General features: G+C 44.2%; 48 protein-coding genes, 1 pseudogene and 1 riboswitch (2 of these 50 only partly in view). Of the genes and pseudogenes, 17 read left to right on the forward strand and 32 right to left on the reverse strand.

Features of this window, described 5'->3' with window-relative positions:
• The 3 genes in view from CEF21_RS00845 to CEF21_RS00855 are tightly spaced (at most 60 nt apart) and all read right to left on the reverse strand, a layout consistent with a single transcriptional unit that may run on beyond the window.
• Window positions 1-118, reverse strand: the beginning of a protein-coding gene (locus CEF21_RS00845) for a PH domain-containing protein (protein ID WP_123912987.1). 497 nt of this gene lie to the left of the window's left edge; the window shows 118 of its 615 coding nt (coding positions 1-118); the start codon lies at window positions 116-118; its stop codon lies off the left edge, out of view.
• Between the two features lie 51 nt (window positions 119-169).
• Complete coding sequence (locus CEF21_RS00850; protein WP_123912988.1) at window positions 170-733, reverse strand: DUF4825 domain-containing protein; 564 nt, start codon at window positions 731-733, stop codon at window positions 170-172.
• A gap of 60 nt (window positions 734-793) precedes the next feature.
• Complete coding sequence (locus CEF21_RS00855; protein WP_241156742.1) at window positions 794-1840, reverse strand: class I SAM-dependent methyltransferase; 1047 nt, start codon at window positions 1838-1840, stop codon at window positions 794-796.
• 187 nt (window positions 1841-2027) lie between these two features.
• On the opposite strand from CEF21_RS00855, the gene CEF21_RS00860 reads away from it, so the two are divergent.
• Window positions 2028-3920: an OPT family oligopeptide transporter gene (locus CEF21_RS00860; protein ID WP_123912989.1), complete on the forward strand. Its 1893-nt coding sequence runs from the start codon at window positions 2028-2030 to the stop codon at window positions 3918-3920.
• On the forward strand, window positions 3913-4263 hold the full coding sequence (locus CEF21_RS00865) for a PqqD family peptide modification chaperone (RefSeq protein ID WP_123912990.1): 351 nt from the start codon (window positions 3913-3915) through the stop codon (window positions 4261-4263). The genes CEF21_RS00860 and CEF21_RS00865 overlap by 8 nt, the downstream gene beginning before the upstream one ends.
• A gap of 15 nt (window positions 4264-4278) precedes the next feature.
• Here the strand turns inward: CEF21_RS00865 and CEF21_RS00870 are convergent, their stop codons facing one another.
• From CEF21_RS00870 to CEF21_RS00910, 9 genes are all read right to left on the reverse strand, one after another.
• On the reverse strand, window positions 4279-4995 hold the full coding sequence (locus tag CEF21_RS00870; RefSeq protein WP_123912991.1) for a pseudouridine synthase: 717 nt from the start codon (window positions 4993-4995) through the stop codon (window positions 4279-4281).
• Window positions 4996-5070: 75 nt separating this feature from the next.
• Window positions 5071-5784, reverse strand: coding sequence for an ABC transporter ATP-binding protein (locus CEF21_RS00875; protein WP_123912992.1), 714 nt, complete (start codon window positions 5782-5784; stop codon window positions 5071-5073).
• Window positions 5781-6944 (reverse strand): ABC transporter permease, encoded by a 1164-nt coding sequence (locus CEF21_RS00880; RefSeq protein ID WP_123912993.1) that lies wholly within the window; start codon window positions 6942-6944, stop codon window positions 5781-5783. Before CEF21_RS00880 ends, CEF21_RS00875 begins: the two co-directional genes overlap by 4 nt.
• A complete protein-coding gene (locus CEF21_RS00885) occupies window positions 6941-8155 on the reverse strand; it encodes an ABC transporter permease (RefSeq protein ID WP_123912994.1) in 1215 nt (404 codons plus the stop codon). The genes CEF21_RS00880 and CEF21_RS00885 overlap by 4 nt, the downstream gene beginning before the upstream one ends.
• Before the next feature lie 8 nt (window positions 8156-8163).
• Window positions 8164-9840 (reverse strand): DUF6583 family protein, encoded by a 1677-nt coding sequence (locus CEF21_RS00890; protein WP_123912995.1) that lies wholly within the window; start codon window positions 9838-9840, stop codon window positions 8164-8166.
• Window positions 9841-10092: 252 nt separating this feature from the next.
• Complete coding sequence (locus CEF21_RS00895; RefSeq protein WP_481747612.1) at window positions 10093-11301, reverse strand: class I SAM-dependent rRNA methyltransferase; 1209 nt, start codon at window positions 11299-11301, stop codon at window positions 10093-10095.
• Window positions 11302-11977: 676 nt separating this feature from the next.
• Window positions 11978-12565 (reverse strand): hypothetical protein, encoded by a 588-nt coding sequence (locus CEF21_RS00900; RefSeq protein WP_123912996.1) that lies wholly within the window; start codon window positions 12563-12565, stop codon window positions 11978-11980.
• Window positions 12566-12577: 12 nt separating this feature from the next.
• Window positions 12578-13762, reverse strand: a complete 1185-nt coding sequence (locus CEF21_RS00905) for a ParM/StbA family protein (RefSeq protein WP_123912997.1) — start codon at window positions 13760-13762, stop codon at window positions 12578-12580.
• A gap of 574 nt (window positions 13763-14336) precedes the next feature.
• A complete protein-coding gene (locus CEF21_RS00910; protein ID WP_123912998.1) occupies window positions 14337-15671 on the reverse strand; it encodes a DUF2252 domain-containing protein in 1335 nt (444 codons plus the stop codon).
• Window positions 15672-16011: 340 nt separating this feature from the next.
• Here CEF21_RS00910 and CEF21_RS21165 point away from each other — a divergent pair, with 340 nt between their 5' ends.
• Together CEF21_RS21165 and CEF21_RS00915 are read left to right on the forward strand one after the other, a co-directional pair.
• Complete coding sequence (locus CEF21_RS21165) at window positions 16012-16155, forward strand: hypothetical protein (protein WP_164462059.1); 144 nt, start codon at window positions 16012-16014, stop codon at window positions 16153-16155.
• Between the two features lie 22 nt (window positions 16156-16177).
• Window positions 16178-16633 (forward strand): DinB family protein, encoded by a 456-nt coding sequence (locus tag CEF21_RS00915; RefSeq protein WP_164462060.1) that lies wholly within the window; start codon window positions 16178-16180, stop codon window positions 16631-16633.
• A gap of 30 nt (window positions 16634-16663) precedes the next feature.
• Here the strand turns inward: CEF21_RS00915 and CEF21_RS00920 are convergent, their stop codons facing one another.
• A complete protein-coding gene (locus CEF21_RS00920; protein ID WP_123913000.1) occupies window positions 16664-18061 on the reverse strand; it encodes an amino acid permease in 1398 nt (465 codons plus the stop codon).
• Window positions 18062-18431: 370 nt separating this feature from the next.
• Here CEF21_RS00920 and CEF21_RS00925 point away from each other — a divergent pair, with 370 nt between their 5' ends.
• Window positions 18432-19895: an alpha-amylase gene (locus tag CEF21_RS00925; protein ID WP_123913001.1), complete on the forward strand. Its 1464-nt coding sequence runs from the start codon at window positions 18432-18434 to the stop codon at window positions 19893-19895.
• Window positions 19896-20215: 320 nt separating this feature from the next.
• Here CEF21_RS00925 and CEF21_RS00930 read toward each other — a convergent pair whose 3' ends face one another.
• On the reverse strand, window positions 20216-21937 hold the full coding sequence (locus tag CEF21_RS00930; protein WP_123913002.1) for a glycoside hydrolase family 13 protein: 1722 nt from the start codon (window positions 21935-21937) through the stop codon (window positions 20216-20218).
• A 71-nt stretch (window positions 21938-22008) separates the two neighbouring features.
• Here CEF21_RS00930 and CEF21_RS00935 point away from each other — a divergent pair, with 71 nt between their 5' ends.
• Window positions 22009-22710, forward strand: coding sequence for a helix-turn-helix transcriptional regulator (locus CEF21_RS00935; protein WP_206427792.1), 702 nt, complete (start codon window positions 22009-22011; stop codon window positions 22708-22710).
• A gap of 293 nt (window positions 22711-23003) precedes the next feature.
• Window positions 23004-24410 carry an alkaline phosphatase gene (locus tag CEF21_RS00940; RefSeq protein ID WP_123913003.1) on the forward strand — a complete coding sequence of 469 codons (1407 nt, stop codon included), beginning with the start codon at window positions 23004-23006 and terminating at the stop codon, window positions 24408-24410.
• Window positions 24411-24576: 166 nt separating this feature from the next.
• Here the strand turns inward: CEF21_RS00940 and CEF21_RS00945 are convergent, their stop codons facing one another.
• A complete protein-coding gene (locus CEF21_RS00945) occupies window positions 24577-25554 on the reverse strand; it encodes a bile acid:sodium symporter family protein (protein ID WP_123913004.1) in 978 nt (325 codons plus the stop codon).
• A 158-nt stretch (window positions 25555-25712) separates the two neighbouring features.
• Between CEF21_RS00945 and pepT the strand changes: the two genes are divergently transcribed.
• Window positions 25713-26945: a peptidase T gene (pepT, locus tag CEF21_RS00950; RefSeq protein WP_123913005.1), complete on the forward strand. Its 1233-nt coding sequence runs from the start codon at window positions 25713-25715 to the stop codon at window positions 26943-26945.
• A 180-nt stretch (window positions 26946-27125) separates the two neighbouring features.
• Window positions 27126-27436 (forward strand): annotated as a pseudogene (locus tag CEF21_RS21825) (DUF2628 domain-containing protein).
• A 47-nt stretch (window positions 27437-27483) separates the two neighbouring features.
• Here the strand turns inward: CEF21_RS21825 and CEF21_RS00960 are convergent.
• From CEF21_RS00960 to CEF21_RS00975, 4 genes are all read right to left on the reverse strand, one after another.
• Complete coding sequence (locus CEF21_RS00960) at window positions 27484-28197, reverse strand: DNA alkylation repair protein (RefSeq protein ID WP_123913006.1); 714 nt, start codon at window positions 28195-28197, stop codon at window positions 27484-27486.
• Window positions 28198-28246: 49 nt separating this feature from the next.
• On the reverse strand, window positions 28247-28981 hold the full coding sequence (locus tag CEF21_RS00965) for an alpha/beta fold hydrolase (protein ID WP_123913007.1): 735 nt from the start codon (window positions 28979-28981) through the stop codon (window positions 28247-28249).
• 69 nt (window positions 28982-29050) lie between these two features.
• Window positions 29051-29533: a hypothetical protein gene (locus CEF21_RS00970; RefSeq protein ID WP_123913008.1), complete on the reverse strand. Its 483-nt coding sequence runs from the start codon at window positions 29531-29533 to the stop codon at window positions 29051-29053.
• A gap of 181 nt (window positions 29534-29714) precedes the next feature.
• Complete coding sequence (locus CEF21_RS00975) at window positions 29715-31160, reverse strand: DEAD/DEAH box helicase (RefSeq protein WP_123913009.1); 1446 nt, start codon at window positions 31158-31160, stop codon at window positions 29715-29717.
• A 135-nt stretch (window positions 31161-31295) separates the two neighbouring features.
• On the opposite strand from CEF21_RS00975, the gene CEF21_RS00980 reads away from it, so the two are divergent.
• Complete coding sequence (locus tag CEF21_RS00980) at window positions 31296-32351, forward strand: DUF3900 domain-containing protein (protein WP_123913010.1); 1056 nt, start codon at window positions 31296-31298, stop codon at window positions 32349-32351.
• A gap of 79 nt (window positions 32352-32430) precedes the next feature.
• Here CEF21_RS00980 and CEF21_RS00985 read toward each other — a convergent pair whose 3' ends face one another.
• Window positions 32431-33897 (reverse strand): RQC-minor-2 family DNA-binding protein, encoded by a 1467-nt coding sequence (locus tag CEF21_RS00985; protein ID WP_164462061.1) that lies wholly within the window; start codon window positions 33895-33897, stop codon window positions 32431-32433.
• A 422-nt stretch (window positions 33898-34319) separates the two neighbouring features.
• On the opposite strand from CEF21_RS00985, the gene CEF21_RS00990 reads away from it, so the two are divergent.
• Window positions 34320-35294: a DUF1672 family protein gene (locus CEF21_RS00990; protein WP_123913012.1), complete on the forward strand. Its 975-nt coding sequence runs from the start codon at window positions 34320-34322 to the stop codon at window positions 35292-35294.
• An 11-nt stretch (window positions 35295-35305) separates the two neighbouring features.
• The gene (locus CEF21_RS00995; protein ID WP_123913013.1) at window positions 35306-37354 is read left to right on the forward strand and encodes an SA1320 family protein; all 2049 of its coding nucleotides are present in this window, start codon (window positions 35306-35308) and stop codon (window positions 37352-37354) included.
• A 163-nt stretch (window positions 37355-37517) separates the two neighbouring features.
• Here CEF21_RS00995 and CEF21_RS01000 read toward each other — a convergent pair whose 3' ends face one another.
• The 5 genes from CEF21_RS01000 to CEF21_RS01020 all read right to left on the reverse strand — a co-directional run bounded on the left by CEF21_RS01000 (window position 37518) and on the right by CEF21_RS01020 (window position 43593).
• On the reverse strand, window positions 37518-38777 hold the full coding sequence (locus tag CEF21_RS01000; protein WP_123913014.1) for a DUF3999 family protein: 1260 nt from the start codon (window positions 38775-38777) through the stop codon (window positions 37518-37520).
• Window positions 38761-41292, reverse strand: a complete 2532-nt coding sequence (locus tag CEF21_RS01005) for a DUF2339 domain-containing protein (protein WP_123913015.1) — start codon at window positions 41290-41292, stop codon at window positions 38761-38763. The genes CEF21_RS01000 and CEF21_RS01005 overlap by 17 nt, the downstream gene beginning before the upstream one ends.
• A gap of 181 nt (window positions 41293-41473) precedes the next feature.
• The gene (locus tag CEF21_RS01010; RefSeq protein WP_123913016.1) at window positions 41474-42631 is read right to left on the reverse strand and encodes an iron-containing alcohol dehydrogenase; all 1158 of its coding nucleotides are present in this window, start codon (window positions 42629-42631) and stop codon (window positions 41474-41476) included.
• A 41-nt stretch (window positions 42632-42672) separates the two neighbouring features.
• The gene (locus CEF21_RS01015) at window positions 42673-43149 is read right to left on the reverse strand and encodes a DMT family transporter (RefSeq protein WP_123913017.1); all 477 of its coding nucleotides are present in this window, start codon (window positions 43147-43149) and stop codon (window positions 42673-42675) included.
• 12 nt (window positions 43150-43161) lie between these two features.
• Window positions 43162-43593, reverse strand: a complete 432-nt coding sequence (locus tag CEF21_RS01020; RefSeq protein ID WP_123913018.1) for a DMT family transporter — start codon at window positions 43591-43593, stop codon at window positions 43162-43164.
• 281 nt (window positions 43594-43874) lie between these two features.
• On the opposite strand from CEF21_RS01020, the gene CEF21_RS01025 reads away from it, so the two are divergent.
• Window positions 43875-44999 (forward strand): diguanylate cyclase, encoded by a 1125-nt coding sequence (locus CEF21_RS01025; RefSeq protein ID WP_123913019.1) that lies wholly within the window; start codon window positions 43875-43877, stop codon window positions 44997-44999.
• A gap of 46 nt (window positions 45000-45045) precedes the next feature.
• On the opposite strand, the gene htpG is transcribed toward CEF21_RS01025, so the two are convergent.
• Complete coding sequence (gene htpG, locus CEF21_RS01030) at window positions 45046-46926, reverse strand: molecular chaperone HtpG (RefSeq protein ID WP_123913020.1); 1881 nt, start codon at window positions 46924-46926, stop codon at window positions 45046-45048.
• Window positions 46927-47080: 154 nt separating this feature from the next.
• On the reverse strand, window positions 47081-48091 hold the full coding sequence (locus tag CEF21_RS01035; RefSeq protein WP_481747613.1) for a YeiH family protein: 1011 nt from the start codon (window positions 48089-48091) through the stop codon (window positions 47081-47083).
• Between the two features lie 209 nt (window positions 48092-48300).
• Here CEF21_RS01035 and CEF21_RS01040 point away from each other — a divergent pair, with 209 nt between their 5' ends.
• Window positions 48301-50061 carry a metallophosphoesterase family protein gene (locus CEF21_RS01040; RefSeq protein WP_164462062.1) on the forward strand — a complete coding sequence of 587 codons (1761 nt, stop codon included), beginning with the start codon at window positions 48301-48303 and terminating at the stop codon, window positions 50059-50061.
• Window positions 50062-50189: 128 nt separating this feature from the next.
• Window positions 50190-51092, forward strand: a complete 903-nt coding sequence (locus tag CEF21_RS01045) for a LysR family transcriptional regulator (RefSeq protein WP_123913023.1) — start codon at window positions 50190-50192, stop codon at window positions 51090-51092.
• 179 nt (window positions 51093-51271) lie between these two features.
• Here the strand turns inward: CEF21_RS01045 and CEF21_RS01050 are convergent, their stop codons facing one another.
• The 5 genes from CEF21_RS01050 to CEF21_RS01070 form a co-directional block, all read right to left on the reverse strand.
• Complete coding sequence (locus CEF21_RS01050) at window positions 51272-51463, reverse strand: hypothetical protein (protein ID WP_123913024.1); 192 nt, start codon at window positions 51461-51463, stop codon at window positions 51272-51274.
• 39 nt (window positions 51464-51502) lie between these two features.
• On the reverse strand, window positions 51503-52471 hold the full coding sequence (gene mmuM / locus CEF21_RS01055; protein WP_123913025.1) for a homocysteine S-methyltransferase: 969 nt from the start codon (window positions 52469-52471) through the stop codon (window positions 51503-51505).
• The gene (mmuP, locus tag CEF21_RS01060; RefSeq protein WP_123913026.1) at window positions 52446-53849 is read right to left on the reverse strand and encodes an S-methylmethionine permease; all 1404 of its coding nucleotides are present in this window, start codon (window positions 53847-53849) and stop codon (window positions 52446-52448) included. Before mmuP ends, mmuM begins: the two co-directional genes overlap by 26 nt.
• 84 nt (window positions 53850-53933) lie before the next feature.
• A riboswitch (SAM riboswitch) is annotated at window positions 53934-54037 on the reverse strand.
• A gap of 339 nt (window positions 54038-54376) precedes the next feature.
• Window positions 54377-54955, reverse strand: a complete 579-nt coding sequence (locus tag CEF21_RS01065; RefSeq protein WP_123913027.1) for a TetR/AcrR family transcriptional regulator — start codon at window positions 54953-54955, stop codon at window positions 54377-54379.
• Between the two features lie 3 nt (window positions 54956-54958).
• Window positions 54959-55945 (reverse strand): aldo/keto reductase, encoded by a 987-nt coding sequence (locus tag CEF21_RS01070; RefSeq protein WP_346773362.1) that lies wholly within the window; start codon window positions 55943-55945, stop codon window positions 54959-54961.
• A gap of 159 nt (window positions 55946-56104) precedes the next feature.
• Between CEF21_RS01070 and CEF21_RS01075 the strand changes: the two genes are divergently transcribed.
• The gene (locus CEF21_RS01075; protein ID WP_123913028.1) at window positions 56105-56794 is read left to right on the forward strand and encodes a response regulator transcription factor; all 690 of its coding nucleotides are present in this window, start codon (window positions 56105-56107) and stop codon (window positions 56792-56794) included.
• Window positions 56791-57671: the 5' portion of a sensor histidine kinase gene (locus CEF21_RS01080; RefSeq protein WP_123913029.1), read on the forward strand. The gene runs 124 nt beyond the window's last position; the window shows 881 of its 1005 coding nt (coding positions 1-881); its start codon is at window positions 56791-56793; its stop codon lies off the right edge, out of view. Before CEF21_RS01075 ends, CEF21_RS01080 begins: the two co-directional genes overlap by 4 nt.

Raw genomic sequence — 57671 nt, forward strand, 5'->3', positions numbered from 1 at the left:
GTTCATTCTCCTCATGCAGAATGTAATCATCTGCATCTACTTTGTCGTAATCCGCAGGTTTGATGACACTTCCAATATCGCTGAGCCCCAGCATATCTGATGCTACTTTTCCAAACATACGATTCTCCCTTTCCTTATTCTGTATTATGTTTTTAGTGTATCACACAGGCTATTGCCTTGTATGGCCTTCTAAAAATTTCTGAATGCCTGAATCCCCTTCCTTCACACGCTCCACAACATCCTTCTCCCATTTCTCAGCATTGGCTGCGTAGCTGGCTAAATTCGATCCGAACAGGTTTTCAAGCTCCGCCCTCGTTACCCTGATAGTCTGCGGCTGTTCGGTTTCAATCTTCAGCTCCGCCCAATCCGCATTTTTAATGAGAATCAAGAGGGCTGCAGCATTGTTAAGCAATAGATAATCACTTGTTTTCGGATTCCAGCTGTTTTCAAATGGTGCTGCATCCTGTCCATCCTTCACCCCATATACAACTGTCAGCCCGTATGGTTTTTCCTTCGTTTCTAGCTCCAGTTTTTTGACATGCTCTGCCCCGGGAAGCTTGTTCACAATCCCGCTAACTGCACTGTTATCTCCCACATAAGGGGTTTTTTCTGCAGAAAGCACTTTCGGATTTATGCTTGAATGATTAGCACTCTTAGCCTCAGATGACTGACAGCCTGACAGCAGTGCCGCTGCAGCCGCTAAGGCAACCAAAGTGGTTCCCATCTTCTTCATGGCTCTCCTCCTTTTCACTCACTCATTTATACGAAAGAAAAGAAAATTAGTTCCCGCTTTTTATCGTGGTTTGGCTACAATTCCGTTGTGCACTTTTATATAACCGTGCCTGAGGATATCAAAACCTCCTTCATATACATAGAGCCCCATCTGCCGGATATCCATCAGCTCCCGGTATGTATGATTCATTACATCCGCCATAATGGTGTAAAAGAGCTTCGATTTCATTTGCAGCCTCGGAGTTGTCATAATGACATATCCGCCCGGCTTTAGAAATTTTCTGTGCCATTCAAGCGCTTCATGCTTCTGTTCATCGGGAAAATGCTCAAGCAGTCCGACACTTAATACGATGTCAAACTCTTTTCCGAAATTCAGGTTCCTGATATCTTCCACTAAATACGTAATATTCATTTGATCCTTATACCAAACCTTGAGGTTTCCAGTAGCAGGATTCGCCCCAAGAAAAGGGTATGTATCCGGAAAGTGGCCGAAGCGGTCGGTTTTGCAGAATTCATCGTAGTCCGCCATCACAATTTCGCCGCCCGGATACATGGCATAAAGCTGCATCGCTTCATACCCTTCTGCAGCGCCAAGGAACAGGATTCTCGGTTTCTGTACGTCCAGTCCTTCAAATAGAGCACGCTTGCCCCTCGGATCCCATACGCCATCCTCTATCCGGTGAGCATAGTTCCATAACGATAAGCGAACCGTTTCCCCAAGCGCCTCCCTGACGTCTGAAAACCGAAACCGGGAAAGGTGCTTCCTGAGCTCAAGCTTGCTGCGGTTAAGTTCCGCGGGAACATCCTTTACAAACCACTCATGAAAAGAACGGTTAAAAAATTCCCATGAGGATTTTATCGACATCTGTCCATGCTCAAGCTCATAACGGCGCTTTGACTTCGCTATGCTTTTCACTTCATACGGTTTTCCGGTGTCCTTCCACGATAAGCCTGCCCAATCACTTACTAGTCCAGCGCTATAAAATTTTTCATTCTGTTTTGCTTGCCTCAAATCCACTCTATAGGCCGGAAACAGTTCTGTTATTCCCTCGTCATCTTCCGTATAACGCAAAGGGGCTTGAACCGTATTCAGCAATTCCATCGCCATCACGCTCCATTCCTGTTAACGCGAATCAGGATTATTACAGAAAATAGGGCAGAATAATTTGGGTCATTGCGTTTTCTATATAGTTCAACACATTTTTTTCATTCCCTCTAAAAAAAACTTTTGAAAAGAGGGAATCAGTGGTAAAATAATAAATGTTTTTTTACTATAACTATAGGTGGCGAGTAAATTGTCAGATGATTCAAAACAACGTGATAAATTTGTTCCTTACGTTCCTTCATCAAAATCATTGCCGGAACTGACGGTAACCGCTATTGTTCTTGGTATTATCTTAGCGGTCGTGTTTGGTGCAGCGAATGCTTATCTTGGACTTCGGATTGGTTTAACCGTATCCGCTTCTATTCCTGCTGCGGTTATTTCAATGGCGATTCTGAGAGGTTTATTCAGAAGGAATTCCATACTTGAAAACAACATTGTTCAGACGATGACAACAGCTGGTGAGGCTGTAGGGGCCGGAGCGGTATTCACCCTTCCTGCGCTATTTCTATGGGATGTGGATGTCAGCCAGGGGCTGATTATCTTCGTTGTCCTTACAGGGGGATTCCTCGGGGTATTCATGATGGTTCCCCTTCGTCAGCTTTTGATTGTCAGAGAGCATGAGATTCTGCCGTATCCGGAAGGCACAGCCTGTGCCGAAGTACTCAAATCCGGTGAAGAAGGCGGAAACAGCGCGAAGCTGATCGGACTTGGTCTTTTGATCGGCGGAGCATTTAAAGCTCTTGGAGACGGATTTAAACTGTTTAAAACAGAAGTTGAAACCGGCATTACGAATTTTAAGAATGCTGTCATCGGGATCGATACACTGCCAGCCCTTCTTGGGGTCGGATACATTATCGGACCGCGGGTTGCCGGCCAGATGCTTGGCGGCGGACTTCTTGCCTGGATTGTTTTAATTCCTGCCATCGGATTTTTCGGAGGCGGTTCTGATGCCGCGATTTTCCCTGCCGAAGCTCCAATCAGCGAGTTGGATGCCTGGGGGATCTGGGAAGGATACATCCGCTATATCGGCGCAGGAGCCGTTGCGGTAGCCGGTTTGATTACCTTGGTTAAATCCCTTCCTACCCTTTTCAGCTCTGCATTTGCGACGTTTAAAGGGGTTCGGGATAACAGAGGGAATCTGAAGGCAGCTCCTATCCGGACAGAGCAGGACATTCCGATGAAATATGTTTTACTCGGCATTCTTGCCCTTGTTTTAATTATTGCGTTTGTACCTGTCACTCATATCGGAATCATTGGTGCTGTAGCGATTGCGATATTCGGCTTTTTATTCGTTTCGGTTGCTTCCCGTATTGTCGGAGTCGTCGGAAGCTCCTCTTCACCCGTTTCAGGAATGACAATCGCGACACTGCTAATTGTTACGGTCGTGTATAAAGCAACCGGCTTCTCCGGGATGGACGGAATGGTTGCTGCGCTTTTAGTAGCGGCTATCATTTGTACAGCCCTTGCTGTAGCAGGGGATATCTCTCAGGATTTAAAAACGGGTTACATCGTTGGCGGAACTCCATGGAAGCAGCAGGTTGCGATGATGATTGGTGTCGTTGCATCCGGTTCCCTGATCGGATTTATTCTAATCTTGATGGATAATGCATACACAATGGGTTCAGCGGATCTTCCTGCTCCGAAAGCGGCCCTAATGAAGATTCTTGCAGAAGGTGTGCTTGGAGGAGATCTTCCATGGGATCTGATCTTTATCGGAGCGGCAATTGCCGTTACGCTTGAGTTCTTTGGAATGAATTCTCTTGTTGTGGCGGTTGGGATTTACCTGCCTGTTCACGTAAGTACTCCGATTATGATCGGCGGATTCGTTCGCTTCTTTATTGAAAAATTCTCGAAGAACAAAGAAGTTCTTGCAGAACGGACAGACCGCGGAACACTGTTTGCCTCCGGTCTGATTGCAGGAGAGGCTTTGATTGGTGTGGTCATTGCCATCCTTCTTTATTTCGAAGTAAACATTCCGGAGAATGCTCTATTCCCAAGTGCCCTGCTTCCGTTTATCCTATTCCTTCTCTTAGCGGTACTGCTCTGGTACGTATCGTTTAAAGGAAGCAAAAAGCGTGTTTAATAAGAAAAAAGAGAGGAACCTGCTTGAATTGGTTCCTCTTCTTGCGGACCATGTCGAGCTGCAGACGAAGGAAGACGGCAAAGGGATTCTTAACGTTCAGCGCTCAAACTGGGTGGAACGGTTCTCGATCCGATTTTTAAAACAGCCTGCCGTCAGAAGCATTCAACTTGATGAGTATGGCACATACGCCCTTTCGCAAATGAAGGATGGCGCTACAGTAGCAGATTTGGCTCAAAGAATGAGTACTCATTTTGGTGAAGATGCTGAACCCGTACTCCCGCGGCTGACGAAATTCATCCAGATTTTAGAATCACAAGAATGGCTGATATGGAAAAATGAATAAGGAAACAGCCTCCCCTTATACCGGGGAGGCTGTTTTTGTACCGCCATATAACGCTGTAAAAAGAGTTTGTCTTTCATCATCCGACAAATGTCTCCATGCTCCAAGTTCGATCCCTTCCAGCATGATATTCATCAATCGGACTCGTTCAAGCCTCGTGACATAAAACCCCAGCTCTTTGCACATCCTTCTAATCTGCCGGTTTAATCCTTGCGTTAAAATAATCCGGAACGTATCAGAGGAAATCCGGGTCACGGCGCAGCGCTTCGTAACTGTACCAAGAATCTCTACTCCCCTCCCCATTTTTTCAAGGAAATCATCCCCGAACGGCTCGCTGACCGTTACGATGTATTCCTTCTCATGATTATGCTCGGAACGGAGAATCCGGTTGGATATATCCCCGTCATTGGTCATAATCAAAAGCCCTTGGGAATCCTTGTCCAGACGTCCTACAGGAAAGATCCGCACCGGATAATTCATGTAATCAACAAGATTATTTTTTACGCTCCTGACAGCTGTGCACACAATGCCGGGCGGTTTATTTAATACGATATAAACAGATTGTTCTTTTTCAGGGATCGGCTGGCCCTTTACAAGAACCGTATCCTCCAGAGAAACCTCCTGCCCTGACAAGCATACCTGTCCATTGACCGTTATGAGTCCTGCCTCGATAAAACGGTCTATTTCTCTTCTCGACCAGTAACCTGACAGACTCATAAATTTATTAATTCTCAAACATCCGCCTGCTTTCATCTTCATTTTCTTCCTTAATTAAACGCTTTTTTAAAAGCTGCGGCAATGTTTATTTCTTTATCCGTTCAAAAGTGTATAAATCCAGCGGTCGCCCGATTCGCCGCCAGAATACCGCTCCTTCGCCTCACCGGCCGTCCCTGTATAAACAAAGCTGCCGTTTTTCAGCACCCCGATCCGGTCAAACAGCGTCAAAATCTCATTTAAATCATGTGTCGTATACACGACCGTTTTGCCCCGGTCAGCCAGCCTTTTCACAAATCGGTTAATTTCCAGCTTTGACTGAAGATCAATGCCGACAGTCGGCTCATCCATGAGCAGTATATCCGGATCATGAATAAGGGCTGCGGCAATGTTCAGTTTGCGTTTCATGCCTCCTGAGAGCTTTGCTACCTTTTCATTCCATTGGTCGTCAAGCTGAACCTCCGAACAAAGCTTTTTCAGACTCTCTTCTGAAGCTTTTGTTTTAGAGAGCTTGCTGAAAAGAATCATATTTTCTTTCACTGTATTTTGCTCCCATAGAGCAATATCCTGAGGTACATAGCCGATGCATTTCCTTACCTTCTTTTTCTGTTTCCTTGTATCCAATCCATTGATGACAGCGGTCCCCGACTCAGGGAACGCAATAGTCGCCAAAATAGAAAGCAGGGTGGATTTCCCTGCACCATTCTTCCCGAGCAAACCGAATACCTCACCCTTTGATATCTTTAGGGAAACCTCATTCAGGGGCTGTTTTTTTCCGTATGTTTTCGTAACGTTTTCAATGGCAATCATCGGGTGCTCCTTAAGCGTGACATAGAAATGAAAACAAGGGCCGTACTCAGAGCAAACATGAGGACAAGCTTAACCCATACTAGTGCGTCGGCAAGCTTCCAGTTGAGGACGGGATTTTGAGGCAGCCAGTCTTCCAGTGTTTTCAGCTGGGGCAGAAGCTCTCCTGCCGGCAAAACGCTCCCGCCGATTAAACTGACAGCAAAAATCCAGACCGTACTCAGCGTATAATAATTCCCTGTGTAAGGAGAGAAACTGGCCGCCAGAAGACTGATGGAAAGCCCAAGCAGCATAAAAACGGCCATAGGAAGGAGCAGGGAAGCAGATGTGCCGTTATCAAGCCTCATAATCACCCACCAGCTGAGGCCAATCTGAATCAGGTGGAGAGCTCCGTACGCTGCGAAGGAATGCAGGATATAGGCATCGAGACCTGCTGGTGTTGTCTGAATCCGTTTAAAAAGGCTGTCTCTTTCTTTAGGAATCCAATCCCACGAGAGCATACACAGAATCAGCGCCAAAACCATCCAAATTTTTACTGGAGACTCAAAAAGCCCCGGACCCGAAGACTTCTCTCTCACATCCCGGCCATCTTCCTGTGTGACGTAGTTGATGGTCATAAGCGGCTCGGGTTCCCACTGCCGGTCAGCATACCGGTATGCCTCTTCCCTGATTCCGTCCTGCTGCGGAAAATTCTCTTGATATTTTTCCGCTATTTTCTCCACCCTGTTTGCCGCCTTGGCATTGGAGGTGAACCGGATCACTTCACTCGCAGCCACCTCTCTGACTACTCCTGATGCAATGGATAATGGAGAGGTGCGCAGTTCAATAATCCCTTCCCTGTCACCTGCTTCAATCGATTCTTTAAACCCCTCTTTAATGACGAAAACCGTATCCGTTTCCTCGCGCAGGAGCATATTTTGCGCCTTGCCTCCGGTTGTTTGAACGAGTTTAAGCCGCTCTTGCTTTTTCAGCCTTTGAATAAGGGTTTTTGAGAAATCCGTATGATCCTGATCAACAATAGCGACGGGAATGGCCAAATCCTCTTCCACTTTACCGGAAAAGTTGCTTACACCGTAGATAACAGCTGCCGGCAAAACAAGCAGGCTGAGGAAGAGAAAAGGTTTTTTCAGCATTTGTTTGACCGTAAAAAACACAATCCTCATCTCTTTGCCTCCAGTCTCTTTTCCTTTGCAGCTGCTCCAAGTCCCATCGTGATGATGAAGGCTAAGAGAAAAATGACAAGCCCGCTGAAATCAGCATTCCTTCCCCTAAAAAGGTCAGATGCTGCATCCAGCGTATATGTATTGATTGTGTAAGATGCATAAGGCTCCAGCCATGAAGGCAAATAAAAGGATGGAATAAAATGACCGCCAAGCAGGCAGCCTGCCGAAATGAACAGAGCAGAAATCACTTGAAACATTAGATCCTGTTGAAAAAACGCTGCTAGTGAACTGAACAGTGCCGTGAATATGAGGAGAATCAACATCATTCCTGCACAGATGGCAAGTACATTTTCTCCAGACCATACGTGAAGGGAGTGTAAGGCAAACAACCCCGCCCCCAAAAAAGGAAGGAGAAAAAGACTTGCTGTCACCCATTCGGAAAGTATCATCTTCCATGGACTCATCCCGTACAGCAGCAATCTTGACCGGATTCCTGATGTGACCTGCCCCCTCATATAAAGCAGGATTTGATAAGACCATACCATGAGCAGCAAAACAAAAATGGAGATCCCGTAGTAGGAGAGAATATTTTTCAAAAAAAGATTGTCTTCTTCTCTTTCCTCAAATATTTCATTTCTTCCAAGCGCATGCAAGGAAAAAGAGAGGACATCTTTTTTGTATTCCTTTGTCCTCTCTTCCTTTGGAACGTCTGCCTGGAGCATAAAATCATAGACGGTGTTGATGCCGCTTTGAGCAGCAGAAGTATAATCGGCCGCACTTTCCATAACTTGACGGAACAAATAAGCCTGAAGCGGCTGCTGATTATTTCCAATGACCGTAAGAGGAACATTTTCCCCTTCCATAATCGTTTTGCTGAAATTTTCAGGAAGAACGGCCATTCCCGCAATTTTATTTTGTCTGAGCAATTCTCTGGCGCTCTCCTCATCCGTCAGAATCGGCTTTACCACCTTTTTCAGCTCTTCATTGCCTGTCAGCTGTTTAATGACATATTCCGTTTGAAAGGTCTGGTCCTGATCAACAATGGCCGCCCGAAATGGCTCAAGGCGTTCTTTGTCTGTGAACGCCTTTGCCGCGATATAAGCCGAGCCGCCCATAAGTACGAGCGGCACGGAGAATAAAAGAACGAGAGTTTTCCATTTTCTGAGAATTCCCTTTATAAAGAAAAGCGTCATATAAAGAAATGGTCCCATGTTATCTGTTACAGTATCCCAAGCTGCAGGAAAAGTGCCTGCAGTTTAGCGCCGGCTTTCAATTGAATATCCGTCATCTGTTCTGGTGTAATGCTATTCACATTAATTTCGTTATCCAAATTTATATCCGGAAGATCGGCTTTTGCCTTCAGTTTTGTTTTGGAGTCGATTTTTAATGAAATCGAGCCCTCGGCCATATCCGCCCCTCCATTAACCTTGATTTCAAAAAGCTGGCTGCTGTATTTGTCTTTTACACTAACATCCTGCTTTTGTATAACGGTTCCCTCGAGCTTCACCGGTGAACCAGTTCCGCCCTCCGTCCCAAGAGAGAAATCCCGTTTGATTGTTTGCTTTGCAGGATCTTTGCCGGAGAAATCTGATTTCATCGAAAAGATGAGCGACCCTTCTGCTGCAGGATCTTTGCTGCTTATTTTTGCTTTTAAATCTTCCGTACGGTCCTCTCCTTCTTTTTTATTGATTTTGTTGGTAAGAAGAAGAGAGCCTCCTTCATCCTCTTTATCCGATGTGATATCCACTTTTAGTTCCTGATCCCTCTTTTTGTCCGCATCGTATGGCACATCCATTGTATGGATAGAAACAGCAGTTCCAGGTTCTGTTGAGTCAGCGACCGTTACATCCATTTTCCGGTCAATGACCAATTCATCTCCATTAACCATCAGCACAGAAGTAAACCCTTTAGGAATACGGGTTTCTTTCACCTCTTTTTTGGCGTCTTTCAAGCCGTCAACAAAGTCTGTTTTTACAGTGTCAGGATCGATCATATCCATCTGGCTTGCTCCGGAATTCCCTATTTTCACCACACGGTTTGCAATAATCGTATGAAGCTCTTTATCCTTGATCATTTGATCGAGCAATTGACTGATCAATGCTTTTGTTTCTTTTTCATTTAATTTCATCGTCACTTGGGTTACTTTAAGCTTCTCGCCATTATGTTCGTAAGATACGTTATCCTTTTTTGTGAAATACTCATCTTTAAGCTTTTCATTTAAAAAGGCTGCATACGTATCTTTAAGATGCTTTTCTTCCTTTTCATTCAGTTCAAGATCTTTAATATCCACGGGTTTGAAGTCAAGTTTCTCCGGACCTGAATAGGCCGGGTCAAGCTGCCTCATGAACTGTCCGTATTCATTTGCATTCAGGTAAAAATATTTCTCGTAAATAGATGGGACCTTCGCCGCCACTTGTTTAGGCGTCTGGTAAATTTCCATGTCCAGGAGGTTCTCTCCCTGAACTGCAATTCCTGCTTTCGTATAGCTCCTATCTTTTTTCGGATCTTGCTCCACCTCTGTCGTAATGGCCGCTTCGTTTAGGAGTTCCTGAATCATTTCAAATTCCGGAGGAAGGGCTCCCTGTGCATCCAAACCGCCAGATATCTTTGTTTTCGTATTTGATGCATTTTCGGCGAGTTCCTCCTGAAAATCAGCCAGTTCTCCGTTTTGATGATCGAAGTCTTCAGCAGCCTTCTGAAATGTCTTGATCTCAGACAGTAAATACAGCTGTTTGGGAGATTTGTTAATCAGCAGCGCATAAGCGGCTGTTCCTCCTATGACTAAAAATGCAATAATGCCCGCAATCACCCATTTTAAGGGGAATTTCCCTGCCTGCCTGTTCGGCATCGTCTCAGTTGCCGCTGCCATTTCAGATCGCGTTGTCCGATTGTCCATACCATTTAACCCCCTACATTATGTATAAAACTCCAAATTTTTGAACACTCAAACTATCATAAATAAACAAAAATACTAATTCTATACATTCGACAATCTTTGTAATCATTTAGGGTATTTTACTCAAGACTATAGAAACGTAAGAAGGAGGACAGAGAGGTCTAATCTACCTATACCCGCAAAAAAACCAAAATAACCTTATTTTTACAAACTTGTTTTTTCTCTGTATGGCGTGCATAAAAAAGACAGGCTTTAAGCCTGTCCATTCCGTTTTTTCTTCACTTTTATAAAATACACTTTTAAATAATTCCCCTGTTTGTATTGAGGAATAGTACGAAAGTCTTCAGGGAGATGATAATTTTCTAAAAGGCTGTACGATATTCCTGTTTCTTTAAATGCCTGGTCAATAAAGCCCTTAAATTTTTCATCGCTTACGTTGCTTGCATTCGTAGATGCCACAATCACACCATTATTGGCCGTTAAGCTGATTGTATCCTTAAGAAGATTTTTGTAATCCTTTGCTGCACTGAAAGTATGTTTTTTGGATTTAGCAAAGCTTGGGGGGTCAAGGATGACCAGGTCATACGTCTTTTCTTTTCGGGCAGCATACTTAAAATACTTAAAAACATCTTCAACAATTATTTCCTGCGCTTCATGATCGATTCCATTTATGCTGAACTGTTCAATCGTCTTTGGAAGGCTGCGGTTCGCCACGTCCACACTGACCGTCTTGACCGCTCCTCCCAGCGCAGCAAACACGGAAAAGGCTCCTGTGTAGGAAAACATGTTCAGAACCGTTTTTCCATTGGCATACGTGTCTCTTATCGCCTTCCGTACATCGCGCTGATCGAGAAACACACCGACCATGGCTCCTTCATTTAGATAAACGGCAAAGGAGGCGCCGTTTTCTTTAACGAGCAAAGGATACGGAGCCTGCTCTCCAGCGACAAAATCATCCTCTTCAATATACTGGCCTTTCTCATCGAACCGTTTTTTCTGATAAATGCCTTTCGGACTGACCGTTTTTTGAAGAGCGGCAATGATAGATTCTTTGAAAGCATAGATTCCTTTGCTGTACCAGTTTATGAGACAGTATCCATCAAAGTAATCGACCGTTAATCCGCCTATCCCATCACCTTCCCCGTTAAAGAGACGGAAGGCAGTCGTTTCGCTGCTGTTAAAGAACGAGGTCCGCTGATCTGAAGCAGCTTTTATTTTTTGATTAAAAAATGACTGGTCAATGCTTTCTTCTTTTTTAAAAGAGAGAATCCAGCCAATTCCTTTATTTTGCTTTCCGTAATAGCCTGTTCCAATCATCGATCCTTTTGAATCCACAAGAGTGAAAATTTCTCCCTCTTCCTTAAGGACATCCGGATTAGCCACTGATTCCCTTTCCACCAGAGGAAAGCCCTTCTGAAAGAGTTTGGCTGCTGACGGTTTTATTTGAAGCTTAATTGGCATTAAAATCACTCCGTGTTGTGTTATCACTTTTTCGCTTAACTCAATTTAAAAAGTATACCATATTATCACCCGAATCTTCTTCCGGCTAACCTCATCTTTGAGAACACATATAGAAGACGGATGGATTCCTGCGATATCAAAATGGCTTAATCCAATGGGGGAATTGCCCTTCAAACCGGGTGGAACACTTGTACACGTATACGAACGCTACAAGAGGGAGAAAAGCGTCTTTGGAAGGGGAAGTACCGACACACAAAATCTGAAACGCGAAAAAAGCTCTTTTTGAGCTGCATTTTCCCATGAAAGAGAAAAGAATTGAGGGTTCAGCCGGAAATTTCCTAGGCAATATTCATCGTTGTAACGGAGTCTGTCCGAGAAGTTGTCTATATAAAAAAGAGGCTGGAACCAAAAGTTTCCGGCTGATAAAAAAACCGAACGATTATTTGAAACTCTGGTATAGAGCTTCGTAATCGTCCGGTTTTATTGTTTTTCATGCTTTTTTCAAAAGAAATATTCGGCTTAAGGACAGCAATTTTAGTTATGTCCCAGCCTCTGTCGTTTATCATTTGTGTCATGCTGACATTCTTCTTTAGAGTACATCGGACAGGTGAGGCCTAAGCTCGGCGGGGCTTACCGCCAGCTCCTGAATGAGGGAGCACTAAATTGGAAATCAGACTTATTTATTCATACTGGAAAGAAAGTCTCCTAAAAGATCCTCTGCACTTTCTTCTATTTCCACTTCCTCAGCATCCTGATTCCGAATCTGATCCTGCATTTGATCAAAACTGAACCCTTCCAAATCATCATCGTTCTCCGAAAAATCTGAGGGCAATTCTTCTAAAGGAGGATTTTCTTGACGGTCGTCCGTTTCCATTCCCGCAGCAGACTGATCCTCGAACATGATTAAATCATCGGGATCAAGCGTATGACTGTTCATAGATGCAAGAAGCGCCGTGGCTCTTACCGGGTTTAATAAAAGCTGATGAATCATACTCCCCAGCAGCGCCTCAGAATGTTCATGCTTAAGCCAATTCCTTTGTTCCTTTGTAAGCTGGCGCGGAAGAGGAATGGTAAGAGTCTGGCGTTCTTTTGAGAGTGAGTCACTGACTCCCTTCAAAACAAACTCGCCTATTCTGCTGGAGAAATTGCGCTTTTCCATTTCTTTCAGCTTAGAAAGCTGCTTCAGCAGGTGATCGGGAGTATCAGAGGGGACCCTGAACGTGATCGCCTGGCCCCGCTCTATACGTTTATCCGACGGTTTCATCTAGTCATCACCTTATTTGGATGAGGAAGCCGGCTGCTTTTCATCCTTTTTTTCTGGTTTTGCTTGTTTACGGACGTAATCTGAAATGAGTTTGTAGTAAGCGTTGGACATCATCCAGATGCTTTCCTTTTCATCTTCAAAAAACTCGATATTGTATCCATCGAGATTGTTGTTCAGCGCCTTAAGGTAATCTTTCAGAACAGACGCTCCTCCTCCTACAAAATAGCAAATCTCTGTTTGAGAGTTGCGCTGCCATACATTGCGAAGGAAACGGTATTGCTTTTTCGCCAATTCTAAAAGAATGCGGTCTGTAATATCATGAACGCTTGTACGGCTTCCTTTTACCATGATGTGGTTGCGGTCATTTTTGCGAGTGATGATCTCTACTACATCTCTGCGGCTGTCGAGCTCTACTCCATGCTTCGTACGAATCTCTTCTCTGATGGCTTCCAGAGATTCAGAAACGCCCAAATTGAATCCCTGCGCTTTATCATCATCTACATTGCGGTTGCGGATGACAGCGATATCTGTCGAAAGACCGCCGATATCCTGGATCAGGATTCGCTTGTCAATCAGGTCCTTGTTAATAATGTTCAAATCGTTATCCATTACTAGGTTTACAAATGCAGCAAAGCCCTCCGGATAAACTTTTACTTCATCAAAGCGGATGTTTACTTTCAGACCTTGGTATTTAGGCGTTACGAGGAACTCTACTTGATGCACAGATCCAAGAAGCTGTGAACGGTACCCTACATCTTTTCCTTCTTTTACTTCTCTAAGAGGAAGACCTGTTCCCAATGTGTAGTTTGCATCAATAACTTGATTATTTTTCTTAAATCCTTTTTCTGATGTTCCGTTCACTGCATCGAGTGCCAGCGAAGCAAAAAGCATGACAAGCGTCTGGTCTTCTTCGGATTTGCTGCTGCCCGGATCTAATTCTGTGGAGTTATTGCTTTTCGTTGCAAGACTCCCGACACGGTAGATCACGTTGTTTTCTTTGAGGGCAGGGGAGTGTACACGAATGTGAATATTTTCAAGCGGGTCCTTATCATTTAACTCTTCAATTCCGATTACCGGACGATCCTCTAAATCTCTTGCAATCACGTTTGGTATGTATAGTTCTGAGTCTAGTTTTCCGAACAGTGCTTTAACGGCATCGTTCCCTACATCGACTGCTGCAATTCTAGAAAGATTCATAGTCAACTTTCCCTTCTACATTAAAGTTCCTTATACCATTCGCTTACATGGTCTACTTTAAAGGTAATACATAAAAGACTTTCTTTCAATACAGGTTTTGACGTTTTCAATTTCGTGTACAAGAATACTTTTTTGTATACAAAACTTGCAAACAAGTATACTTGTGTACTTATTTGTACACATCCCTATATATCAACATGTGTACGCATTTGTATACTTGTACACATTTACGTTTACATATGATTACACTTTGTATACAAGTAAACAAAATTGTAAACATCGTCTTTTTTTAAAAAAACCAAGAATAAAAATTTTTTAATCCTAAACTCGCCGCCAATAAAAATGGGAGGTTCTTACAATTCAAACACAGTCAGGAACGATCCAGAAAAAGGAATCTGCAAGTCACGAAACTGAAATTGGCTCAAAATGAAGGAGCAAATAAGAGGAAGGCAAAGCCAATGTAGGAGGGCAAAAGTGAAAATTTAAAAGAAAACGGTCGAAATGAGGGAGAAGATTGGGCTCAGAGAGTTAAAAAAACCGAAGGCCATGTAATAAAGCGCCTTCGGACACCTAATTAAAATGTATGAATCCACTCACAAAATAAGGCATAGTCTGCATTTACCCGCCGCTTATATGTCATCGCTGCAAATGAAAGCTGATCCGTAAACCGGCTGGTATCCGGGCCAATCGCTTTAGCAATTTCAATTTCGCTATGATGCCGGATAAACGAATCTCCCATATCTGCATCCGCTCTTGCATGGATTTTCGCTGTAATTCTTCCCATGGTAACAAGTGCTTCATCCATTGCCTGAGGGCCTTGGATGTGCTTAGTTTTTAATTTCTTTTTAACTGGAGACCGTTCACGGATATAAAAGTGGCGGCCATCCATCGTAACATACCCGAGAAATGGATCCTCGTGGTGATGCATTGCTTTTTGAGTAGCAATGACTCTTTTTCCCTGATGAAAATGTTCTTCCCAAAATTCGTTTCCCGCCGGCAGGAAGAAGCCCGGAATGGGAGCACGCACCTCTTTTACTTCTAACACAAGATCATCCAGGTCCTGCTCTCCCTTGTCACCTTCTATCAAAACATAAAAGCGGTCAAGACCAATGGAAGCTGTACCTGATCCATATTTTCTTGCAATATCCTTAATGTGATAAAAGGCTAAATCCTTTTGATCGGCTTCATCGAGCGTTCCGAGGTAATCCTTCCACACATTCTGAATCATTACCCGCTCTGCTTCAGATGCTGCCGCAATTTCTTCAGACCACTTAAATTTTCTGACTCCTTGGGCATTCATTTCAGTAAAATCATCCAGCAATTTATTCATTCTTCTCTTCTTCAGCTTCTTCAGCAATTTCCGAATGGGATTTCTCGTATTATCTGCCGTAAAATAGAGCGTTACCGGATCATCTTTGCCTTTAGCAAAACGCTTCATCTGCCGGCAATACGAATGTAAGTACGTTCGGATCCTCTCCTCCTGCTCCGCCTCATCATATCCCTCCGCTTCACAAAACAAGGCAATGCTGACAGACATTCGAAGTACATCATATAGATAGGAACCCATTGTTCCTTCATCAAAATCGTTTACATCGAAAACAAAATCACCTTTTTCATTCTGAAAAGCTCCAAAATTTTCAATATGCAAATCGCCCTGAATCCAAATCGGTTTATTTTCGGGAGTGTGAAAAGAAAAAGGAATCTTTGTTACATCAAAATAAAACAGATACGCACTGCCTCTGTAGAAACGGAATGGACTCTCCGCCATTTTCCGATATTTTTCGGACCTCATCTCGCGGGTCAATCCCATAATTTCTTGGTCAAATTCGTTTAAAATCGTATCGATGGTTTGATAGCGAAGCTTTCTTCTAGTGGCATTTGCACGATCCGCAATATTTTCCATGTTCATTTTTCTCACCGCTTTCCAGTCATTCAAAAGGGAAACAACACACACAGTTTCTTTCGTCTCCGCTAATGTGCAGTTGGACCCTTCAACATTTTCCAGTAGATGAAGCGGGACAAAACAAGTATATTCCTATTTTTTCAAACCTGCAAAACCGTTTACAAAGAAGGAAGCGTAAGGATGTCCCTTCAGCCAGAATCAACAGTCCGTTTATTCCTTTAGATGTCAAAGAATTCTCTGTTTTTAAAGAACAGAATTTTTTCTTCATTACCTATTGATTTTCAATGTAAATCCAGATATCCTTCACTTATAACTCATATGGTAATAAATTGATGGAGGAATTACAGTGGAAAGAAATTTTCGCACAGCTGCAGATTTAGTTTACAGACAGCCCGAATTTATTCGGTATAGCTTATATATCATCCTTGGTGCAGCCATACTAATGAGCGGATATGGAATTGGATGCCTGGCGGGAATGCTGCTTTTCTAATTTAGCTGCGGAGGGGTCAGGTATGTCAGAGCTTGCTCGTATGGCGGATCAGCTTGAGAGGGCGTACAGGGGTAGTGCCTGGCACGGACCTTCCTTATTAGAAGCACTGGAAGACGTTGATTTTAAAAAAGCTTTTCAACACCCATTGCATGATGCGCACTCAATTTGGGAAATTGTTCTTCATGTGACTTCCACAAACGAAACTGTGACAATGAGATTAATGGGTATGGCCGCCATGATGACACCTGAAGAGGATTGGCCCTCTATTGATACCTCCGATGCCGGCAGCTGGCAAGCTGCTCTTGAGAAGCTGAGCCAGTCCCATAATAAATTGATTGACGCACTCAAGACAGTAAGTGAGGATCGCTTAGATGATCCTGTTATCAAGGAATTTTCAACTATTTATGTGACGATTCAAGGCAATATCCAGCACATGATCTATCATGCAGGTCAAATCATGCTCCTGAAAAAGCAATAGAGCCCCTTCCTGAGGAAGAGGCTCTTTTTTTTAGCTTACTTGTTTGTTTGTATTCGGATGAGGACGCTTATGGAAGCCTTTCGCAAAATAAACAGCTATCAGCACTGCAAACCATATCGGTCCGACAATCAGCGCCACCCGTGTATCTGCGCTAAACGCCATCAGAACAACAACAAGTCCCAGGAATGCCAGGGCCAGGTAGTTCGCATAAGGGAAAAACGGCATTTTGTATTTCAGGTTTTTCACCTGTTCTGTGCTTAAGCTTCTGCGGTATCGCATTTGCGAAATCAGAATAATTCCCCATGTCCAGATTGCTCCGAACGTGGAAATGCTCGTAACCCATACAAAGGCTTTCTCGGGAACGAAGTAATTGAGGATGACCCCGATCAGCAAAGCCGCTGCCGATGTCAGAACCGCCGCTCCCGGTACTCCGTTTTTCGTAACTTTTCCATAGGACTTTGGTGCTTCATCCTGCTGAGCCAGATTGAAAAGCATCCGCCCTGTACTGAAGATTCCGCTATTGCAGGATGAAAGAGCTGCCGTCAGCACAACAAAGTTGATAATGCCAGCCGCACCCGGAATTCCAAGCTTTTCAAAGGTCAGCACAAAAGGACTTCCCTGCGTGCCGATTTGATCCCACGGATAGATGGACATGATCACAAACAGCGCGCCTACATAGAAAATCAAAATGCGCCAAAATACGGTATCAATGGCTTTGGCAAGCGTTTTTTGAGGATTTTTTACTTCCCCTGCTGTTACCCCGATCAGTTCAATTCCAAGGAAAGCAAACATAACCATGGATAGAGACAGAAGGACTCCCTGAATTCCGTTCGGGAAAAACCCTCCATTGCTCCACAGATTGGAAATACCAGTTGCGATGCCGCCGTTGCCGATTCCAAAGAAAATAATTCCGGCTCCAATAATAATCATTCCAATGATGGTGACAATTTTGATCAAGGCGAACCAGAATTCAAGTTCACCATATGCTTTTACAGCAAGAAAGTTAACAAGTGTCATAATGATAAGTGCAAGAAGTGCCCAAATCCATGGCGCCACTTCCTCAGCCGGCACCCACATTGTCATATATTTTGCTACGGCTGTAATTTCTGCCATACATGTGACCACCCATAGAAACCAGTAGTTCCATCCCGTCAAAAAACCGGGAAGTGGTCCCAAATAATCTCTTGCATAGCGGCTGAAAGAACCGGCTACCGGCTTTTGAATGGCCATCTCACCAAGTGCCCTCATGATAAAGAACATAATCATGCCTGCAAATGCGTAGGCAAGCAGGATTCCGGGACCTGCCAGTTCGATTGCTGCGGCGGATCCAAGAAACAGACCTACCCCAATTGCCGCACCGAGGGACATCAGTGTAATATGTCTTTGTTCCAGTCCCCGTTTCAGTTCATTGTTTTGCTGATTCTCCATAACCCTCTCTCCCTTCCTCAAACAGACATTTCCTGCTGAATAACCCTATATTGCCAGAATATTTGAGAAAGGTGTACCAAAAACGTACAAAATTCTCAAAACATCATGAACCGGGGCTCTATCCAGTCAAGTCAGCTTTTTGGTACCGCTTACATTAAGAGTTAGTTTAAAAATTCCTTTATTAATAATAGTCAGATATTATCCCACTATGAAATCCTACCATGATTTAATGCTGAAAGCCAGTGTCAGTTTTTGGTGCTTTTGATCGAACTAAATGCTGCGTCTGTGAAAAATTTCCCGGCAAAAGGTTTACGTTTGCCCTCTTTATGGCTATTTATCTTTAGATAAGGAAACCACAGGAGGAATGGATATGCCGCAGAATCATACAATGATGCAATTTTTTGAATGGCATTTGAAAGCAGACGGGGAGCATTGGAAAAATTTAAAGGAAATGGCTCCTAAACTAAAAGAATTGTGCATTGATTCCGTATGGATTCCCCCTGTTACGAAAGGTCAGTCTGCTGAAGATACAGGCTACGGAGTGTACGATCTGTATGACTTGGGGGAATTCGATCAAAAAGGGACCGTCCGGACGAAATATGGGACGAAGGATGAGCTGCTGGCTGCCATTGATGCCTGTCATAATCATGACATCCAGGTCTATGCTGATATCGTGATGAATCATAAGGCTGCGGCCGATGAAACCGAAACATTTCAAGTAGTGGAAGTCGATCCTGAAAACCGGGAAAATGTCATTTCAGAGCCTTTTGATATTGAAGGCTGGACGAAATTTACGTTCCCGGGACGAAAAGACAAATATTCTTCATTTAAATGGAACTTTGGCCATTTTAATGGAACTGATTATGATGCTAAGACCGGGAAATCAGGCATTTTTCGGATTCTCGGCAAAAATAAAGACTGGAATGAAAACGTGGATGATGAATTCGGAAACTATGACTATCTCATGTTTGCCAATATCGATTACGACCATCCCGATGTACAGCAGGAAATGATTGACTGGGGCAAGTGGCTTGCAGATACAACCAATTGTGACGGCTTCAGGCTGGACGCGATTAAACATATAAATCATGAGTTCATTAAAAATTTCGCAAAAGAAGCAGCCAGTCACCGCGAGAATTTCTATATGGTCGGGGAATTTTGGAACTCAGAGCTAAAAGCATGCCAGGAATTTCTGGATCAAATTGATTACCAGATGGATCTGTTTGATGTTTCCCTGCATTACAAGCTTCATGAAGCATCTATAGCGAAGCGTGATTTTGATCTTTCCACCATTTTTGACGACACCCTTGTCCAATCCCATCCTATGAATGCCGTAACCTTTGTCGATAACCATGACTCCCAGCCGAATGAAGCACTTGAATCATGGGTGGGAGACTGGTTTAAACAAAGCGCCTACGCGTTGATTTTGCTTAGAAAAGATGGGTACCCATGTGTGTTTTACGGAGATTATTTCGGAATTGGCGGAGACGAACCGGTTGATGGCAAGGGCATGGCAATTGACCCTCTTCTCCGGGCACGCTGCAGCAAGGCATACGGCGAGCAGGATGACTACTTTGACCATCCGAATACAATTGGATGGGTGCGCAGAGGTGTCGATGAAATGGAACGCTCCGGCTGCGCTGTCGTTATCTCCAACGGAGATGAAGGCGAAAAGAGAATGTTTGTCGGGGAACACCGTGCTGGTGAGGTATGGTCCGACCTTACCGGGACCCGTGAAGATACGATTGAAATTGAAGAAGACGGATTTGCCGTGTTCCCTGTAAACGGTGAAAGTGTTTCCGTTTGGGCACTGGCGGATGAGGATGAATCATAAGGAATATAGAGGTTGGGACAAAACTAAAATTCTTGTCCTGAAAAAAGCATGAAAAACGATAAAACCGAACGATTACGAAACCCTATACCAGAGTTTCAAATAATCGTTCGGTTTTTTTCGCTATGTTAAAGCATGATGTTGATTTTTTAAACCCAGTTGATTGAAGTGGAAACCAACAGCACAGTTTCACCTTCAAGTAAGAGGGAATATCAGCGGGGCCGGCACAGTGCCGGCCCCGCTAAGCTTCTCTAAATGAGGAGACGAACCTATAACCACGATTAAAAGATTATAGTACTCACACGCTCATGCGCCTCTTTTTTCTACTCTGCTTTCAGCCATTTAAAGGACATCGGCTTCAGCTTCAACGTATGATTTCTTTCCATTTTTTCACCCGTCATTACATCCTGCCCGGAAATCGGGCATGTCATTTCCTGTTCAGAATCCCCATTATTGAATACGGCGAGAAAACGCTCATTTTCCCACTCGCGGAGCATCATAAACAGGCTCCCCTTTGAATAAAGGGTTTTGTAGCTTCCATGAGTGAGAGCCTTACTGGTTTTACGGATGGCAATCAGCTGTTTGAAAAAAGTGAGAAGTCCGCTGTTCCGCTCTTTTTCATCCCAGACCATGCAGTTTCTTGATTGAGGCTCTTCTCCTCCGCTCAGGCCGATCTCGTCCCCATAATATATGTACGGCACTCCCATGTAGGCGAATTGAAAGGCCGCTGCAAGCCGGACCGCCTCTTCCCTCTCTCCGCATTCTGTCAGAAAACGCTTCGTGTCATGACTTCCAACCAGATTCCACATTTGTCTTGTGACGGGCTCCATATAAATGGTGCGGTTAAAGGCTAAAATATCATCGAACTGCTCAGCCGTAATTTCCCTCTTGGCAAAAAAGTCGGTCACGGCACCTTTGAAAGGATAATTCATGATGCTGTCCATTTGATCCCCTTTTAAAAAGGAGCTTGCCTCGTGCATGATTTCCCCGATAATGACTGCATCGGGATTGGCAGCTTTGACCGTTTTCTTAAAGGCCCTCCAAAATTCATGATCCACCTCGTCGCTGACATCCAGTCTCCATCCGTCGATTCCCGCTTCTTTTACCCAAAATTCCGCAACCTTCAGCAGATAATCCCGCACTTCTGGATTGGAGGTGTTTAATTTCGGCATTTCCGTAATGTTCTCAGCAAATGTATAGTAATTAACCTTTTCTTCGCTTACGGGAAAGCTGTCTGCAAAATACCAGTCTTTATATCTTGATTTCTCCTGATTTTCAAGCAAATCCTGAAACGCAAAAAAGTCATGGCCGGTATGGTTGAAAACCGCATCAAAAATAACCTTTATTCCTTTTTCATGACACGTTTGAATCAGTTCCTTCGCTGTTTCAAGCGTTCCAAACTGCGGATCAATTGAAAAATAATCAGCCGTATTGTATTTGTGGTTGGAGGATGACGGGAAAACAGGGGTCATATAAAGAACATTAATGCCCAGGTCTTCTAAATAATCCATTTTATCGATGATTCCCTGCAAATCTCCCCCGAACATGGAGGACGCGGTTATCTCACTTCCCCACGTCTGGGTACCAGGGGGATTGATGGCTGGATTCCCATTGTGGAACCGGTCAGGGAAGATTTGATAGACAACCGCTTCTTTATGCCATTCCGGAGCATCATAAACATCCGCTTCAGCGATATACGCATATTGAAAAGCTGTCGCTTCATTTTGTTTTAAGTCCCCTTCTCTAAACCCTCTTTCGTCAAAGAAAAGGATATTGCCCCTCTTATCCGTCAGCTCAAAATAGTAGCGGTACCGATTGCGGTTCAGCGAAAGATCCGCCTCATAAAAAGCGAACAGTTCGGTTTCTTCCTTTTTGTCCATCTTTTTCACCTTAAAAGTAGATGTCCAATCGTAACGGTCTTTATAATAAATGCGGCATTCCTGGAGATCTGAGCTTGCCGCTCTCAACCGGACCTTCAGGGTGTCCCGGTTCTTCGGATAAGCATATGGTATGTCCGGGATATGATAGATTGCGTGTTTGTTCATGTAACTCTCTCCTATCAAACATTTTTTTCTTGCACTTCCAGAGAATGGACTATAATAGAGGGAGATCGATCATGATTTCCGAGGTGTATGAACCCATGCATGAAACGTATCAATCCGACCCCCATCTGTTTACTTTTGACGCCGCTTATATCATTGAGTCACGGGATAAGCCCAAGATGATCGAACTCGTCACGGCTAAACACAGAGATGAGGCCGAACAATTTCTTTCACCCGAAGATAAGAAAATCGACCTTTTCATCTGGAATGCCGTCTACACAAGAGAAATCATGAAACTAGGGGTGACAAAGCATTATCTTCACAGCCTTTATAACCGGTTTTACACAGCCATTCCTAAAGAACATGAGCTCTCAAGCCTGCAGCGTCTCGAATTGGAAATGACTTCAGCCTATTTTGACCTTGTGATTTACGACATGGAAGTCACGGAAAGCTTCGTCACCAATAAGATTCTTCCTTATTTGCACATCAATATTGAAAATCATCTTTCCATAAAAAAATTATCAGAGGATCTTGAGATTTCAGCCGGCTACGCCTCCTCCTGCTTTAAAAAGGAGATGGGCATCAGCATTATGAAATATTCAAAAAAAATTAAAATCGAACGCGCTAAGATTCTTCTTTCCACGACAAACAAAAGCATTTTTGAAATCAGCATGATTTTATGCTTTCATGATCAAGGTCATTTCAGCAAAACTTTTAAGACCTTTACGGGGATGTCCCCCACACAATACAGAAGGAAGCTTCCCTCGCACTCATAGTTAATCATATAAGAAGGTTTCCATATCCATTTGTATATTTTTGTGATTTTATGTACATTCAAACTGCTTATTTTTGAAGGCCGTGAACAGGCCTTTTTTAGTGGAATCAGATTGTTTCTATCGACATTCATACGCCGAGAGAGAGCATCCACTTATTGGATTTTTACCCGTAATTAAGACCACTTTCAGCATTTACAAACAATATACAACACCTTAACCGGTTCGTAATAAAGAATTCACATTCTCCTTCTATCATTAAATTAGCCAAATCAATTTATATAGGAGGAATCAACGTGAAATTTTCTGCGCTTATAAAATCTAAATTCATTCCGGTCGCAGCCATCTCTGCACTGGTTCTTGGTACACTAATTGGGGCATCAGCCATTCCTGAAGGTGCACATGCGGAAAAGACCCCTTCCAAAGAAGAACTGGCAAAAAAGATTAAAGAAAAGAATCCGAAGATCAAAAATGTTATTTTCCTGATCGGTGACGGAATGGGTGTTCCTTACACAACCGCCCACCGCTATATGAAGGATAATCCCCGTACAAAGGAAATTGAATCAACCGAGTTTGATAAACACCTTGTCGGCATGCAAACGACTTATCCGGATGACCCTGCTCAGAACATTACAGATTCTGCTTCCGCTGCCACTGCCATGTCAGGCGGAGTGAAGACATATAATAACGCAATTGCCGTAGACAATGACCTTACAGAAGTAAAAACCGTACTTGAGCAAGCAAAATCTCAAGGCAAATCTACAGGAATTGTAGCTACTTCTGAAATCACACACGCAACGCCCGCTTCATTCGGTGCACATGATGAATCCCGTAAGAACATGAACCAGATTGCGGATGATTATTACAATGAGATGGTTAATGGCGGCCATAAAATTGACGTCATGCTCGGCGGGGGGAAATCGAACTTTGTCCGCAGTGACCGTGATTTAACTAAGCTTTTTACAAAGGATGGATATAGCTACGTAACGACCCGCGATGAGCTTATGAAAAACAGAAACTCCAAGGTTTTAGGTCTGTTTGCAGATGGCGGAATGGATAAAATGATTGACCGCAAGAAGGAAACACCTTCTCTAAAAGATATGACACAGGCTGCTTTAAACAAGCTGAACAGCAACAAGAATGGATTCTTCCTTATGGTTGAAGGAAGCCAAATTGACTGGGCCGGCCACGATAACGACATAGTAGGCGCGATGAGCGAAATGGAAGATTTCGAAATGGCGTTCAAAGCAGCGGTAGATTTTGCAAAGAAAGACAAGCATACATTGGTCGTTGCTACGGCTGACCATTCCACTGGCGGATTTTCCATGGGTGCTGGCGGAGAGTACAACTTCAAAGTAGATCCGATCCTTGCTGCGAAGAAAACTCCTGACTACATGGCGGCAAGAATCATGGAAGGCATGGACACTGAAAAGGTATTAAAAGACAACATCAATCTTGATCTTACTCAAGCTGAGCTTGACAGTGTCAAAGCTGCTGCTGCTAAAAAAAATCTGACCGAAATCGATAATGCGATTGAACAAATTTTTAACAAGCGCTCTTTTACTGGGTGGACTACCTCTGGACACACTGGAGAAGAAGTTCAAGTCTTTGCTTTCGGGCCTGGTAAAGAAGACTTTTCAGGATTGATTGATAACACAGATCAAGCGAAGAAAATGTTTAGAATTTTGAAGGAAAATAAATAAGCATTAAAAAAGGGCTAAACAGGCAGCATGCTGTTTAGCCCTTTTTTGGTTTGTGAAGATGACGGCAGCAACCGATTCTCCTTCATTATGAACCGGTTGCCTATACCCAACCCGCTTACTGCCATATACCGCATTTATAATCGCTAAGCAGTAAACCGTTCTATTCTTATCCAATCCCTCCCGCTTTGATCCCGTTTTGCTTTTTCCATTCTCTTTTAACAGGTCTTCTCCCAGCCCAATAGCTTGCAAGCAAAGGACCTGATACATTGTGCCAGAAGCTGAAAATTGCACTGGGAACGGCAGCAACCGGACTGAAATGGCTGATGGCGAGTGATGCCCCAAGTCCAGAATTTTGCATACCGACCTCGAATGTAATGGCTTTTTGAGCCTCGTAGCTGAGGCCAAGAAGCCTTGCTGCCAGGAAACCGAGACCGAAGCCCGCCAGGTTGTGCAGCACCACAACAATCAGTACGACCCAGCCTGATTCAACAATTAAATCGCGGCTTCCGGCAATAACCGTCGATAAGATGGCCGTGATGGCCACAACGGAAACGAGCGGCATCGCTTTCGCCGTTCCCTCAGCCTGCTTTTTAAAGAAGAACTGAACGAGTACGCCAAGGATAACCGGAATCAGGATGACGAGCATGACATCTGCGAACATTTTGCCGGCATCGACCTTGATCCATGAGCTTGCGAGTAGATAGATGATGGCCGGTGTCAAGATTGGTGCCAGCAGGGTTGAAACAGAGGCCACCGCCACAGCTAAGGCCGTGTCTCCCTTCGCCAAAAAGGTCATGACGTTTGAAGCGCTTCCGCTCGGACAGCAGCCTACTAAAATGACTCCCACGGCAAGCTCAGGAGGCAGTTTAAAAAGCAAAACGAGCACATACGCAAGCCCCGGCATGATGACATAGTGGGCAGCTACCCCCGCCAATACACTTTTCGGCTTTCTGCCTACTTCCTTGAAATCCTTCATTGATAAAGTCATTCCCATTCCAAACATGACCACTCCAAGCAAGATCGATACATAGGGCTTAATCCATAAAAATCCCTGCGGAGCTGAAAAACTGATAACGCCGAATAAGAGAATCCAAATAATGAATGTCTTCCCTGCAAATTCGCTGATTTTGTTTAGCACATTCATTTGATCCTCTCCCTTGTCAGATAATGTTCCGATTATACCGCTGTAAAAACAAAGTTTCAATAGATTCTGATAATTATGAGTATTCCGCATCGTTCTAGGAATCTCTCTGTAAATGGTGGTAAAATAAGGAGAGGACCATCAGAGGAGGAATTGGAATAATGAAACAGGAATTAATCGATCGTTTTGTCTCTTACGTAAAGGTTGAGACGCAGTCAAATGAGGGTAGCGAAACGTGCCCATCTACTCCGGGACAGCTTGTGCTCGCCCGCATGCTGACTGAGGAACTAAAAAAAATCGGCTTGGAAGATGCCGCAATGGATGAGAATGGTTATGTAATGGCGACTCTGCCTGCTAACACGGACAAAGAGGTCCCTGTCATCGGATTCCTTGCGCATGTTGACACAGCCACTGATTTTACCGGAGCAGGTGTGAAACCCCAAATCCGCGAAAACTATGACGGAAAAGACATTCTATTAAATAAAGAGCTGAACATCGTCATGTCTCCAGCTGATTTCCCGAATCTTAAGAATTACATAGGCCACACATTAATTACGACAGACGGCACTACGCTTTTAGGTGCTGACAATAAAGCCGGGGTTGCAGAAATCATGACAGCAATGGATTACTTAATGAAGCACCCTGAAATCAAGCATGGCAAAATCCGTGTTGCCTTCACTCCGGATGAAGAAATCGGACGCGGACCGCACCGCTTTGATGTGGAAGCCTTCGGCGCTTCTTTCGCTTATACAGTGGACGGCGGACCGCTTGGGGAATTGGAGTATGAAAGCTTCAATGCAGCAGGCGCAAAGCTTACGTTCAAAGGAAAAAACGTCCATCCCGGTACAGCGAAAAACAAAATGATTCACTCCGCCAAAATCGCAATGGAATTCAACAGCATGCTTCCTGCAGAAGAAGCGCCTGAATCAACCGAAGGATATGAAGGCTTCTTCCACCTTACGTCCATGACAGGAGATGTCGAGGAAACGAAGCTTTCCTATATTATCCGTGATCATGACAAGAACAAGTTTGCGGACCGGAAAGTACTCATGGAACAGGCAGCTGCCAAGCTCCAGAAAAAATATGGGGAAGACCGCATCCACCTTGAAATGAACGATCAGTATTACAACATGCGCGAGAAAATCGAACCGGTCAAAGAAATCGTCGATGTTGCCTATGATGCTATGAAGAGCCTGGAAATCGAGCCTCTCGTGTCTCCAATCCGCGGCGGAACAGACGGCTCCCAGCTTTCTTATATGGGGCTCCCGACACCAAATATCTTTACCGGCGGCGAGAATTTCCACGGCCGGTATGAATTCGCCTCCGTTGAGAACATGATTAAATCCGTTCAGGTGATTGCTAAGATCACTGAGCTGTTTGAAGAACGGGCTTAATGAAGAGACCAATCCACTTTTTTGGATTGGTCTTTTTTTGGGCTGAAAGATATTCAGCAATTTTAATAAGAGAACACTTATCTCCATTCTTTATGTATCTTTTTTCACCTTAATAGTAAAACAGAGCCATTATTTATTCTTTAGACCCTTCTCTAAACTAATTAAAGGTTGTGTAAAAAGATGAAAGTCTTAATGAAAAATCAAGGCGGAGTAACAAAAGAAGCTAAATCGGTTTTAGCTGGACTACTTTTTTCTTTGGATTTTTTCCAGCATTGTTCCGCGGGGATCTGAAGTGGGCAATTATTATGTTCGTCGCTGAAGCTGCAATTGGCTCCTTTACTTTTGGGATCGGAGCATGGGTAACCGGGATTGTCTTTTCATTTATTTACAATAAAATTTATATTAAAGAATTGATCGAAAAGGGATATCATCCTGCAAACGAAGAATCAAGAGCTGCACTTGTCCAGAACCAAATTATTTCAGCAGCTTAAATTAGTAAAAAAGAACAAATGACGTGCTTGTCATTTGTTCTTTTTTTTCAGCAAATACACGTCTTCTTCTTTTTCCCTATCGAATCCCGCTGTTCCATTTTTTCAATATACGCTTCTGCAAGCGGAACCTTGCATGCTGTGTCTCCGACATTCACATGCACCTTTCCTATCGCAGCCGCTACCCGTTTCGCTTCTTCATGAAGCGGCAGGCAGTAGCCGCCAACCGCAATAACAAAACCGTTCATGACATAACGGACGCGGTTCCGTTCCTCATGGATTCCAGTTTCCACTTGATAAAGCAGCTCTTTTACCTCTTCATGATCAATGGATTCATCGGGAGCAATCGAGAGAAAATTGGAATAAGTGCTCCATCCTGCACATGCCACCATTTCCTTTTCTGACTCCATCCATTCACGGGCAAGCTCAAGTGCATATGGAGATTCCGCTGCCACCTGCGCTACCGTGTACTCACTCAGCATATACCAGTACGCTCCCTGCGCCCATTTATGCAGCTGTTCCTTCGTCATAAGCTTTGGATTGACAGATAGGCCAGCTAAATACATCGCATCGCTGTTTCCAGAATCATATAGCTGAAGAGCGAGCTCCTGATCCTTTTTCACGGTTTTTACTAAATGCTTTTTCATATCACCTACTTTTACTCCATACAGCGGCTCCTTTGCTCCGTGGTTTAAAAACGTCCTTTTTGTCTGCTCGGATCCGAGCTCTTCCAGCTTTTCCATCACTTCCTGATACGCTGTCATTTCATCACCTTCCGTATGATTTCTTGCTCTTTCCATTCTGCGTTCTGTATTAATTCTCCTGCAGAAATTCAGCATACATCCTTCTGAAGGCAAAAGGCCTAAACATATTGGCCGCATGTCCTGTATGGGGGATTTCTTTATAGATGGCATGCGGTATGACCTCGTTTAAATCTGTAATACTGGATTTAAACAGGTTATCGTGGTCTCCCATTGTCCATAATACAGGAACTTCGACCTGTTTCAGGTCTGCTTTTAAATCGTAGCTGAGCCTATGGTCAATGGCATGTTTCAGCACATCCTCGTGCAGTTCCAGACCATATTTATAATAAAGCTTAGTTGAGATGAGAGCATAAGGGTCCACGACTCCGCTTTTCGGAAATAAATCTTTGGAGTAGCGCCTGAGCCAATCCGGATAATCATGGTACTGATGGTCATGAAAATGCTTGAGGACATAGGTGAGGGGAGAGTCTGAGTTGTAATGGCCGCCGATATAGCAAAGGCTTGCCACCTTTTCCTTATGCTTCCTTGCAAAGATGGTGCTCGGATAGCACCCATAGCTGATCGAACAGAGATGTGCTGTTTCAATCCCTTCCCGTTCATAGAGCTCTTCCAGCTGGGCAACAAGCCCCTCCAGAGAGAAGTCCGTTTTTTTGCCCCGGTCCTCACCGTGGCCGAGGAGGTCGTATGTATACGTATTGTACGTGTGGCTGAAAAAATCGATTTGTTTTTTAAACGCCCTTTTGGAACCCGTCAAACCGTGAATAAAAACAATGTTTTCCTTCATAGGCCCTCCAGCTGAAGATAGATGATAGATTCAGAATAGCATAAAAAACCTCATCTTCGGGATGAGGTTTTAGTCCTTAGGTTCTTCCACTTTAAGATCATTATCTACAGCGTACGCTTCTAAATCTTTACGAAATGATTCCATTTTACTGTAATTTTCATTAATTAGGCTGCTGGCATTGTCGAACATTTCTTTGTTCTGCTGATCAATGGCGTCTGCCGCCATTGTATATCCCTCAATTTGCTGATTGACCGCATCGGTGTAGCGTTTATGCAGTTTCTGGAGCTCTTCATCGGTAATGTCGATTTCCTCTGCCTGTTCCGAAATTTTCGTGTAAGCCGGAATCACACTGTTCTTAATAACCTCTGCCATTTTCTGCTCATCATTTGTATTCGCGGCTTCTTCGTACTTCTTCATAGCGCTCGCTTCCATTTTTCCAAGCCTGGGAAGCTCCTCGTTGGCATAGGCCATAAGCTCGTCTTGAAGCGGGCTTGAGCATGCTGCCAGAAAAATCAGGGTAAAAAGCGATAAAACACCAGCTATTTTTTTCATTCATTCGTCCCCTTATCATCACTTTTTTTGTTCCCTGGTTCTTTTCCCCCTGAACCTAATACCCAAAACTTAAATTTACATAAATGGTAAAAATTAATGATCCTGCTGTTACTCGCGCAAGACTTTTTTAACGTGGACGGATCAAAAAGAGACTCACCCCAAGGCAAGTCTCGACTCCTGTTTATTTATTTGCAATGTGGACTTTAAGCTGTTTTCCTTTAATCGTCGTATGCTTCATCGCCTTCAGGACGAGCGGACCTTTTCCGTTTAAAATTTCCACGTAAGAAACATTCTCCTGAATGGTGATAATGCCAATGTCAGCTGCTGTTACGCCTTCAAGCTTGGCAATCGTTCCAACGAAGTCGACGGCACGGATTTTCTTTTTCTTCCCGCCGTTAAAGTAGAGCTTCATGATGCCCTTGTTCAGTGCCTCGCTCTTATCTTTTTTCAGCTCCGGCTCTTCTTCCATTTTCTCGTCAAATGCACGCTGTGCTTCTTTGACCTGCTCTCTTTCAGGGGGATCAAGCTGCTGGATCTCAAACCCGATGTATTCCTGTATGTCTGCAAGGAACCGGTCTTCGAACGGAGTGGCAAATGTTATCGCTTTTCCGGAACGCCCGGCACGGCCTGTACGGCCTGCCCGGTGTACGTAACTCTCCTTTTCAAGCGGCAAATCATAGTTGATGACGTGGGTGATGTTTTCAATATCAATTCCCCGTGCTGCTACATCCGTCGCAACGAGATAGCGGAATTCGCCTCTTTTAAACTCGTTCATTACCGCAAATCGGTCTTCCTGAACCATTCCGCCATGGATTTTATCCACGGTGTATCCAAGTCTGTCGAGGAGTTCGAAAAGCTCATCCACCTGATCCTTTGTCCGGCAGAAGATCATACAGCTGTCCGGATTTTCCGTTACCGTTACGTCTCTTAGCAGACGGAATTTTTGGTCTTCGTTCACGATATAGAGAGAGTGCTCAATTTGGCTTGCTGCCTGTTCAGGCGACGCAATTTCGATATCGAGCGGATTTTTCATATAGCGGTGGCACAGACTTTCTACATCCTTCGGAAGAGTGGCGGAAAAGAGCATCGTTGTTCGGTTTTCCGGCAATTCCTGAATGATGGCTTCGACCTGTTCAATGAAGCCCATGTTCAGCATTTCATCAGCTTCATCAATGACAAAATACTTGAGCTGATCGAGCTGAAGCGTGCCTTTTTGAATGTGGTCGAGTACCCTGCCCGGCGTGCCTACGACCATATGGCTTTTTTGCTTCAGCTCGGATTTTTGGCGGTCAAAAGGCGATTTGCCGTACACCGCTGTTGCTTTAATCCGTTTAAAGCGGCCGATGTTGGTGATGTCTTCCTTAACCTGGGCCGCAAGCTCCCGTGTCGGAGTCAGTATAAGCGCCTGTGGTTTATTTTCTTCCCAATCCACTAATTCACAAAGCGGAATGGCAAAGGCTGCTGTTTTCCCGCTGCCTGTCCGGGATTTAACAGCTATATCTTTCCCTTCAAGCGCCGGCGGAATGACGCCCGCCTGAACGCTTGTCGGCGTTTTATATCCAAGGCTGTCCAGTGCCCGTAAAATATCCTCGTTTAATGCAAAATCTTTGAAGCTGTTTGTACTCAAAAGTGTAAGCCCCTTTTCGTTATTTGTCCTTTGTCTATTATACGGTGCAGCGGTCTAATTTAACAGCTTCGCTAAATTGACGGAACGGCTCGTGTTTTTTATACTGAATGAATTGAAAGCGGGGGGCTAAAAGAAATGGATTTTACGATGAGGTTTTTATCCTTTTATGTGATACAGGCAGAGGATCAGGATTCAAAACGGTTTAAGCACTATCAAACTCTCGATCAGGAGGAGTTTGAAGCGAGTGCCTTGAAGGATTTTCTCGATGGCGAGCTGAAAAGAATCGTCAAGAGGAAGGCAGAAAAGCATCCGCCATCCGAACAGGTACCGACGAAAATCGGCTATTTCGCCGTGGAGCCGGGCTATGATCTCGATTCCAATCCGAACTACAACATGCTGCACCGGATTCGTTTTGCTGAGACAAAAGAGGCTTTCGATGAGGGCAGCGAGCAGCTTGTTCGCACCTATTTGGATACAAGTGCCGTCCGAGGGGGAGCATTTTTAGTCGCATCAGCCGTGCCAAGAAAATATTTTGATGACTCCTTTGTTTTCATTATGAAATGCGATTTCGAACCGAAAGTCGCTTCCATTGCAGATGAGAAAGCCTTAATTCAAAAGGTCGAGATGGCCATCACAACGAAAAACATGAAGTCCATTCAGTATCCATACATGCCCGAAGAAGGAATGACAGAGGAATCCGAGCTGAAAATCCATCAGGCATCGCATGCCCGGTACTTTGAAGACTTTTTGAAATATGTCGAGTACGGCGAATCGATGCCGGAAATTATGAAGACCCAAGTCATGACGATGGTACAGGAGCACGTGCTTGAAACATACGAAGAAAACAGCCAGGAACGGCAGCAGTTTGAGCACGATATGGAAATTTGGGAAGCAAGTGAGAAGCGGGAAATTCAGGAGCGGCTCGACACGCATCAGGTCATCGAAGCTGCCGCGCAAATTGTCGAGCATACACCGGAAGCCCAGCTGAAGATGAAGCTTGGGGAAACCGAAGTGAAAGGACTGCTCGCTGAATTTGGCGATTCCATTCATCTGGCGAAAATTAATGACCGCTATGTTCTGCTTGTTGAAGCAGAAACGATTTCGTTTGAGAAGGGATTTTCTCCGATCGAGTTTCATAAGCCTGAGGGGCTTCATGAGGTGATTGAGCGGATTGCGGGGAAGGTAAGATAAAAAAATATTCATGAACAAAATACACGAAGAGGAATTGGGTCATCCAATTCCTCTTTTAGTCCCCTTACTATCTTTCAGATCACAAAACCTGATTACTTAGCGCTTCATACCCCTTCGCCTGTTTCTCAATCCACCCATCTTTCTCAAGCTTTTTAAATGCTTTTTGAATATCCTTCTCTTCCCAGCTGCCAAGAAAACCATACAGCGGAGTGTGATTCAACCCCTGTTCCCTTATTTGGGAAGAGGTCCTGCCTTTAAGAAGCTGCGCAATCAGGTGAAGCGGTCTATCTTTAAGCGAATCATTCAGTTCATGCAAAATAGCCAGAACCTGTTCAAACGTCAGTGAGTTATTTTTCACTTGAATGCAGATGTCCTCCGGTTGAAAAGGCTCCACTTCCATCGCTTCTTTTAGCTTCCTGTGGAGACGTGCGGCCTTTTCTATCCCCTCATCCACCGAATGCTTACGAATCACTTTCATCATGGAAATGGATGGAAGCTGAAAGCCTGAAAGCCAGATTAAGTCGGAAGACGCTCTTTCCACTGGAACAATCGCTTGAGTCAGCTGTTCTGCAAAGTCCAGGAACGGATCCTTTACAATGTCAGGCTGCACTGGGTAGCGGGTCAATTCCTTTTTCATTTGTAAAATCTCGGCTAAACCGGAAAGCTCCTTTTTCCACTGGGCTATATTTTCTAAATCGTTCAGAAGCGGCTCGTTTTTTGAAGCAATCTCGTTAAACTGCCTCTCAATGGTAGCGATCCGTTTTACCGCTTTGTCCATATCCGGTTCTTCCTCAAGCTCCACTCTGGATTGTTCCACATGAAACATCCTTTTGGTTTTGCATATTTCACATGTTTGAGTGATCACTTTTTTTTGCGAATCGAATGTCAGCTCCTTTTCGTGGCTGCAGCGCTCTGGCAATTCCCGGTATGGTCTCATTACAATTTCTACCCGATGTCTCCAAAATGCCACATCCTCGGGCGGTGTCAGAAGCGAAAGAAGGGAGGAGCGGTTCATCTTCTCTACTGCTTGAATCACTTCTCGTTTTTCTCTTGCAAGCTGGACAAACGGGTGAAGCTCATAGCTATGTTCTATGATGGCTTCCCATTCACTCTTTCTTTTTAATGAAACGGCAGCGCAGAACAGATAATCTCTTACGACCCTTTGTATATGCTTAGCAAGGTCCGCTTTGTTCATCTCCGCAAATTCCTTCGTATAAAAGGATTCCTTTATTTGAGGGATTCCGTGCACAGCTGAAAAATCATTCCATAAAAAAGCTTCCGGTTTCATGAGATAAGGGTGGATTTGCTCCTGCCTGTTTGAAAAGACCGGGAAAAACGCCTCCTGTTCAAGATGGAGAAAGCGCTGAATGCTTTCCTTTTCTGTCATGGAGAGGCATAGTTCATCCAGGCATTCCTGAATCCGGTTCAGAAGAGCCCGTTCTGTTTTATGACCGGCTGACCGGACTTCTTTATTTTTCTTGCCGAGCGGAAGCACAGCAAGGGCTGGGTACGGATCGAAATATTGGGCGTGCAATTGAAGACTCATGGCCATTCCCGCTTTCCGTTGTTGTTTAATGACCATTATATATAGGATTGGGGATGATTGAAAATTTTAAGGTTCTGTTTCTCGTAAGAAGCCTGATGGTCTCTTGATTATTAGAAATCTACATTCTTCATTTATTAATTAATTCCCACTTACGCCTTTTTCTTCGATACCACAAAAACATACATAACCCTTTATTTAAATATTTTGGTTTATTATGGATATTGATGAGGTATAAAACTAAAGTCATTACCTACTTCAAAATAAATATGCCTAGTCAGATGAATGAGATAAATTTTTCTTAATTCAAAATACTCATTTTTTTAAACTAGAATATAATTTCCATCTTTTCGATTCTTATTCTCCTCTCCACACTTTAATATGGATAAAGGATTGCAATTAAATTGTTATCAGGAGGAAGAAAAATGAAATTTACATACACACTTGGCACAATTGTATTAGGCAGCATTTTATTAACAGGAGGTTGTTCACAATTGGAGAAACTGGATGAGAAATTGGATAAGAAAAATGCTGAATTGACAAAAAAGCTTGGTGGAACGCCGGTTGATGATGAAGATACACCTTCAAAAACGGATAATCAAGAACTGTATGCTCGTGTTCAGGATTATACAGGAGAAGGGTTTTATCTACCCAACAGCGGGACTTTAACAGATAAACTTGCCGAGAAACATAAAAAAGAAATTACAAAAGCTGTTAAGGAGTATTTTAATCGTTCCTATCACACAGAAATAACCGTACATAACTTAGTTGGTGCACGAGATGGAATTTCTGTATTTGTAGAATCGGTAGGGGAACCGCATTTTTATACTCTTGCAATCGTCCCTGTCAATTTATCTAATAAAGAAATATTGCTGGATAGAATCCAATCCTTAGAAGGAGACGTAGAAAGTTCAATAGAGACGGGACTTTACGCAATGCTATACAAGAATGAGCTTCAACAGCTTGATAAATATTTGGAAAACATCCAAATTCGTTTCCCTGTAACTGGAATGCGGATAGAAGCCATACAAAAAACAGCTGCCAATGGGTTTGCCAAATCAGAATATTACATTTCAAATTTTGACAAGACGTTAGATGAATTAGGCAGGAAATATGTTCAAGATCCAGCAAATACAATAAATCGCATCAAAGCGGGTAATAAACCTGCTTTAGACCCTAAAGAAATAAATATAACAATCCAACTTTTTATGAAGGATTCCAATGCAGAACCTGATCAGAGCATATTTGATCAAATTGTTTCTGAAATTAAGGGGAAAAGGGAATTTCCTCCTGGTATATACAATGTCATTCTTAATGATAACAAAATTATTAAGAGAACAGGTACCGGTCAAAAGGACAATAGCTTGGAAACTACAGATGGAACAATAATATTAAATTAAGGAGGCTTAGGATGTCTGCTAATACAACGGAAAATAAAAATACGGATAGAGATTTAGTTGAATTATCAGGTAAGACAGCTTATCAATATCCTTCTGTATATAGAGAATTAAACATCAATAGTAATAGATATAAAGTGGTAGACACTAATTATTCAAGTCCTTCAGGCTTTGACGCCATGACTGTCCAGAATAAAGAAACCGGCGAGTACTCCATCATCTACGTAGGCACCGAGCCAAACCAAGACAATAATAAAGCGGACATTTACACAGATGCTAAGCTTTTAAGTGAACTGGAAATAGATCAGATGACAGAAGCAAATGAGTACTACGAGGAAATGAATAAAAAATACGGCATTGATTCGGTTGCGGGAAATTCTTTAGGCGGCGGCCTTGCTCTTAGCGTCGGTGTCAATCACCCTGATTTAAAAACGGTAACATATAATCCAGCCCTGCTTCCAAAAGGAATGGTCGATCCAACAAAAGATTATTCAAATATGACAAGCTATTTCGGAAAATATGATCCGCTCACTTTAGCTGAAGTAGCTTTAGATTTAGGACACCGAATACCCGGTAATCATTACACCATTAACAATGGCCTGCCCGATTTTGGCGAGGACTTCAGCACCTTTATCAGCAATCATACTGGATACGGAAAATCTGAGTATGGTGTTGCCGAAATAGGTGCAGACGAATTCATTATTACAAGTATTTGGACAGAAGAACCGCTTTACGGCGGCGGAAATTCAACCAAAATCGAACTTAATAAAGGAGCTTTGGAGACCCTTGCCAGTTCGCTGGAATCCGAAATTAAAGGCAGAGCTTCAAGAATTTCCGGCTACATTGATAAAGCCGAAGATATTGTAAAAACTGAAGCAGATGCTTTTAACAAAAGGGTTGATACGCTTCGGGACATATTAATTGATATGGTAAAAGCAGCAGTAGGCGACCCTGCCATCCACAGCTTAACGAAAGACGGTGAGGCTGCCAAATTCCTTTTAAACAGCACAGATGCTTTAATCACTACGGCAGAAGACCTTTGCAGAGGGCTTAACAGCATATTAAACTCTCCACCCGCTCAGCTGATAGAGTTCTGCACCTCAACCAATATAAGTGTTGAATCTCTTTTTCGTTCACTGCGGAAAGAGGTTAACAAATCATTTGAATCCGTATTTGACACGGCCAGTTTATTTTCAAAGATCCTTGATACAGTCATTCCTATTCTTATTCGGGGCGGAACTGATTTTACAGATGATGCCGTGGTGAATGAATACAATTCACACTATACAATCCTTCAAAAGAATGCACATACCATGATCACCCAGATCGACAATTACAAGAGTCAGGTGACCGGATTTGTCGAAGCCATTTTTGATGCGGATCAGGATATTGGAACAAAAATCGAAAATGGCAGCGGAACATTAAATGAGATTGCACAAGTATCCAGAACCATCCCCTCCAACATGAACGACTCACCCTACTTCACTTTTGCCACTGACTTGAAAGACATTGTTTCCGAATCAAACTATGAGTTATTTAAAACGACCTGCACAGGCAGTTTGCTCCCTATTCTTTGCGCCTTTGAAAGTGCGTTAGTATTGGGAGAAACCATCCTAGAAAGCATTTCTTTTGCTGTTAAAAGCGCGGCTGTAACGGTTGTCTCTTTAACTCCGGATTTGTTCGGATTATTTGAACAGTTTGATCGGCAAATTAAAAATTTCGTACAGAAAATTACAGCAGTGCTTGATGAGGCAGCTAGCTTTGTGGAAGGTTTACGGGAAGGCATTGGGAAATTAATCATGAACCTGCCTGATTTAGTAGAAGCCTTCCAGCCCTATTTGGAAACAGCGATCTTCGAAGAGACAAAATATAAAGAACTTCATATCTATAATCAAGTTTCTTTATCCGCTCTGGAGGACATGGACAAACTTTTCGGCGACATTATTTATCAATTATCCGATCATAAATCTGAAGCTGTTCAGGTTCTCTGCGAAACTTCAGAAAAATTATCGAAAAATTTCAGTACCCTACGTGAACAAATTGAATGCTGTACTGTGAACTAATCCTTTCATCAGCCAAAGTAAGATATGATACCTAAAGCTCAATCACGTCCGATTGAGTTTTTTACTGGCTCCTCAAATTCCCTATCCAGCCGCCCCTTTCCCCCATGCTTTTCCATAACATCATCCTATAAAGATAAAAGCCCGCCCCCAAAAGGACAAGCTTCTACTTTTTCACTTTCGTCATCTTCTGCAAAATAAACACAATCAGCAGGACCGATATCAGGGCGATAATGGTGTTGAAGACCCATTCGGTCTGAAACCACTGAACCTGTTTTTCCTCTTTTGGAGCTGCTTTTTGCGGGCGTTTGATGCTTGAGCCTAATGTCGCCTCGCTGACGGATTCCTTTTCAATGAAGCTTCGAAATTCCTCGATGTCATATTGGGGAATCTGTGCATTTTTGCTGCCGTAAAGGAGCTGATACGGACCTGCGCTTTTCTTTTCGAATACGAGCTCATCTACCAGATAGGTGATGGTGATGCCCTGAAGATCAAGCGGTGCGTTATCTTCATTGCTGATGGTGATGGTGATTTTGCCGGCAGAAGAAGGCGATTGAAAGGTCAAATCCGTATTTAGAATGCGTGTATCTTTAAAGTCCGCCCGATAGAGCTCGGCTTCCCCGCTCAATGAAACCGGGAGGCCTGAGCCCTCTTCTATTTCCACCGTCCGCCGGAAGTTCCCCGCAGCGTTCACTGACACTTTGGCTATTTTAAGCCTTTGCTTATTTTCAATCGTGATCACGGTTTGCTTTCCTTTTTCAGCAGCCGTAAATTCCGGCGTTTTCTGTTTGGAAAATTCCTTGAAGCTTTCTCTTGTTTCGCTATGGATTAAGGATAGCCCGGGCAAGTTTATTTTCTCAGCGTTGTCGAGAATTTTGACTCGGTAATAGGTGTATTTCATTGCCATTCCCAGATCTATCGTATCTTTCTTCACTTCGCCCGTATTGTAAAGGGTATCTTCCGTTACAGGTTCCCACTTAAGACCGTCATAACTCCCCAGTACTTGGGTTTTCTTTAAAAAAGGCTGGTCAGGGAGATCTGCTTTCAGCGTTTCTCCAACAATGTCTGTGTTTTTCTCATCTTGAATCATTTTAAAATCATAGAGTGTATTTCCGTTTTCTTCTCTTCCGGGCAAGGGTTCCGAGGAGTAGACGGTTTCCTGTTCCGATACGTTTCCGTAGCCGTTTTTCATATAGTATGGAACGGTTTGTCCCTTCTCATTGACGATGCGAACGTCTCCCAAGTCTTCCCGTGCCCCGGAATATACCTCTTCATCCAAAAACAGAGACTGGTATTTGCCTTCGTTTTGAATCTCAATGTTTTTAGCAAATTTCCATGTATCCTTTTCTGCCAGTGCGGAAGGAGGACTGCTCCCCAGCAAAAAAGCAGCAGCCAGGAGGATTGATTTTTTATTCAGCTGAAACATTTTGCTGGGCCTCCTGCCGGCTTGATACTTTCTGGTACATATATGAAATGGCAAGCAGCGCTATTCCAAAGCAGAAATAGGCAATGATTCTGCTTCCCTCTGTTAAAAATGCCAGGTCGAAAAGGATTAGTTTCCCAGTAGAAAGCAACGTGATGCCAAGTCCAATCCGGCGAATATAGACGTATTGTTTTTTGAATCCGTAAAAAATGTAGCCAATCGCAACCGCCAGGAAAATGGTGCTGGCTAAAACTCCTACATCGCCCAAACGGAATTGGACATAGAGGAAAGCAGCCAGAATTCCGAGCAGGTAAACGGATAAAACCGTCGGATACAGCTCTACATTTTTGTATTGCTTCCGGATAAAGGAAAGCAGCAAATCTCTTCCGGTAAAGAAGATGAGCAGATTAAATCCGATTAATAGCACGAGAGCCAGATAATGAATAAATGTGTTTTGTTCTAGACCAGGCTCTAAAACCGGGATGCTTACCGTTACGGCAAGTCCGATGAGGCAGCCCAATGCATGAAGAAACAGGGCGTAATACCGGACAAACCGGTCATACAGCAAGGTGACTTTAGGAAGCAAATACCCCAGACCAACCGCAAGAAAAGCTTCCAGCATGAGCAGGTAAAACTGGTACTGATCAAAATCAGCAGGCACTCTCTCCCGGTACACCTTTACGGATTCATATAGGAGGTAGATCCAGCCATTTACAAGCGATGTATATTTCAGTCCATTCAGCACCTGTCTGAACGAGCGGAATGGAGCGGAAAGGCTCCCATGCTTTTTTTGCTGCAGCAAATAAAAGACCGGGACGAGAATGAGTCCAGCTGTAATGGCCGTATACTTTACATCAAAGAAATCTGTCAGGCCAATCGGGGCCCCTGCTGCTGTAAACAGGAAGGAAAAGAGACAAAGGGCGTAAATAACCCAGCCTGCCTGCTGGAGAGCCTTCTGCTTTCCTGTATAGCCGTAGATCATAAGAATCAGCGCCTCTGCGAGCCAGCCGATGGATACCCATGCAATGCCGAACTGGAAGGGAATGACCAGAATGGCAAACGTAAGAGATGTAGCGTAAAAAAGCAGCTTCGTCTGATGTTCCCCGGACAATTTCTTTTCGGCAAAACGGCCCAGCCCGAAATACACGAGACAGAAAATGACGGCTAAGAGACCCCGGAACGAATTCCATTCCAGCTCATCAAACAGATCGTAAATCACTGTACAGCTAATAAAGGTGTTCAGTCCGAGAAGGATGACATCCGGTATTTTGAGTGCTTTGCTGTGCTTAAACGGAAAGCTTAGGGTGATGCTAAGATAAAGAAGGAATGTGAGCACCGAATACATAAGATCCGCGACCGGACTGCCGGAAAGAGCAATCAGCAAAAGCATCGTTGGCATATTCAGCACGAAGCTGATGTAATGGACAATTTTCCATTGACGCTGAAACGATATCCACATAATGAACAGATTCAGCACAATGACATAGCCCATTGCTGCATAAACGGCGCTGCCTTCCACCCCAAATGCGATAATAAAAGAGTACAGCGGGATGTACCCCCCAATTAGACCAAACGTGCAAACCGTCCTAGAATGGTAACGGAGGGAAAGAAGGACCGCAGCTGCCGTAACGAGAATCGATAAAATGAGTGCAACGGGCATGCCGATTATGTTCAGCAGGAAGTAGCTGAAGAAAATCGACCCGTAAAGTACCGCGATTCCCCCGCCGATCAGCCCCAAGGCAAACGTTTTTTGCTGCTTGCGGTAAAGCCATTCCCCGCCCGCTAGCATCAGCCCCCCAAGAAGGAAAAAGGTTGCTCCCTTGAAGTAATCGTTAAACCATGTGGCATACGTATACCGGAATGCGGCACCAACCCCAAGGATGATCAGCAAGATTCCGATCCGGTTAATCCAGCTCAGTCCAATTTTCATTTCCACCTGATTTTGCTTCATTCGCTTTTGCATCATTTCTTCTGTTACTTCTTCTGCTGCCAGTTTTCCGTATTGCGCAGATACTCCTTGCGCCACTTCCTCTTCCCGCTGGTTCATCAGCTCTTTATGCTGCCTGATCCGCTCCTCTACCATATTTGAAAACCGTTCAAGGGCAGCAAGAATTTCGTGTTTTTCTTCCCCCAGATTTTTCGAGGCCCGCTGCTTTAATTGCTCAATATCTCTTTTGGCGTTTTGTTCCAGTTCCTGCAGGCGGTTTTCGCGGGAGCCTTTCCCTTTCCCGAAGTATGTACGGAGCTTTTCCTGGGAGACCTTAAGTATATTCAGCTTTTCATCCAGCATTTGCTCCTGGAGTGCATAGCGGAGCCTGCTGTTTTCATCGGTGATGTCCCGATTCATTTTCTTAAGCTCATGGACCTGCTTCTCATATAAGGCATAATCCTTTCGCAGCTGTTCGTTTTCCTGAATAAAATCCTGGGATTCATATTCTCTGACAATCTCTGAAAATTCACTTGCCAATTGGGCCTGTGCAGCTTTTGCCTTCTGCAGACGGCCTTTTAATTCATCCATATTAAGCCCCCTGAATGACCTTTATTTCTCACATCTATAGCTCCATTGGACTATATACCCTTATTTTTACATTCATACTAGTAAAATACAAAGTATTTTTTAAAAGTAAAAAAACCGCACAATAAAAGAGCCTGATTCTTCTTAGCGCTAAGAAAAATCAGGCTCCTGATTGACTGCAGTGTTACAGGCTTTCTCTAAGAATGCTTAACACATCTTCCTTCGTTAATTTCTTAAAGTTTCCGATTGGGCCAAATTGAATGGCTTCTTCCGCCATCCGTTCAAAATGTTCGTCCGTGATGCCCAGTTCTCCAAGCGCGGCAGGAGCACCTATTCGAGTGAAATAGGCTCGTGTCGCTTCAATCCCTGCAAGCGCCACTTCCTCATCTGTTTTGCCGTTCGGATCAATATTCCATACACGCAATGCATATTGAACGAATCTGCCCATTCCATCCTTGTACACATGTTTCATCCAATTCGGGAAAAGAATGGCGAGGCCTGCACCATGGGCAATATCATAGATCGCACTCACTTCATGTTCAATAACGTGGGTGGCCCAATCGGCTGTGACCCCTGTCGGAAGCGTTCCATTCATTGCATACGTCCCGGCAAGAAGCAGATTTGCGCGTGCATCGTAATCAGAGCCGTTCGCAATTGCCTTCTCCCCGTTTTCAATCACAGTCAGCATAATAGATTCCGCAAACCTTTCCTGAAGAGGAGTGCCTAGAGTCTGACTGAAGTATTGTTCAAACACGTGGGACATGATGTCTACAATCCCATTTACGGTTTGATTGGCCGGAACCGTGTAAGTAAGGGTGGGATCTACAATGGAGAATTTCGGATACATCAGCTTGCTGCCGAACGTCCGCTTCTGCTTCGTCTCCCAATTAGAGATGACAGATCCGCCGTTCATCTCAGACCCGGTTGCCGCAAGGGTAAGGATGGTTCCGATGGGAAGTGCCTGTGTAACTACAGCGTTTCTGATCGTGAAGTCCCACACATCCCCATCGTATAAAGCGCCGGCAGCCATGGCTTTTGCCGCATCAATCACGCTGCCGCCGCCAACCGCAAGCACAAATTGAATATCCTCTTCACGGCAAATTTGTATTCCTTTATTAACGGTTGTCAAACGGGGATTGGGCTCGATGCCGGAAAGCTCATGAACTTCCGCTCCCGACAGCTGCTCAAGCACCCGGTCGTAAAGTCCTGACTTTTTAATGCTCCCCCCTCCGTATACAAGCAGGATGCGTTCTCCGTACGGCTGGATTAATTCCCCCAGCTGATCAACTTTATTTTCTCCAAACACAAGTTTTGCCGGATTGTATAATTCAAAACTATTCATCGTTTATTCCCCCGTAGATTTTATTTTAAATAGATGGGCAATTATGCTGTTTTGCCCAATCGTTCAGACGCTTCTGTCTCCCTGCTGTCTTTATAAATGAGGATTAGCGCAATCACCATGCACAGTAAGCCAATTGCTTTAGACCAGTCAAATGAAATAACCTGTCCCCCAAACCAGCCAAATTGATCAATAACAAATCCAGCCGCTATCTGACCCGCAATAGCCGTTACATTCGCAGTTGTTACTCCAATTTCAGGGATGGCGAATATCGTAAGAAGCAAATAGGCTGCCCCAAAAAAGACACCGGTTAATTCCCATTTAGGAGCGTCTGCTAATGCCAGCAGGTTACCTTTTCCAAAAAAGAGAAGCCACAAGGATAAAAATAAGGCTCCCGTTAAAAACGTAATAAATGTCGTTTCAAGAGTTCCCATTTTATTGCTGAATTTCCCGTTAATCGAGGATTGGGCACTCATAATCAATCCGCCGAAAAACATAAACAATACAAGTAAAATACTCATCGATCGTCTCTCCTAGTAAATAAAGAATAAGGCAATCATCATAATGATGATCGCTGAAATTCTTTTATTGGTGATTCTCCTTCGGACACTCCCAAGCCATCCGAAGTGTTCAATGATGATGCTTGCCATCATTTGACCGGCTATGACGGCAATCATAGAAATTCCGACCCCTACTTCAGGAATTCCAAATATGAGCGCGGTCAGGTAAATTACACAAAACAGCCCGCCAAGCAAATACCATTTCGGCACCTTAAATGTTTTGTTTAAATCACCTTTACCGAAGAACAGAACGAGAATAAATAACAGAATACTTCCGGCAGCAAAATTATAGAAGCTGCTTTCCAATTTCCCTATCACTTTCCCGAGCTCCCCATATATGGCTCCTTCTATCGTTAAAGCCATGCCGGACAGCAGTGCAGCTAAATAAAAGATGATTTTTTTCATTGCAGATCCTCCTCTCTCAAAAACTTACAAGGATGATCTTAAAGGTTAGAGTGTTCTCCAACGCAAGGGATTTGTTTAAGAATAAGAGCGGGGTAAACTCACTGAAAAAAAAGGAAAAATACGGGGTTCAGGAAAGAAGAGTTTAAGAGAAATCGTTTACTTGGATAAACCTCAGAATAAAGCGGCAGTAACGTTACAGCTGTCAAATTTTGTAGACATAAACTGTGTTTAATAGGATAATTGTACTAGCTACTACATTATCCCGGGAGGGGAAAGCTGCTATGATCCGTGATTTGACCGCCCACACTGCCATATTGACCTCTTTTTTATTCATTGCCGGCCAGATTTTCAGAAGATATCCGACCAGCCTCAACGTTTACACAAAGCTTCTAACCGGACTCGTTGCGGGTGTGCTCGGTTCGATTCTTATGGTTTTATATTCCATTCCTGTTGAAGGAGGCATTCAGCTCGATTTTCGTTTTTTTGCGATCCTGCTGGCTGCCTTGTATGGAGGGCCGATTGCCTCGCTGCTGTGTGTTTTCATTATCAGCAGCTCCAGAATATTTTTCTATGAGTGGAGTTCAGCCTCCATTACGGCTTGCGCCGCCATGCTGGTTCTATCCATATGCTGTATTTTTCTCGCCCGCACATCGTTCTCCATTTTAGTTAAATCAGCAGCGATGAATGTCGTCTCGATTGGAATCGTTATGGTTTCCTATTATTTTCTGGTTGAAGACAGGGAAACGCTTCAGCAGGTCTACACAGCCATTCTTCTTGCCGGGCTTCCCTCTGGATTCTTTCTTTCATTTGTAGCCGAGTATATCAATAAATCGAATATTCAGTTCCATAACCTTAAGAACATATCGTCAAAAGACTTTTTAACCGGCATTAATAATGTGCGGCGCTTTGACGAACTGATGAATACCAATGTTCAAAAAGCACTGAAGACGGGAAAGAGCCTGTCGATTCTCCTTATTGACCTTGACCATTTTAAACAGGTTAATGACACATACGGCCATCCTGCGGGAGATGCTGTGCTTCAGCAAACGGCTCGGATTCTTGAACGGCACGCCAGAAATAAAGAAGAGGTATCCCGGAATGGCGGGGAGGAATTTAGTGTGCTTCTCTATGACTGTTCATTAGAAAAAGCAGGGAGGATGGCTGAAACAGTCCGGCAGGCCATTGAATCGGAAGCTTTCATGCTGCCGGACGGAACGGCCATCCGTCTGACTGCCTCGATCGGGGCTGCCTGCTATCCCGAGAACGCTGCACGTCCTGATCTTCTTTTTGAAACAGCCGATCGAGGATTGTATGCAGCGAAACGGAATGGACGAAACCGGGTTGGCTATGCGGAGCAAGAGGAATTTTCAAGCGAAAAGAAGCAGCGAACGAAGGAAACCGTTTAGAAATCAGAAACAGGCTCCCGGAAATCTCCGGAAGCCTGTTTTTTTATTACACCATAATTTTGCAAATGTCGTTCGTAAACTCAACCGGATCCTGAATCGGCAAACCTTCGATAAGAAGCGCCTGATTATAAAGCAAGCTTGTGTAAAGGGACAATTTTGCTTCATCTTTTCCAAATGCGTCCTTTAAGGATTGGAAAACCTCATGGTTCGGATTGATTTCAAGAATTTTGTCCGCCTGGATATTTTGGTTATCCGGCATCGCTTTTAGGATTTTCTCCATTTCAATCGAGATTTCTCCATCAGCCGTTAAGCAAACCGGATGGGATCTAAGGCGTTTAGATACACGCACATCCTTTACCCTGCCTGCAAGAAGCTCTTTCATGCGATCGAACAATTCTTTGTTTTCGGCATCTTCTGTTTGTGCTTCTTTTTCCGCATCCGCGTCTTCAATTCCAAGATCGCCGCTTGATATGGATTTAAATTCCTTCTCTTTATAAGACATCAGCATGCGGATCGCAAATTCATCCACTTCGTCAGTAAAGTAAAGAATTTCAAACCCTTTATCCGCTACCATTTCCGCTTGTGGGAGCTTTTCAATGCGTTCGTGGCTCTCGCCGGAAGCGTAATAGATATACTTTTGATCCTCAGGCATTCTGGATACATAGTCAGCGAGTGTCACAAGCTTCTTCTCGGTGGAAGAATGGAACATAAGCAGATCCTGAAGATCTTCTTTGTTCTGGCCAAAGTCGCTGTATACGCCATACTTCAGCTGTCTGCCGAATGAAGCGTAAAACTTCTCGTACTTCTCGCGGTCTTCCTTGAGCAAGGATTGCAGCTGGCTCTTGATTTTATTTTTAATGTTTTTCGCAATCAGCTTAAGCTGACGGTCATGCTGGAGCATTTCACGTGAAATATTCAGAGAAAGGTCCTCGGAATCTACCATCCCTTTGACGAAGCTGAAGTAGTCCGGCAGAAGATCCGAGCATTTTTCCATAATCAGGACACCGTTGGAGTATAGCTCAAGACCTTTTTCAAATTCCTTTGAATAGTAGTCATATGGCGTTTGTTCCGGAATGAAGAGAATCGCATTGTACCGTACAGCTCCGTCTACGCTGATGTGCACATGCTTAAGCGGCTTATCGAATCCGTAGCGCTTCTCCGCATAGAAGTTCTCGTAATCTTCATTTGTAAGCTCGCTTTTATTCTTCCTCCAGATTGGCACCATGCTGTTGACAATCTGCTCTCCGAAAACTTCTTCATACTCGTCCTCACTGCCCTCTTTCAGTTTGCTTTCGGCAGCATCCATTTTAATAGGATAGCGGATGAAGTCAGAGTACTTTTTAATAATGGATTTGAGGCGGTACTCTTCCAAATACTCATCATAGCTTTCATCTTCCGTATTCTCTTTGATCGTCAGAACAATTTCCGTCCCTACCGTATCTTTTTCAGCGGTTTCGATCGTATACCCGTCTGCTCCATCGGACTTCCATAGGTATGCTTCCTCGCTGCCGATCGGCTTTGTCAGCACACTTACCGTGTCCGCTACCATGAAAGCAGAGTAGAAGCCGACACCGAACTGTCCGATGATATCATGGCCATCCTTCGATTCATTTTCCGTTTTGAACGCGAGAGAACCGCTCTTCGCGATGATCCCAAGGTTGTTCTCAAGCTCTTCCTTTGTCATTCCGATTCCTGTGTCCGAAATGGTTAAGGTACGCCGTTCCTTATCTGGCGCCACTTTTATGTAGTAGCCCTCTTTATTAAACGTTAACGTATCATCAGTCAGGGCTCTGTAATAGATTTTGTCAATCGCGTCACTGGAATTGGAGATCAGCTCGCGCAGGAAAATCTCTTTCTGAGAGTAAATGGAGTTGATCATCATTTCTAACAGTCTTTTCGACTCAGCCTGGAATTGCTTTTTTTCCATGAAAATCTCCCTTCCTTCACCTTATATTGTAAATACCTGCTCTATCAGTTTATAAAATTAGCACTCTGTCATCAAGAGTGCTAATCCATCTTTTTTTTTATTTCCCCTTAAAAATCTGTTTCGAAACGGATAGAGCACGGAGTGTAAGAGGGATTCAGAGGAAAAATTTCACTAAACCGAACCCAAGCAAGGATAAAAGAACGGATCCAATTAACCCCGCTATAAACGGTTTTAAACCGAGCTTGCGGAACGTTTCAACATTCACGTTAAGCCCGAGTCCCGCCATCGCCATGGCAATCAGAAGATAAGAAAGGTTCACCATAGCTTCCGCGGTTTGTTCCGAAAAAATGCCGGCCGTGTTTACTGCGCTCATCGCAAGAAATCCGAAGATAAACCAGGGAACAATGGACCAGGAGAAGCTGCCCTTTGAAGCACGCGGAGCCCCTTTTTGCATAATCAGTCCGATGACGATTGCTACAGGAACAAGAAGGGCCACCCTGGTAAGTTTGGCCACCACTGCCTGATCCACCGCTGAATCTCCTCCGGCTGCAGCTGCTGCCACGACGTGTGCCACTTCATGAAGAGTCGCTCCCGTAAAGATGCCGTATTGTGAGGGAGTCAGGGGCAGGATTGAATAGCAAAGTGTGTAGATCAATGTAAACAGGGTACCGAGGACAGCGATCACAGCTGCGCTGACCGCCGTTTCATCATCTCTTGCTTTCAGCTGGGGAGAGATGGCTGCGACTGCCGCGGCTCCGCAAATCGCCGTGCCGCACGCCGTCAGAAGGCCAAGCTTCTTTTCCACTCCAAGTAATCGCGCCAGTCCGTATACGGTGAAGAGGGCAAAGATGATATGAATGGCGGATAGAATCATCAGACCCCATCCTCCATGATAAATGTCAGCTAAATTCAGCCTCATTCCAAGCAGGATAATCCCTGCTCTTAACAGCTTTTTACTGGAAAACGATATACCGGGCATTACAGCTGCTTTTACTCCAAAGGCAGCTCTCCATGCCATTCCGAGCAAGAGGGCAATAACCAGCTGTCCCAAAATAGAGAGGAATGGAAGGCCGGATATATACTTTGCAGAGATGGCTAAAAGGAGCGTAATCGCCATTCCTTTAGTCCATCCTGCATCGATTCGATATTTTATTGGTTTTTTCATGATTTTCTCCATGGGTGCCACTTCCTTACGTTGTTACTTCAACATTAATGGAGGATTAACTATTAGTAAAATACATATAAATAATTATATTTATTAGTATTTATAATAAATGGGAGTTTAATCCAATTTACAATTGTTAATGAAACTAAACATGTCATTAACAATCCCCTGGTATGATGACCTTGTCACAAAATGAGGAGGTACATACATTGAGCAAAGCATGGAAAAAAGTTTTTATCCTTTTATTGGCCCTTTTCTTCATTCCGGTAAGCGGAAAAGCAATTGATCTTCCGCTTGGTGCGAAAAACGGAGGCATCGGCAGCAGCACGAATTATAAAAACGAGCTTCCAAACATTTCACTGGATCAAAAGGTCAATCAAATCATTTACCCTCTTTTCTCGACCCCTTCCATCTCTAAAAAGGGAGAAACGATGACGATTAAAGTAGACACGCAAGGAAAGCAGGCCGGAGAATGGGCGGTAAAGCTGAAGCAAACCAACCATTCATCTTTAACCTCGGTCTATGAACTTCCCGTCCAAAGCGTGTCCCAAGGAACCTCTCATTGGAAAAGCAGCCCAAACATTCAGGATGTTACCGTTCAAATCCCGGCTGACGTCCCGGAAAAGCTTTACGATCTTGAAGTTTCCTACACAGGGAACGGACAGCGGATAACCGACAAACAGCCTCATTCTGTAAAAGTAGTCGACGAGTTTAAGAAAGATTTCACCTTTTTGCATATGACGGATACGCACGTCGGGTCCCCAAGAAACCTCGGCGATCCCGCAGATCCTTCCTCATTTACTCCTGCCCGGGCAAGAGAAACGGGAATGTGGAATCCTGATCAATCAAAGCGCTGGCTCTACCTTCAAAAAGCCATTAAAGAAGTCAATTTGGCAAACCCTGACTTCGTCGTCGTAACAGGTGATTTGATGTTCGGCCAGCTGAATCCTCTGGAATACATCTATGAGTACGAGGAAACGTACAGAGTTCTGCAGCAGCTGAATGTTCCGGTCTATATCGTTCCCGGAAATCACGATTATTACGCTCAGGATGCCACTCTTACGGATGGCGCAAAATATTGGGAAAAATACTTTGGTCCGCAATATTTCTCCTTTAACTATGGTCCGTATGCCCACTTTATCGGGTACAATTCGTTTGACTGGAACAAAATTGACAGAAGCGGTACCGGAACGGTCTCCGTGCCAACATGGGGAGGCCAAATCCGCTCCCAGCAGCTCGACTGGATCAAAAAAGATCTGGAAGAGAATGAAAAAACGGCTCAGCCCGGCCAGGTAAGAGGCCTGTTCTCCCACCACAATCCATTATGGCAAGACCGGGACATCTGGCCGCAGGATGATCGGGAAGTACAGGAATACTGGAAACAATATGACCAGCAGCATGATCCGCAGCGGTTAACCACCCTGATTCTGGGGGAAAAGCTCGGGATTAAGTATGATCAGCAATGGCACGGGGAAAACGCCAATGAGCTCATTGACGTGATGAAGCAGCATCATGTGAACATAAGTCTGCACGGGCACACACACGAGGATAATGTAACAAAAAAAGACGGCATCCTTTATACAACGACAACCGCTATCGAATTATCCGGTAAGCCGTGGGTTGGCTTCAGACAATTCAATGTGAACGACGGCGCCCTCTCCAACTATAATTACGAGGAACCGGGACACTCGATCCCCGTTTATCAAAATGGAGATACAAGCTCCGGAGTCATGTCTTATGAAGCAAGCTACAAGGAAGCCAATGATGGACAGGCTTCTTATCAGGAAGTAACGGTAACCAACCGACTGAAAAAGCCAATGACTATTTCGGTGCCCCTCTATATGGCCGAGGGCTCTTATCAGGCATCTGCGGGGAAAATTGTGCAGAATTACAGCGCCGGCGGCAAGCAGTACCTGGAGGTTAAGCTCACTCTTCCAGCAAACCATACAGAAAAACTAATCATAAAATAATACAAGGCAGGTTCTGATTTCTTCGGAACCTGCCTTATTTTTTCACCTTTGCTTCTCGGTGTATTATTAGTAGAATGGATACAAAACAATCTGCTTATTTACATAGCTAATCGAAAGGCGGGATGAAAATGTACTATGATGCACTCAAAACATTTGTCACTCTTGCAGAGATAAAAAATTTCACAAAAACGGCTGAAGAACTTCACATTTCCCAGCCCAGTGTAAGCCTCCACATAAAAAACCTGGAAAAAGAACTGCAGACCAAGCTTTTCATCCGCTCTCCCAAATCGCTGAAAATCACTCCAACCGGGGAAATCCTATACAGCCGCGCCAAGCAAATGATTCATATGTACGATCAAACGAAGCAGGATATTCTGGAACATCACCACGACGTGAAAGGAAAGCTGACAATCGGGGCGAGCTTCACCATCGGAGAATATATTCTGCCTGCGTTTCTTGTGGATTTTCAGAAGCAATATCCGAACCTCGACCTCGAAATCCTTATTGGGAACACGGAAGAAATCGTTCATTCTGTGCGGCTGTTTAAGGTCGATATAGGCCTGATTGAAGGACAGACGAATGAAAAAGAGCTCACTGTGGAGCCTTTTATGGAGGATGAGCTTTTTATCGTGGCTTCACCCGCCCATCCCCTGTCCGGGAAAAAGAAAACGAAGATTACAGATTTGCACAGCGAAACATGGGTGACAAGAGAAATCGGCTCCGGTACACGCGAATATTTGGAGCATGTGATCCGTTCGAACGGGTTAAAGGTACAATCGTTCCTGACCATCAGCAGCAGCCAGGGAATAAAAGAGACGATCATAAGCGGGATGGAGGCATTGTCTCTGCTCTCCTATCATGTGATTGAAAGAGATATCCATAACAAAGTGCTCTCTATTATTCCAATCAAGGACCACAATTTCAAACGGAAACTTTCGATGGTGTCTTCCCCTGCTATGGAAAGCAAGATGAACGTCGAAGCTTTTATGGAAGCGCTGCGAAATTGGCGAAAAAGCAGGAACGGCAGGTAGATTGGTGTCGAAATTTGGGGAATCGATAATAAAATGGGAGTTTTCGATTATATATTGGAAATATCGATCATATATGTAGATTTTCGATAATAAATCCATGAACCGCTAACCAAACTGAATCACAAACTGCCGCTCTCTCTGCAGAATACACTTGATTGGTAAAAAATAACAAAAATGACCTACCCTTTAGGCAGGTCAAGTGCTTGGTATGCTAACTGATACTTTCCGCCTTCAGCCACTTCTGAATGATAAAGTGCTTTGAGGGCGAAATTTTTCTCCAGGTCATGTTCTTCCATCATTTCTTTTAAGCGGTGCTGCAGTTCTTTGTTGTCTTTTACCAGCTGTTTCATTTGGCCTTTGAAGTATTTCACTGGACATAGCTCCTTCGAGAATTGGATTCTCCAAGTATATCATGCCCGCTCCAGCCCTTTCTCAGCTGCCCGCCACTTTTCCGAAAGTCTTTCAATATGCTGCGGGCCTGTCCGGCAGCAACCGCCTATCAGCCGGGCCCCGGCACGATACCAGTCTTTTGATTCATGATCCAGTTCATGATCGGATTCATGCCCATGCCACGTTTTTGTGGCGGCATCATATGCTTCTCCTGAGTTCGGATAGACAATTACCGGTTTTTCGGTCTGGGCGCTGAGTCTTTTAACGGATTCCGCAATAAGAGAAGCCGGAGCACAATTGATTCCGATCGCGGCAATTTGGCTGTTTCCTTCCAATAGCTCTGCACATTTCTCAAGCGGTGTGCCGTCACTGATTTGCGCATCATTTTTTAAGGAAAAAGACAGCCATGCATAAGTTTCCGGGAATTCTTTTACAAGCGAGGCTAAAACTCTTGCTTCCTGAAGGGAAGGAATGGTTTCAATGGCCAGCACATCCGCACCCGCTTCTATTAAGGCTGCCATTCTAAGACGGTGAAAAGCAGCCAGCACTTCATCGGTCACACCATAGTTTCCTCTATACTCTGATCCATCAGCAAGATAGGCTCCATAAGGGCCAATCGATGCTGCAACAAGCGGTTTAGGACGGTTCGCCTGCTCTTTTCCCTCCCAAAAATCGTCTCTTGCCTTCTTAGCGAGCTGCACTGTTTTTTTGATAAGATTCAGTGCCTCCGCTTCTTCCATTCCCCGTTTTGAAAATCCATCGACCGTCGCCTGGTAGCTTGCCGTAATCGCGCAGTCAGCTCCGGCACGGAAATAATCTGTATGAACCTGATAAATCAATTCAGGATTTTCGAGCAGCACTTTTGCCGACCACAGGGGATCATCTAAATGACAGCCATGCCGCTCGAGCTCTGTAGCAAGAGCGCCATCAAGAATCATGATGGGATAGGCAGCTAAAATCTCTTCAATTGGATTGAGTTTTTTCGGCATAAACTTCGCCCCTTTTCTTCATAGTCTGAGTTACATAATAGCTTCCGTAGCAAAACAGGATAAAGGGAATGCCGCAATAGAGGGCAATCCTCTGTGTCGGATCAAAGGCGATTCCGATCAGTGACGCGAGACAAAGGACGAAAGATGCAATCGGCACGAATGGATATAGCGGTGTCCGGTATCCCAGGTCCTCTACCGATTTCCCCTGCCTGATATATTGCCTTCTAAAGAAAAATTGAGACGCGCTGATGCTCATCCAAACCGCGACGACAGCCAGCCCTGAAATCGAAACAAGGACGATGTAGACCGTGTCCGGAGCGATGACACTCGACAGCAGGGCCAAGCCGCCTCCGGCCATGCTGAGAAAAAGAGCATTTAACGGCACGCCGCGCTTCGTTACTTTTGCAAAAACAGGAGAGATCGTTTTCTTATCCGCAAGGGACCAGAGCATTCTGGACGCCGCATACAAACCAGAGTTGGCGGCGGATAAAATGGCGGTCAGGATAACAAAATTCATCACTTCCGCAGCATAAGGAATTCCGATTCTCTCGAAAACCGCCACAAACGGGCTTTTCAGCACACCGGCATCCGAGGAAGGCAGCAGAGCAGACAGGACAACAATCGTTCCAACGAAAAAAATAATCAATCGCCACACCGTTGTCCGTATCGCCTTAGGTATGGTTTTTTCCGGATTCTCCGTTTCTCCGGCAGCGATGCCGATCAGTTCTGTCCCTGAATAGGCAAAATTCACGGCAAGCATCGTCATCAGAACGGCAAACGCTCCATTTGGGAACAAGCCTTCATTTGTGAAGTTTGACAGGAAAGGAGCAGGTTCAGAATCAGCCAGAGGAAGAATCCCGATCATGGCAGCTCCGCCCAAGATGATGAAGATGACGATCGCTGCCACCTTCACAGAAGAGAACCAGAACTCTGATTCTGCAAAAAATTTAACGGTCACCGCATTTAAAACAAAGATTAAAACCGCAAACAGCGCACTCCATATCCAGACATTGACGGATGGAAACCACCTTTGCATCAGCAGCCCGGCCGCTGTAAACTCCGATCCGAGCGCAACCGTCCACGTCAGCCAGTACAGCCAGGCAACCGTGTAGCCTGTTCCAGGCCCAATGTATTTAGCAGCATAGCTGTGAAAAGCCCCTGTTTCAGGCATATGTACCGATAGCTCTCCCAGACAAAGCATAACAAGGTAAACGACCACCGCTCCAACAAGGTAGGAAAGAAGCGTTCCTAATGGACCTGCCTGCTGAATGGTATAGCCTGTACTCAGGAATAATCCGGTCCCGATTACACCTCCGAGTGAAAGCATAATCAGATGTCTTGATTGCATTTTCCGCTGAAATCCAGTCTCTCTCTCCATCTTGACTCTCCTTTGTTTCACACCCAGAAAAATGAAAAACGCACCCTTTTTGCAAAGAGTGCGTAACTGACAAATAAAAGAACAAGCTTATCTATCAGGTTATTCACCCGCTGGAATTAGCACAGTGTCTGTACAGACCTGCTGCTGAGGCTTCAAAGGGCCAGTCCCTCCACCTCTCTGGATAAGAAATTATTTTTTTATAACACTATCAATCTATCAGAAGATTGTCAACATTTCTTTAATAGATATGTTTATGACTTAAATGAAACCACGAAACAGAAAACGGTTACATAAAAACAAGGAGGATGAGCAATGGCAAACAAGCTGAACGCTAACCAGAAGCTTTATGTAATGGACAATGGATGCATGAAAATGTCTTTGGAAGGAGTGATTGCGGAGGCGAAACAGTCTGTTTAGAAAAAAACAAGCAGATGACTTGATCATCTGCTTGTTTTCCCTTTCCAGAATAGATTTTCAGGAAAGGTGCCGCCCTTCACAAAAGACCGGTTTTCATTTTTTCATTATTTCTATTTCACGATTCCAGTTAGAATCAAATCCCACACCATGCGGAATTCCTCCATAATATCAGGAGATCCCCATTCTTTTGCATGCGCAGGGTGGTGGAACTTAGCAGTCGCGAAAAAGACCCCTTTAGCAGCCGCTTCCGGATCCAATGACTCGAACTCGCCGTTTGCGGTTCCTTCTTGAATGATCGGAATAATCTGGCCAATCAGCTCTTCAATATGAGCGCCGATTACATCTACGGACTCCTCAGCAAGAGACGTATACATCGCAAAAAGCTCAGGATCCTCCTTTACAAGGGAATGCTTGATGCTGATTAGCGTTTCCACCCATCTATAAAGCCGGTCTGCAGACGAGCATTCTTCCTTAAACACACTTTCAAGGGGCTGGATGATGCTGTGGAGCCATCTTTCTGCTACCGCCTCCTTCAAAGAATCCTTGCTTGGATAATGACGGTAAATGGTTCCGTGGCTAATATTCAGGACCCGCGCCACATCCACCACACTCGTTTTCTCCGGACCAAAACGGCGCAGTACTTGTTCGGCCGCATCTAAAATCATTTCCTTTGTTAATGGCTCTGCCATTCTTTATTCAACCCCCAGCGTCCCCATTTGTTCAGCGGCATAGCGTGTTCCGGCCACATCTTCAGCCGGAACCGCCTCTTCGATTCCGGCAAGTTCCGCTTCAGTGAGCTTAAGATTCAAGGCGCCAAATGCATCTTGAAGCTGGGAACGTTTACGGGCACCGATCAGCGGCATAACATCCTCACCTTTAGAAAGAACCCATGCAATTGCAAGCTGTGCCACATTTGCTTGTTTTTCTTCCGCAATTTTGCGCAGTTTTTCTACGAGAGCGAGGTTCTTATCCAGGTTTTCTCCCATGAAGCGCGGAGCAAAAGAACGGAAATCGGGAGCGCCTTGACGGTCCTTGGACCACTTGCCGCTCAGCAATCCGCGTGAAAGCACACCGTAGGCAGACAGGCTGATCCCGAGTTCCCTTAGTGTCGGCAGGATTTCTGTTTCAATCCCACGGCTGAATAGAGAATATTCAATTTGAAGCCAACTGATCGGATGAACCTTGTGAGCCCGGCGAATGGTGTCAGCATTCGCTTCAGAAAGTCCGATGTGCTTTACATAGCCCGCTTTTACCATATCTGCAATAGCCCCGACTGTTTCCTCAATCGGTACACTTGGATCAACGCGTGCCGGCTGATACAAATCAATGTAGTCCGTACCCAGCTTCTGAAGGGTTTGTGCCAAGTTATTTTTAATTGCCTCCGGTCGGTTATTCATTCCAATCCAGCCGCCATCCGGGGATCTCAGCACCCCCGTTTTTACAGCAATGAATGCATTCTCCCGATTTCTCCCCTGCAAAGCTTCCCGAAGCAAAAGCTCGTTATGGCCGGTTCCATAGAAATCCCCTGTGTCAAAAAGAGTGATGCCTCTTTCCAGCGCTTCATGAATGGTCGCGATGCTTTCCTTTCTGTCCGCTGCGCCATACAGGTCTGACATGCCCATTAAACCAAGACCGATTCTTGAAATAGAAGAGTCACCCATTTTCATATTGTCCATCATCAAATAGAACCTCCTGCTCGTTAATAAAACAATCATAGCAAAATTAAAAACAAATAACAATTTTTATTTTTTGTCATTTGATATTAGACAGGTATCCTCTCTATTTTTCCTCCTATGATACAATTATTGTAAAAGTCTACTGAAAGTGTGGTGATTCTTTTGTTTAAAGTTCTATTGATAGAGGATGATGCGAGTCTGTTTACGGAGATAAAAGACCGGCTGTCTCAATGGTCTTATGAAATTTTCGGAGTAGAAGATTTCAGCTGCGTTTTCCAGGAATATACTGAAATTAATCCGGACCTTGTGATTATAGACATTCAATTGCCAAAATACGACGGCTTTCATTGGTGCCGGATGATCCGGTCCCATTCCAGCGTCCCGATTATTTTCCTATCCTCGAGGGATCATCCATCAGATATTGTCATGTCCATGCAGTTTGGGGCAGATGACTATATTCAAAAACCTTTTCACTTTGATGTCCTGGTTGCGAAAATCCAAGCCATTCTCCGTCGTGTATATAACTACAGCACAGAAAAATCAGATCTTAAAACATGGTGCGGGGCGACCGTAGATCTGGACCGGAATACGATTTCAAATCCAGCGGGTACGGTGGAGCTGACGAAAAATGAAATGTACATACTGAAATTGCTTATTGAGCAGAAAAATAAAATTGTCACCCGGGAATACCTGATCAGCCAGCTATGGGATGATAAACGCTTTATTAGTGATAACACTCTTACCGTGAATGTAAACCGTCTCCGCAAAAAACTGGAGGATCTTGAATTAGGATCTTTCATCCAGACAAAAACAGGACAGGGTTACATGGCTTTGGAAGAGGGGTTCTTATGATCCGGACATTCCTGCGAGAAAGACGAAGCTGGATTTCCTTTTTTACCCTTCTTCAGCTTCTCGTCCTTTCGGTTGCTTATATCGATTCGTCCGTCCCTTTCACTTCTGTTCTCTATATTGTTTTTATAACGATGTTTCTTTTCGCCGCTTTTCTCATCCGCCGCTATCATAAGGAAACGAAATTTTTTAAAAAGCTGGCCGAACGCAATCATGACTTGGATATCACAAGCGTCCCCGAACCTGAACGTCCCTTTGAAAGAATTGTTGAAACGAGCATTCTCACTCAAACGAAGCAGCTGAGAGAAACGTCTGCTCTAAGCCAGCTTGCCGTTGAACAGGAAAAAGATGAGATGCTGGCCTGGATTCATGAAGTGAAAACACCGCTGACGGCCATGCATCTGATAATCGACCGGCTACAGGACGAGCAAACCAGATCTCATCTCACTCATGAGTGGCTTCGCATCCATCTGCTGCTAGACCAGCAGCTTCACCAGAAGCGGATTCCGTTCATGGAAAACGATTTATATATTGAATCCATTCACCTTGAAGAACTTATTTTTCTGGAAATTAAAACCCTGCAATCGTGGTGTATGAGAAAGAACATTGGGTTTGACGTTCATTTTGAAGCCCCAGCCGTTCTCAGTGATGCCAAATGGCTTTCCTTTATCATTCGGCAAATTCTTACGAACGCCGTGAAATACAGCAGCGGCCAAGATATTATTTTAAGCAGCAGACAAAAGGAGGACACGGTCACGCTTGAAATAAAAGACTTCGGCTGCGGGATTGACCCGCGGGATCTGCCAAGAATATTTGAAAAAGGGTTTACTTCTACGCGGAACCACCGTGATCAATCGGCTTCAGGAATGGGGCTTTATTT

Origin of the sequence: Bacillus sp. FJAT-42376 (assembly GCF_003816055.1) — a bacterium.
Taxonomy (GTDB): Bacteria; Bacillota; Bacilli; order Bacillales; family Bacillaceae; genus Metabacillus_B.

Bases quoted from the DNA above. Each gene is read 5' to 3' on its own strand.
- CEF21_RS00850 (WP_123912988.1), bottom strand. From the start codon at position 733: ATGAAGAAGATGGGAACCACTTTGGTTGCCTTAGCGGCTGCAGCGGCA.
- CEF21_RS00855 (WP_241156742.1), bottom strand. From the start codon at position 1,840: ATGGCGATGGAATTGCTGAATACGGTTCAAGCCCCTTTGCGTTATACG.
- CEF21_RS00875 (WP_123912992.1), bottom strand. From the start codon at position 5,784: ATGATTGCCATTGAAAACGTTACGAAAACATACGGAAAAAAACAGCCC.
- CEF21_RS00880 (WP_123912993.1), bottom strand. From the start codon at position 6,944: ATGAGGATTGTGTTTTTTACGGTCAAACAAATGCTGAAAAAACCTTTT.
- CEF21_RS00885 (WP_123912994.1), bottom strand. From the start codon at position 8,155: ATGGGACCATTTCTTTATATGACGCTTTTCTTTATAAAGGGAATTCTC.
- CEF21_RS00890 (WP_123912995.1), bottom strand. From the start codon at position 9,840: ATGGACAATCGGACAACGCGATCTGAAATGGCAGCGGCAACTGAGACG.
- CEF21_RS00895 (WP_481747612.1), bottom strand. From the start codon at position 11,301: ATGCCAATTAAGCTTCAAATAAAACCGTCAGCAGCCAAACTCTTTCAG.
- CEF21_RS00900 (WP_123912996.1), bottom strand. From the start codon at position 12,565: ATGAAACCGTCGGATAAACGTATAGAGCGGGGCCAGGCGATCACGTTC.
- CEF21_RS00905 (WP_123912997.1), bottom strand. From the start codon at position 13,762: ATGAATCTTTCTAGAATTGCAGCAGTCGATGTAGGGAACGATGCCGTT.
- CEF21_RS00910 (WP_123912998.1), bottom strand. From the start codon at position 15,671: ATGAACATGGAAAATATTGCGGATCGTGCAAATGCCACTAGAAGAAAG.
- CEF21_RS00915 (WP_164462060.1), top strand. From the start codon at position 16,178: ATGTCAGAGCTTGCTCGTATGGCGGATCAGCTTGAGAGGGCGTACAGG.
- CEF21_RS00920 (WP_123913000.1), bottom strand. From the start codon at position 18,061: ATGGAGAATCAGCAAAACAATGAACTGAAACGGGGACTGGAACAAAGA.
- CEF21_RS00925 (WP_123913001.1), top strand. From the start codon at position 18,432: ATGCCGCAGAATCATACAATGATGCAATTTTTTGAATGGCATTTGAAA.
- CEF21_RS00930 (WP_123913002.1), bottom strand. From the start codon at position 21,937: ATGAACAAACACGCAATCTATCATATCCCGGACATACCATATGCTTAT.
- CEF21_RS00935 (WP_206427792.1), top strand. From the start codon at position 22,009: ATGATTTCCGAGGTGTATGAACCCATGCATGAAACGTATCAATCCGAC.
- CEF21_RS00945 (WP_123913004.1), bottom strand. From the start codon at position 25,554: ATGAATGTGCTAAACAAAATCAGCGAATTTGCAGGGAAGACATTCATT.
- pepT (WP_123913005.1), top strand. From the start codon at position 25,713: ATGAAACAGGAATTAATCGATCGTTTTGTCTCTTACGTAAAGGTTGAG.
- CEF21_RS00960 (WP_123913006.1), bottom strand. From the start codon at position 28,197: ATGACAGCGTATCAGGAAGTGATGGAAAAGCTGGAAGAGCTCGGATCC.
- CEF21_RS00965 (WP_123913007.1), bottom strand. From the start codon at position 28,981: ATGAAGGAAAACATTGTTTTTATTCACGGTTTGACGGGTTCCAAAAGG.
- CEF21_RS00970 (WP_123913008.1), bottom strand. From the start codon at position 29,533: ATGAAAAAAATAGCTGGTGTTTTATCGCTTTTTACCCTGATTTTTCTG.
- CEF21_RS00980 (WP_123913010.1), top strand. From the start codon at position 31,296: ATGGATTTTACGATGAGGTTTTTATCCTTTTATGTGATACAGGCAGAG.
- CEF21_RS00985 (WP_164462061.1), bottom strand. From the start codon at position 33,897: ATGAGTCTTCAATTGCACGCCCAATATTTCGATCCGTACCCAGCCCTT.
- CEF21_RS00990 (WP_123913012.1), top strand. From the start codon at position 34,320: ATGAAATTTACATACACACTTGGCACAATTGTATTAGGCAGCATTTTA.
- CEF21_RS00995 (WP_123913013.1), top strand. From the start codon at position 35,306: ATGTCTGCTAATACAACGGAAAATAAAAATACGGATAGAGATTTAGTT.
- CEF21_RS01000 (WP_123913014.1), bottom strand. From the start codon at position 38,777: ATGTTTCAGCTGAATAAAAAATCAATCCTCCTGGCTGCTGCTTTTTTG.
- CEF21_RS01005 (WP_123913015.1), bottom strand. From the start codon at position 41,292: ATGGATGAATTAAAAGGCCGTCTGCAGAAGGCAAAAGCTGCACAGGCC.
- CEF21_RS01010 (WP_123913016.1), bottom strand. From the start codon at position 42,631: ATGAATAGTTTTGAATTATACAATCCGGCAAAACTTGTGTTTGGAGAA.
- CEF21_RS01015 (WP_123913017.1), bottom strand. From the start codon at position 43,149: ATGAGTATTTTACTTGTATTGTTTATGTTTTTCGGCGGATTGATTATG.
- CEF21_RS01020 (WP_123913018.1), bottom strand. From the start codon at position 43,593: ATGAAAAAAATCATCTTTTATTTAGCTGCACTGCTGTCCGGCATGGCT.
- CEF21_RS01025 (WP_123913019.1), top strand. From the start codon at position 43,875: ATGATCCGTGATTTGACCGCCCACACTGCCATATTGACCTCTTTTTTA.
- htpG (WP_123913020.1), bottom strand. From the start codon at position 46,926: ATGGAAAAAAAGCAATTCCAGGCTGAGTCGAAAAGACTGTTAGAAATG.
- CEF21_RS01035 (WP_481747613.1), bottom strand. From the start codon at position 48,091: ATGAAAAAACCAATAAAATATCGAATCGATGCAGGATGGACTAAAGGA.
- CEF21_RS01045 (WP_123913023.1), top strand. From the start codon at position 50,190: ATGTACTATGATGCACTCAAAACATTTGTCACTCTTGCAGAGATAAAA.
- mmuM (WP_123913025.1), bottom strand. From the start codon at position 52,471: ATGCCGAAAAAACTCAATCCAATTGAAGAGATTTTAGCTGCCTATCCC.
- mmuP (WP_123913026.1), bottom strand. From the start codon at position 53,849: ATGGAGAGAGAGACTGGATTTCAGCGGAAAATGCAATCAAGACATCTG.
- CEF21_RS01065 (WP_123913027.1), bottom strand. From the start codon at position 54,955: ATGGCAGAGCCATTAACAAAGGAAATGATTTTAGATGCGGCCGAACAA.
- CEF21_RS01070 (WP_346773362.1), bottom strand. From the start codon at position 55,945: ATGATGGACAATATGAAAATGGGTGACTCTTCTATTTCAAGAATCGGT.